General features: G+C 60.7%; 54 protein-coding genes (2 of these 54 only partly in view). 20 read left to right on the top strand and 34 right to left on the bottom strand.

Annotation, left to right across the window (positions count from 1 at the left end; all coding sequences use genetic code 11):
• The 3 genes in view from K0P33_RS14455 to K0P33_RS14445 are tightly spaced (at most 15 nt apart) and all read left to right on the top strand, a layout consistent with a single transcriptional unit that may run on beyond the window.
• Positions 1-980, top strand: the 3' portion of a protein-coding gene (locus K0P33_RS14455) for an NAD(P)/FAD-dependent oxidoreductase (RefSeq protein ID WP_094951962.1). The gene continues 556 nt to the left of window position 1, outside the view; the window shows 980 of its 1,536 coding nt (coding positions 557-1,536); its start codon lies beyond the left edge, outside the window; its stop codon occupies positions 978-980.
• A complete protein-coding gene (locus tag K0P33_RS14450) occupies positions 977-1,867 on the top strand; it encodes an SDR family NAD(P)-dependent oxidoreductase (protein WP_242155848.1) in 891 nt (296 codons plus the stop codon). The genes K0P33_RS14455 and K0P33_RS14450 overlap by 4 nt, the downstream gene beginning before the upstream one ends.
• Before the next feature lie 15 nt (positions 1,868-1,882).
• Entirely contained in the window at positions 1,883-2,731 is an 849-nt protein-coding gene (locus K0P33_RS14445; RefSeq protein ID WP_094951964.1) for a metal-dependent hydrolase, read from the top strand.
• Here the strand turns inward: K0P33_RS14445 and K0P33_RS14440 are convergent.
• Complete coding sequence (locus K0P33_RS14440; RefSeq protein WP_242155847.1) at positions 2,728-4,800, bottom strand: EAL domain-containing protein; 2,073 nt, start codon at positions 4,798-4,800, stop codon at positions 2,728-2,730. The genes K0P33_RS14445 and K0P33_RS14440 overlap by 4 nt on opposite strands.
• A gap of 285 nt (positions 4,801-5,085) precedes the next feature.
• Here K0P33_RS14440 and K0P33_RS14435 point away from each other — a divergent pair, with 285 nt between their 5' ends.
• Complete coding sequence (locus K0P33_RS14435) at positions 5,086-6,384, top strand: serine hydrolase (RefSeq protein WP_242156047.1); 1,299 nt, start codon at positions 5,086-5,088, stop codon at positions 6,382-6,384.
• Between the two features lie 37 nt (positions 6,385-6,421).
• Positions 6,422-6,751, top strand: a complete 330-nt coding sequence (locus K0P33_RS14430; protein ID WP_242155846.1) for a DUF6388 family protein — start codon at positions 6,422-6,424, stop codon at positions 6,749-6,751.
• A gap of 8 nt (positions 6,752-6,759) precedes the next feature.
• Here K0P33_RS14430 and K0P33_RS14425 read toward each other — a convergent pair whose 3' ends face one another.
• From K0P33_RS14425 to tssA, 16 genes are all read right to left on the bottom strand, one after another.
• Entirely contained in the window at positions 6,760-7,602 is an 843-nt protein-coding gene (locus K0P33_RS14425) for a serine/threonine-protein kinase (RefSeq protein ID WP_094951968.1), read from the bottom strand.
• On the bottom strand, positions 7,599-8,309 hold the full coding sequence (locus K0P33_RS14420) for a PP2C family serine/threonine-protein phosphatase (RefSeq protein ID WP_094951969.1): 711 nt from the start codon (positions 8,307-8,309) through the stop codon (positions 7,599-7,601). Before K0P33_RS14420 ends, K0P33_RS14425 begins: the two co-directional genes overlap by 4 nt.
• Complete coding sequence (gene tssM / locus K0P33_RS14415) at positions 8,309-11,668, bottom strand: type VI secretion system membrane subunit TssM (RefSeq protein WP_242155845.1); 3,360 nt, start codon at positions 11,666-11,668, stop codon at positions 8,309-8,311. Before tssM ends, K0P33_RS14420 begins: the two co-directional genes overlap by 1 nt.
• Positions 11,669-11,684: 16 nt before the next feature.
• The gene (gene icmH, locus K0P33_RS14410) at positions 11,685-12,542 is read right to left on the bottom strand and encodes a type IVB secretion system protein IcmH/DotU (RefSeq protein ID WP_094951971.1); all 858 of its coding nucleotides are present in this window, start codon (positions 12,540-12,542) and stop codon (positions 11,685-11,687) included.
• Between the two features lie 5 nt (positions 12,543-12,547).
• On the bottom strand, positions 12,548-13,876 hold the full coding sequence (gene tssK, locus K0P33_RS14405) for a type VI secretion system baseplate subunit TssK (RefSeq protein ID WP_242155844.1): 1,329 nt from the start codon (positions 13,874-13,876) through the stop codon (positions 12,548-12,550).
• Position 13,877: 1 nt separating this feature from the next.
• Entirely contained in the window at positions 13,878-14,363 is a 486-nt protein-coding gene (tssJ, locus tag K0P33_RS14400; RefSeq protein WP_094951973.1) for a type VI secretion system lipoprotein TssJ, read from the bottom strand.
• A gap of 5 nt (positions 14,364-14,368) precedes the next feature.
• On the bottom strand, positions 14,369-15,559 hold the full coding sequence (gene tagH / locus K0P33_RS14395) for a type VI secretion system-associated FHA domain protein TagH (protein WP_242155843.1): 1,191 nt from the start codon (positions 15,557-15,559) through the stop codon (positions 14,369-14,371).
• A 15-nt stretch (positions 15,560-15,574) separates the two neighbouring features.
• On the bottom strand, positions 15,575-15,706 hold the full coding sequence (locus K0P33_RS14390; protein WP_094951975.1) for a type VI secretion protein: 132 nt from the start codon (positions 15,704-15,706) through the stop codon (positions 15,575-15,577).
• Between the two features lie 83 nt (positions 15,707-15,789).
• The gene (locus tag K0P33_RS14385) at positions 15,790-17,322 is read right to left on the bottom strand and encodes a sigma 54-interacting transcriptional regulator (RefSeq protein ID WP_242156046.1); all 1,533 of its coding nucleotides are present in this window, start codon (positions 17,320-17,322) and stop codon (positions 15,790-15,792) included.
• Positions 17,322-19,745, bottom strand: a complete 2,424-nt coding sequence (locus K0P33_RS14380) for an AAA family ATPase (protein WP_242156045.1) — start codon at positions 19,743-19,745, stop codon at positions 17,322-17,324. Before K0P33_RS14380 ends, K0P33_RS14385 begins: the two co-directional genes overlap by 1 nt.
• A gap of 12 nt (positions 19,746-19,757) precedes the next feature.
• A complete protein-coding gene (gene tssG / locus K0P33_RS14375; RefSeq protein WP_094951978.1) occupies positions 19,758-20,765 on the bottom strand; it encodes a type VI secretion system baseplate subunit TssG in 1,008 nt (335 codons plus the stop codon).
• Entirely contained in the window at positions 20,729-22,516 is a 1,788-nt protein-coding gene (gene tssF / locus K0P33_RS14370) for a type VI secretion system baseplate subunit TssF (protein WP_242156044.1), read from the bottom strand. The genes tssG and tssF overlap by 37 nt, the downstream gene beginning before the upstream one ends.
• Positions 22,506-22,925, bottom strand: coding sequence for a type VI secretion system baseplate subunit TssE (tssE, locus tag K0P33_RS14365; protein WP_242155840.1), 420 nt, complete (start codon positions 22,923-22,925; stop codon positions 22,506-22,508). Before tssE ends, tssF begins: the two co-directional genes overlap by 11 nt.
• Positions 22,922-24,397, bottom strand: a complete 1,476-nt coding sequence (gene tssC, locus K0P33_RS14360; RefSeq protein ID WP_094951984.1) for a type VI secretion system contractile sheath large subunit — start codon at positions 24,395-24,397, stop codon at positions 22,922-22,924. The genes tssE and tssC overlap by 4 nt, the downstream gene beginning before the upstream one ends.
• 18 nt (positions 24,398-24,415) lie before the next feature.
• On the bottom strand, positions 24,416-24,925 hold the full coding sequence (gene tssB, locus K0P33_RS14355) for a type VI secretion system contractile sheath small subunit (RefSeq protein WP_094951981.1): 510 nt from the start codon (positions 24,923-24,925) through the stop codon (positions 24,416-24,418).
• Between the two features lie 32 nt (positions 24,926-24,957).
• The gene (gene tssA, locus K0P33_RS14350) at positions 24,958-26,511 is read right to left on the bottom strand and encodes a type VI secretion system protein TssA (RefSeq protein ID WP_242155838.1); all 1,554 of its coding nucleotides are present in this window, start codon (positions 26,509-26,511) and stop codon (positions 24,958-24,960) included.
• A gap of 475 nt (positions 26,512-26,986) precedes the next feature.
• Between tssA and K0P33_RS14345 the strand changes: the two genes are divergently transcribed.
• A complete protein-coding gene (locus K0P33_RS14345) occupies positions 26,987-27,502 on the top strand; it encodes an Hcp family type VI secretion system effector (RefSeq protein WP_094953272.1) in 516 nt (171 codons plus the stop codon).
• Between the two features lie 53 nt (positions 27,503-27,555).
• Here the strand turns inward: K0P33_RS14345 and K0P33_RS14340 are convergent, their stop codons facing one another.
• Positions 27,556-28,377 carry an aldo/keto reductase gene (locus K0P33_RS14340; protein WP_242155836.1) on the bottom strand — a complete coding sequence of 274 codons (822 nt, stop codon included), beginning with the start codon at positions 28,375-28,377 and terminating at the stop codon, positions 27,556-27,558.
• 94 nt (positions 28,378-28,471) lie between these two features.
• On the opposite strand from K0P33_RS14340, the gene K0P33_RS14335 reads away from it, so the two are divergent.
• Complete coding sequence (locus K0P33_RS14335) at positions 28,472-28,966, top strand: DUF1543 domain-containing protein (protein WP_094953276.1); 495 nt, start codon at positions 28,472-28,474, stop codon at positions 28,964-28,966.
• Between the two features lie 4 nt (positions 28,967-28,970).
• Here K0P33_RS14335 and K0P33_RS14330 read toward each other — a convergent pair whose 3' ends face one another.
• A complete protein-coding gene (locus tag K0P33_RS14330) occupies positions 28,971-29,516 on the bottom strand; it encodes a GNAT family N-acetyltransferase (RefSeq protein ID WP_242155834.1) in 546 nt (181 codons plus the stop codon).
• A 159-nt stretch (positions 29,517-29,675) separates the two neighbouring features.
• Positions 29,676-30,872, bottom strand: coding sequence for a YgcG family protein (locus tag K0P33_RS14325; protein ID WP_242155832.1), 1,197 nt, complete (start codon positions 30,870-30,872; stop codon positions 29,676-29,678).
• A gap of 130 nt (positions 30,873-31,002) precedes the next feature.
• Between K0P33_RS14325 and K0P33_RS14320 the strand changes: the two genes are divergently transcribed.
• Positions 31,003-31,818: an alpha/beta hydrolase gene (locus K0P33_RS14320; RefSeq protein WP_176463003.1), complete on the top strand. Its 816-nt coding sequence runs from the start codon at positions 31,003-31,005 to the stop codon at positions 31,816-31,818.
• On the top strand, positions 31,808-32,941 hold the full coding sequence (locus K0P33_RS14315) for a PAS domain-containing sensor histidine kinase (protein ID WP_242155829.1): 1,134 nt from the start codon (positions 31,808-31,810) through the stop codon (positions 32,939-32,941). Before K0P33_RS14320 ends, K0P33_RS14315 begins: the two co-directional genes overlap by 11 nt.
• Here K0P33_RS14315 and dapF read toward each other — a convergent pair.
• On the bottom strand, positions 32,938-33,741 hold the full coding sequence (gene dapF, locus K0P33_RS14310) for a diaminopimelate epimerase (protein WP_242155828.1): 804 nt from the start codon (positions 33,739-33,741) through the stop codon (positions 32,938-32,940). The two genes, K0P33_RS14315 and dapF, sit on opposite strands and share 4 nt — an antisense overlap.
• Before the next feature lie 108 nt (positions 33,742-33,849).
• Here dapF and K0P33_RS14305 point away from each other — a divergent pair, with 108 nt between their 5' ends.
• Both K0P33_RS14305 and K0P33_RS14300 read left to right on the top strand, forming a co-directional pair.
• Positions 33,850-34,899 (top strand): alginate lyase family protein, encoded by a 1,050-nt coding sequence (locus tag K0P33_RS14305; RefSeq protein WP_242155826.1) that lies wholly within the window; start codon positions 33,850-33,852, stop codon positions 34,897-34,899.
• Positions 34,900-34,941: 42 nt separating this feature from the next.
• On the top strand, positions 34,942-35,436 hold the full coding sequence (locus K0P33_RS14300) for an AAA family ATPase (RefSeq protein ID WP_242155824.1): 495 nt from the start codon (positions 34,942-34,944) through the stop codon (positions 35,434-35,436).
• A gap of 57 nt (positions 35,437-35,493) precedes the next feature.
• On the opposite strand, the gene K0P33_RS14295 is transcribed toward K0P33_RS14300, so the two are convergent.
• Positions 35,494-37,095: a L,D-transpeptidase family protein gene (locus K0P33_RS14295; protein WP_242155822.1), complete on the bottom strand. Its 1,602-nt coding sequence runs from the start codon at positions 37,093-37,095 to the stop codon at positions 35,494-35,496.
• A gap of 39 nt (positions 37,096-37,134) precedes the next feature.
• On the opposite strand from K0P33_RS14295, the gene K0P33_RS14290 reads away from it, so the two are divergent.
• Positions 37,135-37,848, top strand: a complete 714-nt coding sequence (locus tag K0P33_RS14290; RefSeq protein WP_094953290.1) for a murein L,D-transpeptidase catalytic domain family protein — start codon at positions 37,135-37,137, stop codon at positions 37,846-37,848.
• A gap of 30 nt (positions 37,849-37,878) precedes the next feature.
• Positions 37,879-38,625, top strand: a complete 747-nt coding sequence (locus K0P33_RS14285; protein WP_242155820.1) for a creatininase family protein — start codon at positions 37,879-37,881, stop codon at positions 38,623-38,625.
• Positions 38,626-38,771: 146 nt separating this feature from the next.
• Here the strand turns inward: K0P33_RS14285 and K0P33_RS14280 are convergent, their stop codons facing one another.
• Both K0P33_RS14280 and K0P33_RS14275 read right to left on the bottom strand, forming a co-directional pair.
• Complete coding sequence (locus K0P33_RS14280) at positions 38,772-39,113, bottom strand: hypothetical protein (RefSeq protein WP_242155817.1); 342 nt, start codon at positions 39,111-39,113, stop codon at positions 38,772-38,774.
• Positions 39,114-39,158: 45 nt separating this feature from the next.
• The gene (locus K0P33_RS14275; RefSeq protein WP_094953296.1) at positions 39,159-39,803 is read right to left on the bottom strand and encodes an ATPase; all 645 of its coding nucleotides are present in this window, start codon (positions 39,801-39,803) and stop codon (positions 39,159-39,161) included.
• Between the two features lie 145 nt (positions 39,804-39,948).
• Between K0P33_RS14275 and K0P33_RS14270 the strand changes: the two genes are divergently transcribed.
• Positions 39,949-40,194, top strand: a complete 246-nt coding sequence (locus K0P33_RS14270) for a hypothetical protein (RefSeq protein WP_094953298.1) — start codon at positions 39,949-39,951, stop codon at positions 40,192-40,194.
• A gap of 3 nt (positions 40,195-40,197) precedes the next feature.
• Here K0P33_RS14270 and yfcF read toward each other — a convergent pair whose 3' ends face one another.
• Complete coding sequence (gene yfcF, locus K0P33_RS14265; RefSeq protein ID WP_242155815.1) at positions 40,198-40,830, bottom strand: glutathione transferase; 633 nt, start codon at positions 40,828-40,830, stop codon at positions 40,198-40,200.
• A gap of 174 nt (positions 40,831-41,004) precedes the next feature.
• On the opposite strand from yfcF, the gene K0P33_RS14260 reads away from it, so the two are divergent.
• A complete protein-coding gene (locus K0P33_RS14260; protein ID WP_094953302.1) occupies positions 41,005-42,438 on the top strand; it encodes a hypothetical protein in 1,434 nt (477 codons plus the stop codon).
• On the opposite strand, the gene K0P33_RS14255 is transcribed toward K0P33_RS14260, so the two are convergent.
• The 4 genes from K0P33_RS14255 to K0P33_RS14240 form a co-directional block, all read right to left on the bottom strand.
• On the bottom strand, positions 42,435-42,986 hold the full coding sequence (locus K0P33_RS14255) for a DUF924 family protein (RefSeq protein WP_094953304.1): 552 nt from the start codon (positions 42,984-42,986) through the stop codon (positions 42,435-42,437). The genes K0P33_RS14260 and K0P33_RS14255 overlap by 4 nt on opposite strands.
• Before the next feature lie 881 nt (positions 42,987-43,867).
• Positions 43,868-46,156 carry a 5-methyltetrahydropteroyltriglutamate--homocysteine S-methyltransferase gene (gene metE / locus K0P33_RS14250; protein WP_242155813.1) on the bottom strand — a complete coding sequence of 763 codons (2,289 nt, stop codon included), beginning with the start codon at positions 46,154-46,156 and terminating at the stop codon, positions 43,868-43,870.
• A gap of 97 nt (positions 46,157-46,253) precedes the next feature.
• Entirely contained in the window at positions 46,254-46,859 is a 606-nt protein-coding gene (locus K0P33_RS14245; protein ID WP_242155811.1) for a LysE family transporter, read from the bottom strand.
• Positions 46,860-46,932: 73 nt separating this feature from the next.
• Complete coding sequence (locus K0P33_RS14240; protein WP_094952710.1) at positions 46,933-47,808, bottom strand: LysR substrate-binding domain-containing protein; 876 nt, start codon at positions 47,806-47,808, stop codon at positions 46,933-46,935.
• Between the two features lie 116 nt (positions 47,809-47,924).
• Between K0P33_RS14240 and K0P33_RS14235 the strand changes: the two genes are divergently transcribed.
• The 5 genes from K0P33_RS14235 to K0P33_RS14215 all read left to right on the top strand — a co-directional run bounded on the left by K0P33_RS14235 (position 47,925) and on the right by K0P33_RS14215 (position 51,737).
• Positions 47,925-49,214, top strand: a complete 1,290-nt coding sequence (locus K0P33_RS14235) for an FAD-dependent oxidoreductase (protein ID WP_242155809.1) — start codon at positions 47,925-47,927, stop codon at positions 49,212-49,214.
• A gap of 19 nt (positions 49,215-49,233) precedes the next feature.
• Positions 49,234-50,322: a polyamine ABC transporter substrate-binding protein gene (locus K0P33_RS14230; RefSeq protein WP_242155807.1), complete on the top strand. Its 1,089-nt coding sequence runs from the start codon at positions 49,234-49,236 to the stop codon at positions 50,320-50,322.
• A 102-nt stretch (positions 50,323-50,424) separates the two neighbouring features.
• Positions 50,425-50,811 carry a GFA family protein gene (locus K0P33_RS14225; RefSeq protein WP_094952707.1) on the top strand — a complete coding sequence of 129 codons (387 nt, stop codon included), beginning with the start codon at positions 50,425-50,427 and terminating at the stop codon, positions 50,809-50,811.
• Positions 50,808-51,275 carry a GNAT family N-acetyltransferase gene (locus tag K0P33_RS14220; protein ID WP_242155805.1) on the top strand — a complete coding sequence of 156 codons (468 nt, stop codon included), beginning with the start codon at positions 50,808-50,810 and terminating at the stop codon, positions 51,273-51,275. Before K0P33_RS14225 ends, K0P33_RS14220 begins: the two co-directional genes overlap by 4 nt.
• Positions 51,276-51,320: 45 nt before the next feature.
• Positions 51,321-51,737, top strand: a complete 417-nt coding sequence (locus tag K0P33_RS14215; protein WP_242155803.1) for a hypothetical protein — start codon at positions 51,321-51,323, stop codon at positions 51,735-51,737.
• Positions 51,738-51,781: 44 nt separating this feature from the next.
• On the opposite strand, the gene K0P33_RS14210 is transcribed toward K0P33_RS14215, so the two are convergent.
• From K0P33_RS14210 to K0P33_RS14190, 5 genes are all read right to left on the bottom strand, one after another.
• Complete coding sequence (locus K0P33_RS14210; RefSeq protein ID WP_242155801.1) at positions 51,782-53,101, bottom strand: OprD family porin; 1,320 nt, start codon at positions 53,099-53,101, stop codon at positions 51,782-51,784.
• A 137-nt stretch (positions 53,102-53,238) separates the two neighbouring features.
• Positions 53,239-54,072: a phosphodiesterase gene (locus K0P33_RS14205; protein ID WP_242155799.1), complete on the bottom strand. Its 834-nt coding sequence runs from the start codon at positions 54,070-54,072 to the stop codon at positions 53,239-53,241.
• A 9-nt stretch (positions 54,073-54,081) separates the two neighbouring features.
• Positions 54,082-55,113: an ABC transporter ATP-binding protein gene (locus K0P33_RS14200; RefSeq protein ID WP_094952702.1), complete on the bottom strand. Its 1,032-nt coding sequence runs from the start codon at positions 55,111-55,113 to the stop codon at positions 54,082-54,084.
• Positions 55,110-55,904 carry an ABC transporter permease subunit gene (locus K0P33_RS14195; protein WP_094952701.1) on the bottom strand — a complete coding sequence of 265 codons (795 nt, stop codon included), beginning with the start codon at positions 55,902-55,904 and terminating at the stop codon, positions 55,110-55,112. The genes K0P33_RS14200 and K0P33_RS14195 overlap by 4 nt, the downstream gene beginning before the upstream one ends.
• On the bottom strand, positions 55,901-56,666 hold the 3' portion of the coding sequence (locus K0P33_RS14190) for an ABC transporter permease (RefSeq protein WP_242155797.1). 53 nt of this gene lie beyond the right edge of the window; the window shows 766 of its 819 coding nt (coding positions 54-819); the start codon falls outside the window, past its right edge — the gene reads right to left on this strand; its stop codon occupies positions 55,901-55,903. The genes K0P33_RS14195 and K0P33_RS14190 overlap by 4 nt, the downstream gene beginning before the upstream one ends.

Below are 56,666 nucleotides of genomic sequence, written 5' to 3'. Positions count from 1 at the left end.
TCCAGTTCGTACCGCAGATCGCGCCGCAGGTGGCGCACCTGGACCTGTTCCAGCGCACGCCGCCGTGGATCATGCCCAAGCCCGACCGCAAGATTTCGCGCCTTGAGCGCTGGGCCTTCAAGCACCTGCCCTTCACCCAGCGCCTGGTGCGCGGGGCGTTTTATTGGGCGCTGGAAGGCCGCGTGGTCGGCTTTGCCCTGCACCCACGGCTGATGAAGATGGTGCAGAAAATCGCCCTGCGGCACCTGCGCAAACAAGTGGCGCGCCCTTCCCTGCGTAAAACCCTGACGCCGGACTACACCATCGGCTGTAAGCGCGTGCTGATCTCCAATGACTATTACCCGGCGTTGTCACGCAGCAATGTCGAGGTGGTGACCGACAAGGTGCTGCGCATCGAAGCTGACGGTGTGATCACCGCCGACGGCATCAAGCACCCGGCCGACTGCCTGATTTTCGGCACCGGGTTCCAGGCCACCGACCCGCTGCCCCGCGATTGCATCATCGGCCGCGACGGCATCGACCTGATGGATGCCTGGCGCGATGGCGCCCACGCCTACAAAGGCACCACGGTGCCGGGCTATCCGAACCTGTTCCTGATTGTCGGGCCGAACACCGGCCTTGGGCATAACTCGATGATTCTGATGATCGAAGCCCAAGTCACCTACATCCTCGATGCCATTGAGCACATGCAGCGCCAACGCATCGCCACCGTGGACGTCAAACCCGCCGTGGAGCTGGCCTACAACCAGCAGTTGCAAGCCAAGCTCAAGCGCACCATCTGGAGCACCGGCGGTTGCCAGAGCTGGTACCTCGACCCGCGCACCGGCAAAAACACCACCCTGTGGCCCGGCTCGACCTGGCGCTTCAAGCAGGTCACGCGGCACTTCGCCCTCAAGGACTACCTCGCCCACCCACTGCCTGCGCCGACACCTCGCGCGGTTCCGGCGCCCCACTCCACCGCAGAAGGCAGCCTGTCATGAAGTCATTCAACGGCCGCGTAGCGGCCATCACCGGCGCGGCGTCCGGCATGGGTCGCGCACTGGCACTGGCGCTCGCCCGCGAAGGTTGCCACCTGGCCCTGGCGGACAAGAACAGCCAAGGGCTGGAACAGACCTTGGCGCTGATCAAGACCTCGACGCTGGCGCCGGTAACGATCACCACCCAGGTGCTGGATGTGTCCGACCGCCAGGCCATGCAGGATTGGGCGGCACGCTGCGTGGCGGATCACGGCCAGGTCAACCTGATCTTCAACAACGCCGGCGTGGCGCTGTCGAGCACCGTCGAAGGCGTGGACTATGCCGACCTCGAGTGGATCGTCGGCATCAATTTCTGGGGCGTGGTGCATGGCACCAAGGCGTTCTTGCCGCACCTCAAAGCCAGCGGCGACGGCCATGTGATCAACACCTCCAGCGTGTTCGGCCTGTTCGCCCAGCCTGGCATGAGCGGCTACAACGCGACCAAATTTGCGGTGCGCGGCTTTACCGAATCCCTGCGCCAGGAACTCGACCTGCAACGCTGCGGGGTGTCCGCCACCTGCGTGCACCCCGGCGGTATTCGCACCGATATCTGCCGCAGCAGCCGTATCGACGCGAACATGACCGGCTTTCTGATCCACAGCGAGCAACAGGCCCGCGCCGACTTCGAAAAGCTCTTCATCACCGACGCCGACCGCGCCGCCAAGGTCATCCTGCAAGGCGTGCGCAACAACAAACGCCGCGTGCTGATCGGCCGCGATGCGTATTTTCTCGACCTGCTCGCCCGCTGCCTGCCCGCCGCTTATCAAGCCCTGGTGGTGTTCGCCAGCAAGCGCATGGCGCCCAAACAGCGCACGCCGGTGTTTGAAACCAACGACGAACCTCGTCTCTAAACAGGAGCACGTACGATGCTACCCATCCGTCGCGATATCCGTTTTGCCTTGCCTGCCGAGCGCATCAAGGACTGGCATGAACAAGGCCCGTTCATCACGCACTTCTTCAACGCGTTGTCGCTGCTGTTTCCCCAGGGCGAGCTGTTTTTCATGGACAGCGTGCGCCACTACCGCGATCGCATCGACGACCCTGAGCTTAAAAAAGAGATCCAGGGGTTTATCGGCCAGGAAGCCATGCACAGCCGCGAACACGTGGCCTACAACGATCATTTGCAAGCCGCGGGCCTGCCGGCGCACACCCTGGACCGACGCCTGAAATTCATCCTCGACCTGCAGAAAAAACACCTGCCGCCCTCGTTCAACCTGGCGGTCACCATCGCGCTTGAGCACTACACGGCGATGCTCGCGGAAATCCTGCTGAGTGACCCTTCGCGTTTTGGCCAATCACTCAAAGGCTACCAGCAGATGTGGCACTGGCACGCCCTGGAAGAAACCGAACACAAAGCCGTGGCGTTTGACGTGTGGAACACGGTGATCAAGCCGGGGCCTGGGCGCTACCTGTTGCGCACCGGCACCATGCTCGTCACCAGCGTATTCTTCTGGCTGGTGGTACTGGATTTCCACCTGCGCCTGCTGATTGCCGACCGCAAGGCTGGCGGGCACGTGAAGGGCTTCTGGCGCATGCTCAAGTTTCTGTACGGCCCCAAGGGCGTGTTCCCGCGCATGCTGCGGCCGTGGCTGCACTACTTCAAACCGGGCTTTCACCCCTGGGACCACGACAACCGCGCGCGCTTGGCGGGGATCGATCGGTTAGTCGAAGAGATCGAACAGACCCAGCGCGAATACGCGGCGCAGCCGGGTTAAACCTGAGCAGCCGCGCGTTCGCGCACAAAGCGCTGCAACTGATCGCCGGGCAGTGCCTTGCTGAAAAACCAGCCCTGAATGAACAGCTCAGTGCCGGTATTCAAAAACGCCAACTGCTCGGCGGTCTCTACGCCTTCGACCACCACGCCCAGGTTCAGCGCCTCGCAGAAACGCAGCATGCCGGTCAGCACCTGGGCGCCCTTAGGGTCGCGCTGGGCCACCACGAAGCTGCGGTCGATCTTGATGAAATCCACCGGAAACTGGTGCAGATAACTCAAGGCGGAAAACCCGGTGCCGAAGTCGTCGATATACACCTTGGCGCCAATGGCCTGGAGTTTCTGGATGGTCTGGCGCGTGGCCTGGACATCGCCGACCAGCGCGTCTTCGGTGATTTCCACCGACACCTGGCCATGGGCCTGGGCGAGGATCTCCACCAGGCGATCCGCGTAGGCAGCGTCCGTCAGCGTGGCGCTGGAAACATTGATGGTCATCGGCAAAGCAAAGCCCCCCTTGCGCCACTTTTGGTACTGGCGCACCGCCTGGGACGCCACCCACACATCCACGTCCGGCATCAACCGCGCCTGGGCCAACCACTGCAGGAACTCCCAAGGTGAATGCACCGTGCCCTGGCTGTCCCGCGCGCGCATCAGGGCCTCGCACCCCGTGCACAGGCCGGTGCGGGTAGAGATTTGCGGTTGAAATTCGAGGTAGAACTCGTAGTCGCTGATCTGCTGGATGCGGCTCAGCGCCACGGCCTGTTGGGCCAGGATCTTGTGCGACGCCAACACCGCGTCCAGCGCCAACAGGCGGCCTTTCTCTTCGAGGCCACGGAAGGTCATGTCCAGCGATTTAAGGTAAACCGTGCCGCCCTCGCTGGACTGGCGGTGAATCGCGCGTACGTACGGCGCGTACACCAGCGTGCCGAGGCCCAATAGCGCGACTTGCAGCACCACTGCCGCCACATCGCCATGGGTGCTGAGGTAGGCATTGAGCAGCACCGGCGCGGTAAACGGCACACTGGCCACCGCCGGTGAGACCCAGCCCAGTTGCACCACCGCCAACGCCACCATGGTGTTAAGCGCCGGCACCAGCAAAAACGGGATGAACAGACGCGGGTTAAGGATGATCGGCAACCCAAACAACAGCACTTCGCTGACGTTGAACAACGACAGCGGCAGACTGGCCATCGCCAGCAAACGCATGGACTGGCTTTTAGAGCACAGCAGGATCGCCACCAGCAGGCACAACGCCCCGCCGGAGCCACCGATAAACGCGAAACTGCCCAGCAAGCCACTGTTGAGCAGGTACTTGATCGGTTCACCGGCCGCCAAGGCCGCACCGTTAAGCACCACCGCCTGGTCGAGTACATCGAACAACGGCTGCATGGCGTACACACCGTGAATGCCGAAAAACCACAGCAGCGAATTCATCAAGGTCACAAACAAGCCGCTGCCATACGGCGTTTGCAAGGCGTCGAGCACCTGCGGGCCTTGCAGTTGCGCCACATAAGGGATTTGCAGCAGCAACGACAGAATGACCACCAGCAACAAGGCGGTGATGGCGCCGGGCACCACCATATTGATGGTGCCGCGCAGGTTGTGGCCGACCAGGTCCTCGTTGACCAGACGCGTCCACCGAAACCGATGCAGCCAGGCAATCGCCGGCACATTGAGCAGCGGCGAGGCGATGGCGATAAACAATACAAAGGTGGCCGAAGCGCGCGGGTAATCACGCAACACAAACGTGGCGACCACCACATGGGCCAGGCACAAAAACGCGACGGGCAATTGGGGCAGGCGGTGCTGGATCGCCAACATATAACCAATCGAGGCAGCGACCAGCAGCGGGATCACTGAGCTGATTTGGTTGTGCAGCCCAGACAGAAAGGCCACCACCTGCGGATCGACCCCCAGCACCCTGGCGCATTCGGAAAGGATCAGGAACCCGGCCGACACCAGCAGGCACGGCAAAATCCACAACAAGCCTTCACGGATGGCACGCAACGATTCGGTGCTGGCCAAGGCAGCCAGACGTTGCGTGAGGAAAAGTTTGAACAGCGTTTGCGCCATGCTCCGTCCCTCTGTTCCTCTGCCCATCGCTCTGTGCCTCTGCGCCCATGGTAGGCAAGCCCGAAAACCCTGGTTAACGCTACACGCCCTGATAGCCTGCGCGAAAGGTTTTTACCGGCTCGTCAGTAATTATTTAGAATTGATTTTGCCCGTTGATGCTTGTCGGTTACCGAGTGTTAGCCCATCCTTTGCCGCGTGACTCTCGAACGGACCCGAGCTCAGGCCTTGCTCCGTGTGCATTCTGCGACACCAAGGAGCTTGGCGATGCGCCCCATCCTGCCCCTCATGAGCTGCGCGCTGCTGGTTTTTTCGAGCTGCGCCGTCAACGCCGGCGTTGAGCAATTTCCCGACGCCCAAGCCAGTGACCCCGCCCGCCTCAAGTGGATGGTCGGCGCCCCGCCGCCGCCGGACAAAACCCTGCGTTTTGAAGATGGCAGCTACTTTCGTTTCCCGGCCTTGCGCTGGAGTGTGGCGAACTTCCGTCAGCTGATGCCGACCGTCAATGTGTCGCGGGGGCTCGGTGCTGCATCGGCGCTGCCGCAGCGTATTGACCCGCGCATCGAAGCGCTGCCCATAGTGCCCATCGGCGCCGACCAACCGCTGACCTGGCGCCAGACGCTGGAGGCCACCTACACCGACGGTATCGTGGTGTTGCACCGAGGGGCCGTGGTGTATGAGCGCTACTTCGGGGTACTCAAGGAAGACGGGCAACATGCGGCCATGTCCGTGACCAAATCAGTAGTCGGCACACTGGGCGCGATGCTGGTGGCCGACGGCACCCTCGATGCGGGTAAAAAGATCGCCGACTATGTGCCCGAACTGGCCCAGTCCGCATTCGGCAGCGCCACGCTGCGGCGGGTATTGGACATGACCACCGGCCTTGACTACAGCGAAGACTACGCCGACCCCAACGCCGGGATCTGGGCGTACCTCCAAGCCGGTAATCCGCTGCCCAAGCCCAAGGACTACATGGGGCCGCGCAACTACTTCGAGTTCCTGCAAACCGTCAAGCCACGCGGCGAACATGGTCATGCGTTCAGCTACAAAACCGTGACCACCGACGTGCTCGGCTGGGTGATCGCCCGCGCTACCGGGCGCAATGTTGCACAGTTGCTCAGTGAACGCATCTGGAGCCGGCTGGGCAGTGAGCAGGACGCGTATTTCAGCGTCGACTCCATCGGCACACCCTTCGCCGGTGGCGGCTTGAACGCAGGCCTGCGGGACATGGCGCGCTTCGCTGAAATGTTGCGCAATAACGGCCGCGTCAACGGCGAGCAAATCGTCCCCGACAGCGTGGTGAAAGACATTCGCCAAGGCGGCGACAAGCACGCGTTTGCCCAGGCCGGTTACAGCCAATTGAAAGGTTGGAGCTATCGCAACATGTGGTGGGTAACCCACAACCCGGATGGCGCGTTCATGGCCCGTGGCGTGCATGGCCAAAGTGTTTACATCGACCCGGCGGCCGAAATGGTGATTGTGCGCTTCGCCTCCCACCCGGTTGCGGCCAATGCCGCGAATGACGGGGTGACGTTGCCGGCGTATGAGGCAATCGCGCGCTACTTGATTGCAAACCCAGGGGCATGACCCCATTGAGTCAATTCACTTAAACGGGAGCAAGCCCTTGTCAGAACCCGGTGATAATCACCAACGTGCCCTGGATCGGTTCTTAAGCGAACATCCGGATGTGGCCACGCAGCTCGATACCCTCAACCCCTTGGCCGCGCAGGCCAAGGGTGAAACCCAGGCGCAGTATCGTGCCGAACGCCTGCACGAAGCCTTCGAGGCCGAGGCTGAGCACCAGGGCCTGTTTGCCTGGGAGCTGACCCTCAAGTTGACGGCCGAGACCCCCGAAGCCTTCGAGGCCCAACGCCTGGAAGTGCACAAGGAAGTTGCGCAGATGGCGGGGTTGAGCTGGGCTGAATACTGTCAACTGCATGGCTTGGCTGGGTGAGTTATTGCCTACAAGTACCAGGGACGTCGTGTGTACCCCATCACCTCGCGCAATTGAGCAACGGTGATGGTTCGGCGTTCGGGGTCAACTGCCAAGGCGGTGCGTAACGCAGGCCAGCAATGCCTGGGTAGGTGCCGAGGCCGCGTGAGTCGTTGCGTAAGCTGACGCTCGCCAAGGCGTTTCCCGTTGGCCAGTTCGTACACGATGCACGCCACGCCATAGAGGTCGGCGGCCGCGGTCAATTCATCGCCGGCGAGTAATTCCGGCGCTGCGTAAGCGCGTGTCCAGGCAGTGAAACGGTTGCGACTCAAGCTCGGCAAACCTGCCGCCACCTGTGCTTGGGCATGCCCCAAACCAAAATCGAACAAGCGCACACCCTCTTCGCTCACCATGACGTTGGCGGGCTTGATATCGCCATGCAGTACATTTTGCTGATGGGTGTAAACCAGCGCATCGAGCAACTGTAGCGCCATCGGTTGTAATTGCGGCCAGGTCAAGCCGCTGGGCCACTGCGGCAACAGTCGATCCAGGGTGACGCCGTGCATCAACTCCATGGTGAAAAAAGCGCACCGGCCAGGGGTGTCCACCTCGAACGAAAACACCCTTACCACGCCTTCATGGCGCAGGCTGCGGGTCATGGCGAACTCGCTGTACAGCAGCACATGCGCATCCGGGCATTCGGAAAACGTTTCGCCCAGCAGCTTGAGTGCCACGCTTGCGCTGGGCTCGCCAAATTGCTCGTGCAACAGATCTCGGGCGCGATACACCACACCCATTCCGCCCCGGCCCAACTCGCGTTCAAGGTGATAGCGCCCAGCGAGCAAACGGGGTGGGGCCGATACCTCACTCATGGCTGCACAACCACTGCGGTCAAATCGTCACGCGCCGGTGTAAGCAACACCGCCGTAAATAATTGGTCCACCATTTGTTGCGGCGTCCCCGCGCTTAACGCCCGACCCAACTCCCCATGGCTGAGTGCCTGATACAGGCCATCGCTGCACAAAAGAAACACATCCCCTGGCTGGGTGCCGAGCTCCAGCACTTCAAGCTGCAACGACGCACAGGCCCCGATAGCACGGGTCAACGCTCGCGCATCAGGGTGTGCCTGGGCTTGGTCCACACTCATTTGACGCTCAGTCATGAGGCGCTGAAGCAGCGAGTGGTCCCTCGACAACTGGTAGAGGCGCTGCCCGCGCCACAGGTAGCAACGACTGTCGCCTGCCCACACACACGCCGCACGCCCCTCCTCAAGCAGCAACGCCACAACGGTGCTGCCCATAGTTGCAGCGGAACGGGTGCCGACACTCTCCAACCGCTGGTTCACAGCTTGCAGCCGTTGCCGAGCCGCGTTGACACGTTGGTCGAGGGAACCCTGGGCTTTCAACGCGGCAAGACTGCTGATCACCCACTGACTGGCCACATCGCCGTCCCGGTGCCCACCCATGCCGTCCGCCACCGCCCAGCAGCCCTGCTGCGGGCAGTCGAGGAAGGCATCTTCGTTACGCGACCTGGTCTTGCCCCGCTGCGTACGCCCGGCACTGTGAACCTGCATGGGCATCACAGTTGCTCCGGCAGGCGAAAGGTGCGCCACGCCTCCATGTCAAACGGGCTGGGAGTACGTGGGCTCGTGAGCAGGTAATTGGCGCGCAAACCGGCAAGGTCCGCCTTGTAGAGCTGCGCATTTCGCCCGCTCGCAGGCTCTTTCTGCAACAAGTCGAAAAACCTGAAGAGCGACCAGGCCCCGGTATTTTTCTCGATGCCCAATGGCCGTTGCTCGGTCCCTCTTTCCACAACCAGGCTGGTACGGCCATTGTCTGCATCCGTGGGCCAATCAAACGCCATAGGCACGATCGGGCCATGCCGATACTCCAGCTGCCTCTCGCCAAAGCGCAGGGTCGCGCGGCTGACCGATTGATCCAGGCTGTAGGGCGCCAAGGTGAACCGAACCGACAACCCACTGTGCTCCTCGTTGAAAAACGCGCGGCGGATAACCTCGGCTTTCGTCAATTGGTCCAGCAACGAACGCGATATTGGCAAGCTAATGCCATCCAGGCCACGCAGCCGGTACCGGTTGCCGTCGGCGCTGATGAAAGGCCGCAGATAGCCGTCATAAAAACCCGCCATCACCCCATTGGGCTTGAAGAATTCCTGGAAATCGTTGACAGCCACCTCACTGGCGGCGTGGGCACTGAAGGGATAACGCTCGCGAATCGCCTTGGCGTAGAGGCCGTGCACCTCGTTTTGATAGCGCTGGTTGATGTGCACATAGGCGCCTTCCAACAGGTGGCGCCAACTGTCGTCAGCCATCCCCTCAAACCAACCGGCGAGTGGCAGCGGTAGACGTGCAGCAGCGTCACGCAGGTCGCCCAAGGCATCCTGTTGCCCCTCCATACGCCGCTTTACCCGTTTGAACGCGGCCTGCTCAGGTGAACTCTCGCGGTTCAGCGCCGCCAGTTGCAGGTGCAATTCGTCGAGCAAACGCAGCGCCCGGGTCAACTCGACACCCGGGTTCTGCTGCTCATCGAGCAACTGGTGCAACGGCTCAAAACGCCGTTGCAACGCACGTCGGGCAGAGTCAGGCACGGCCGCCACCCACCCATCGGCTACCGCCGCCTGGGCGAGCACGCCTGATTCGCTCGCCTTCGCGGCCGCCTTGCCCAAAAGCTCTGGGGCGGGCAGTAGGCGCGTATTTTCACGCAGTAGCAGCAAAAGCTGCATCAATGGCGACTGTGCCGATGTGAGGCTCGCCAGTTGTTCGGCATCTTGCTTGAGGCTGTCAGTCGGTTGCAGCCTGACTCGCCCGAGGGCGCTGCTCCAGGCATCGGCATACTCACTGAAATAGCGCTGCTGGAGCTCAATCATCAGCCGACGCAAATCCATGACACTCAGGTCAGTGCCCTCGCCCAACACCCAGTTATCCTGCGCGATGGCATTCACCAGCCTGGGGCCTTGTGCCTCGAAGTACTGCACGTAACGCTTTGTATAAAAGCCCGGAATCGGTGGATCAACAGCGGTGAATACCTTGCCCTCGGCAAGACGCAGGGGTTCCAGGTTGCGCGACTGCTCGCGCAGCACGCGGTAAACCACATCCGCCAATGACTCACCGCGCAGTTTTTCACGCGCTGTCGCCACCAGCGTTTCATCAAGCGGCGTTGCAAACGGCTGTTCAAGCAGCCGTGCCAAGTGTTGATTCAAGCGTGTTTGCGTCGACGTATCACCCTCATAACGCGCCGACCAGTGATCTGCCATTCGCTGCGCCAGCCACTCGGTGTCGCGGCGCTCACGCAGGTTGAGCATCAGGTAGGCACGTAGGCTTTCCAGCAGCCGTTCACGATCACCCAGGTTTGCACGCACTTGCTCCTCGAGCTGTGCCGTTATCTGAGCCAGTAACGGCTGTAGCAGCGCCCGCTCATAAGCGCGGGCCAGCAATGGCCGGCTGGCCTCACCTTGATACAGGCCGGCGCGCTCGGTAAACGGGACATCGTTGACCGGTGGAAACACCTGCGTCGCGGCCAAGCGAGCATCCAACAGTGCCAGGGTCTGGTCGGCATCCAACGAGGCGAGCGACGGGTGTTCAGCGAATGCCTCCAGCTGTGCCAAGCGCTGTTGGTTGACTGAATAACTGTGGGTCCACAACCATCCGGCCCCACCGATCACACAGGCCATGGCTAAGGCCTGCAACCCTTGGCGCCAACGAATGCGCCGCTGCTCCTGGGTCTGCAAGCCGGCAAGGTCGGCTTCGGCAAAGATCACACGACTGAACAAGCCTTGGATAAAGTGGCTGCGCCTGTCGCCGGCACAGGTCAGATAGAACCCGCGCAAACCATTGATACGCTGGTAACGATGCGCGGAAAAAGCCGATTCGACGAACTGGCACAAACGCTCGCCAAGCTGAGCGGCGTGCTGGGGAAAATCCAGCATACGCCCACGGCGCTCGACGCTGCGTTCCTGATGCAATCGCATCACCAGCTCAGCATTCACACCTTGCAGCAGTGTCTCGAAGGACTGGCGCACTTGTGTGATCTCAATGCCCACCGTCCCAGTGTCGAAGAACTGACCGAGCACGCTTTCGGCATCCTCTCCCGGGGACGCATCAAAGAACTCGGCGAACCCTGAGACCCGGTCAGCCTGAGTCAACACCAGATAGATCGGTACATCCACATGCAATGTCTGCTGGACTTCCTGCAAGCGGGAATGCACATCCCGGGCATGCAGGTCCAGATCGTGTTCATTGCGGCTCAACAGCGTGTCCACCGATACCGTCACCACCACACCGTTGAGTGGGCGTGCCCGACGGCGTGACCTGAGCAGGCTCAACAACACCGACCAACCTGCGGCATCCACCGCATTGTCGGGTTGCGTCAGGTAGCGCCCCGGGGTATCGATGAGTACACCTTCGTCAGCGAAATACCACTGGCAATGAGCAGTGCCGTGCGTCGGCATCGCCTCACCTTGAGCCAGCGGCGACTGCAAGCCGGCTGCCGCCAATAGATGCGTCTTGCCGCTGCCCTGTTCGCCGATCAACAAATACCAGGGCAAGTCATTGCGCCAACGCTCGTTGCGCCCTGCGTAACGACGCGTGGTTTTCAGCCTTTGGACTGCCTCCTTGAAACGACCGCGTACGTGTTTCTGCTCGTCTTCCACCCAGCCCACTGGCTGATGGTGAACGTGGCTGTCAGGGCTCTTGAGCCCTGCCGCACGGTGTCCACCTGCGACGACCATCGCCAGCCCCCACAGCAGAAACAGCACACTGATGGTGACCAGCCGATCAGCCGGGTCTTGCCAGAACCGGTAATCATCCACTGCCAACAGCGGCCCCAAAAACCACACCAACACTGCACAGGCGAGCACCAGTAACAGGCTCCAGACCCAAATCCTGCACAGCACGGTGCCCGCGCCCTTGAAGAATGCGTTCATTCATTGCTCCCAGCGTTTACAAGGGCGTCTGAGTCAGTGTCGACGCCGAAGGTTGAAAGAGTTGCAGCGCGTTCGTAGCCTGTTGGCTCAACGTCCAGGCAAACCCTGCATACATCGCCAGCACACAGGCCAAGGTGAGAACCGCGACCCAGGTGGCAGAAATGACGCGCAGTCGCGTACGTCGCGTTTGCCTGGCTGCGGGCGCCACGCGTTGCGAGGGCGGCTCACCCCGCACCTGCCGTATCTGCCGATACAAGGCGTCGCGTACGCTTTCAAGTTGCGACGCGCCTCGTTCCATGATGCGGTACTTGCCTTCAAAGCCGATGGACAGGCACAGGTACATCAGCTCCAGCATCGCCAAGTGCTTGACCGGGTCGCGTGACAGTCGCTCCAATAGCTGGAAGACCTTCTCCCCGCCGAAGGTTTCGTTGTGAAAACGACTCAACAGGCTCATCCTCGACCAGTCGCTACGAGTGCCCCACGCGGTGGTCACCACGGCTTCATCCACCACGCTGCATAACACGTAGCGTGCCGAGATAACCTGGCTGTTCTCGACACCGCACTGCAATGCGCGGGTTTCAAATTGCGTGACCGCCGATGACAGGCGGTCGTTGATCGCGCCCAGCCCTTCGCGACCGGTGCAGCCCTTGAGCTGAACCACCTGCGACAGTAACGCCGAGGCCGCCGCTACGAGGGGGTTGAGACCGATCTTGAAGCTGCGCGTATCCTGTACGCGGGCGGCATAGATCATCCGGTCTTCCAACTGCTCAAAGCGCGGCGGCGTAGGGAAGTCCGTTACCGGCCCCTGGCTCGGGCCACGGCCCTCATGGTCGAGCAATACGGTTTTTTCATCCTGCGGATATTCACTGTCCATAGCATTCAGTTCCTGATGGCCCAGAAGTTGAGTTCAAGCGCTGAAAATTCACCGCCCACATGGAAGGCGAAACCACCCGACTGCTCCAACTGAGTGATATCGCGGGCACTCAGGTCGAGCATGAAATAGGTTTTGGCGGCATGGAACGGAATCTGTCGCGGCGCCACCGGTAGCGGTTTGACCTTGATACCCGTCAGGTGCAGGTTGACCAGCTCGCGTATGCGTTCCACCGGCCCAACCTTCAAATGCGCCGGCAAGCGATGGCGCAACGCCTCCGAATCACACTGTGCAGTGGCCGCAAGAATGAAGGTTGCGCTGCCCAGTAGCTTCAGATCGCTCACCGGGCATACCAACACCCCGTATTGGCGCTGCTGCAGGCTCAACTCGATGGCGTGTTGCTCCAGCACCATCGACAGCACGTCACGCACGCCCACCATCAGCGCACGAAAACTTTCAGCCTGGTCGCCATGCCGGTAACGCACCTCCAGGTGCGCTCGCTTGCTGTCGCTGGCGAACGTGGAGAGCTCACCAAACATTGCCAGCAGCGCTCGGAACAACGCTTCCGGGCGGACCTGGGCCTGGCTCAGGTAGTGACGTAGTTCCAGCTCAGTACGGTTGATCAACTGCAACATCAGGAAGTCTGCGACTTCCGAGCCTGCGGCCGTCCCCTCACCGCGAATACGCGCCGCGATGGCATCTCCACGGTTGGCAAGCAGGCTGATCACCTCCTTGAGGCATGACGACACATAGCCATTACCCTGAAGAAAAATGAACGTTGGCGTGAAGTCCGCGTCAAGGCTCACGCCGCCTTCATCGGTGGCCCCCACGACTTGCGCAACCTTGAGTTTGACCAAGCCCTGGTCAGCGGGCGGGTCGCCCAATACAAGACGCAGGTCAGGACGCGCGCAACTGATGCGGCAACGGGTATCGACACCCGCATTTGAATCACCCACCTCGATATCACAGGCCAGGTAGCGTGCCAGGACATCGATCTGCTGCTGCCCGCGAACCTCGACCTGATTACCGGTGGCCAACGGCAACGCCAAGTAAATCGCTTGCTTGCCTGAATTCGCTGGCACTTGCAGAACCAAGGGTTCCATTGCCCCGCTCAGCTCGAACAGGCTGCCGTCCGGCAAAACGCCAGAGGCCTGGTTGACCACCACCTTGCCAAAATTGAGGTACTGCAAGTCAACCTCAAGCGTAAGGAAGCCCCAGGCGTCACTGGCGAGCAAACGGGTTTGATTGAGCTGTTGCTGGTAATAACGGTCGTTGTGCTGCAGATGCTGAGGCCTTAACAACATGCCTTCCTGCCAAACAACTTTATGAACGTGCATATCACTCTGCCTCGCTGTCTGGCGTGGGGGACGCGAGGCGAATGCCGGTCTGGTCCAGCACGAGGTCGGCCAGGGTCAACTGCTGGGGCGTCACAGGTAAAACCCAACGCCATTGAACATGGGGCAAATCTCGATAAGCCGCCAGCACGCCTACAAAGCGCGTTTGAGGTTCGAGCCTGAGCTTGAGCGCCAGGCGTTCACCCGGGCGCAGCTCAAGTTCCTCGCTGCCCAGCCAGTCCCTGGGCAGTGCTTGTTCAGCATTGCTGTACAGGCTGAAGAAGTCGGCATTCTCAAAGGCCACGGGATGGCGCAACTCAAGCAGGTGTACCACCACCGGCGAAGGTCGACCGTGCAGGTCGGGGTTGACGTGATCACCGGCGGTCAGCGCCACGTCCAATTTGGTTAACGTAGAGAACGGCGATACTGCGCTGCAGCCGGCCAACAGGCCGAGCAGGAGCAGCATTGACGCAAGGGTCACTCGATACATAACTCTCATCCTGGATAATCGACGTGCAGCGTTGAAATCAAGCGAACCTGCTCTTCGTAGGCTTTGGCGAAGTCGCCGCCTGACAAGTCATCGTTGAAAGGCTCATCCTCGATCAAGCGCTGGTAGTGACGCTGATACGCTCGCCAGTGCCCACCGTCGGTGGAAAACCGCGGCCGCTTAGCCTGGTAGTCGAAGCACATCAGCAAATGCCCCGGCGCAAAGGCGCTACGTGTGTTGCGCAGCGCACTGCGACAGGCGGCCATCAATGCAACCTGATGGGCCTGCAAATCCCGGTAAACATGGGTAATGGCCTGTTCGGCAGGCAAATAATCGGATTCCCCCGGCCCTAGCAGCGCCGCCAATGCAGCAGGGGTGTCGACGTGCGCCTTCAAGGGGTTGCGGTGCTTGTGCTGGGCGTCGACAAGCGGCACGCCTAGCTCACGCTTAAGCTCTTCACAGGTATGCAGACTTTGTTGCAACCCCTCGACGCCCATGCGAAGCAGGCGCGCCACCTTGATCGCCAAGGCTTCTCGGGCGTCGCCGTCCAGCGTGTCCAGGCGCATGCCCAGGGCTGCCGCGAACTGTTCCCAAAAGGCCTCATTGGCAGGCATCGACGGCGTGACGCAAGGCATCGAAGATGTTTGCACAACGGGTTCGGCCCGTCGGGCTATCGTCAGGTGGTCTCTGCTGGCCGCGTTGTGCTCCGGCCACGTTCCAGGCACGTCAATACCCTCCTCCAATGCCGCCAACTCCGGCGAGCGAGTCTGGCGCTGATGCTCCAAATCGAGCGATTGAATGGGGTCCAACGCCAGGAATGCGTCATCGGGGATCGTTGCACACGTGACATCGTAGGGCTCATCACGAGACGGCGCGTGCGTGATCAAACGCGCACGTATCGCAAACGGTCCCAGCTCAAATACCTCGCCATCACCGATCAATCGCGCCTGCCCTTTGCGCAGACGCTCGGCACTGCCTGCCACACCGATGCCGTTAGTGCTGATGTCGGTCAAAAAGTACCGACCTTCGCGGTAAGCGACCAACCCATGGTGGCTGGAAAGCAGGCGATTGGCATCCGCAATCACCCAGTCACAACCCGCCCCGCGGCCAATCACGCCACCGCCCTCGTCGAACATTTTGCGCGCCGATGCTGCAGGGTTAACGCCCTCGGCATCACAGACCTCGAATATGAGTTGCATGTCTGGCTCCCCTATTTACTGGCCACGGGTGACCATCTTCGGCTCACCCAGCGGACGGTAGTCGGCATCATCAAAAACATAGTTGGCGCTACAACCACTCAGCAAACACAACACAAGCACAACGGCTCGCCACGGACGATCAGTCATCAGGTTTCTCCCACAGAGATAAGGTCGTCGGGCCAGATTTGACGCAGGCGACGGTCATGCATAGCGATACTCAAGTGCACCCTTCAGCACTCCTCCTTGGCATCACCAAAAGGAATGTTCAAGCGGGCCAGACGGTAGAGCAGCGTGCGACGAGCCACCCCCAACTCACGTGCAGTGCGGGTCCGATTGCCACGGTTCTTGTGCAAGCAATCAATCAGAAACACCCGCTCCACCCGTTCCATACGTTGGCGCAGGGTCACATCGACTGCCGCAGGCACAGCCGGGGCCAGTGGTAGCGATAGGTGCACGGGCAGAATCATATCGTCGTCACACAGCAGGACTGCTCGCTCCACCAGGCACTTGAGTTCGCGCACATTGCCGGGAAAGTCGTGGCTCGAGAGTTGATCAAGTGCAATATTGGACCAGTCAACAGGCGCCCTCCCGAGGGACACGCAAGCCTTGTCGGCGAAGTGCCGCGCCAGTTGCAGCACATCGCCGTCCCGCTCACGTAAAGCGGGCAATGGGATCGGGAACTGTGCGAGCCGGTAATAGAGGTCTTCACGAAAACTACCCGCTGCCACCATCGCAGCCAGGTCGCGGTGGGTCGCAGCGATGATGCGCACGTCAACCTTGTGGGCGGTACTGGCGCCCAGCGGGCGCACCTCGCCTTCCTGCAATACCCGCAGTAACTTGGCTTGCAGTGAAAGGGGCATATCGCCAATTTCATCCAGCAGCAACGTACCGCCATCGGCGGCATCGAATAGCCCCGTATAGTTGCGCTCGGCGCCGGTGAATGCACCTTTGCGGTAGCCAAACAGCTCGCTCTCCAGCAAGCCTTCCGGGAACGCGGCGCAATTTTGCACCACAAACGCCTTGGCACTGCGCGGGCCGGCGGCGTGAATGGCGCGTGCCACGACTTCCTTGCCGGTGCCGGTCTCGCCTCGCAACAGCACGGTGTACGGGGTATGCAGCACCTTGCCGATCAAGTGGCAGGTCTTCTCAATCGCCGCGCTGTTACCGATCAAGCCATACGCCCCCGTTATCGGCGCACCGCGCTCTGACCGTGCGGCGCCCGGCACAGGTTGCACGCGCCGCAACAGGCGTAACTGGTTTAAGGCAAAGCTGCCCAGTTGACCCAACGAGACTGCGTAGCCTTGCAACGGCACCGAGTGCCAACTGGCACACAGCAATACGCCGGTGATCTGCTTGCTGTGGTTAAACAGTGGCACCGCCAGCACCGAACGCCAAGGCGCCTGCGCCACCGGCAGAAAACCGCTGTCAAAGGGGCTGCTCTCCAGGTCATCAAGGCTGAGCGTGCAGCGCTTATTGAGAACGTAGTGCATCAGTTGTTGTTTTTGCCATTCGCGGGTTGCAGTCAGGTCGGTGCAGGGTATCGGGCCCGGTAACTGCTCGGCGATCAGATCAAGTCGCCCCGTTACCTCATCATGCAGGTACAACTGGCTGAGTTCACACCCGCTCAGTTGCGCGGCGCCCGCGACACAGCGTCTAGGTAAGGCTGTTTCATCTGTGCCTTGGCCCAAGCCCATGAAGCAGCTCAGCAAGGTGTCGGCATAGGCCAGAGGATCGGGCAGATCGGTAAACAGGCGGTCGGTCATCATCTGAACTCGCAAGTCGGTTGGCCGTTGCCATCCAGTCGCGCATGGACCAAGGACAATGACTCGCCCATGCTCGTGGCGCAGAGAAGACGATCCACCATCGGTGGCAACAAATACCGCTCGATCCATTGATCGATGTAGCGCGCGCCGCTGTCACCGTGCTCACACCGCTCGGTCATATGCGCAATCAGCTCGGGCGAGTAAGTGAAGGCGAGCTTGCGTCGCTGCAGCCGCTCACCGAGGCTTGCAAGCTTGAGCCTTGCAACGTCGTGCAGCACTTGCCCTGCAATCGGGTAGTACGGCACGACCCGCATCCGGGCCAACAGTGCGGGCTTGAAGTGCGCGCGCAGTACGGGGTGAATCGCATCCTGCAGCGCCTGGGCATCCGGTTGCCGGCCGCCGGCACACAGCGCGCTGATGCAATCGCTGCCCAGGTTGGAAGTCATCAGCAGCAACGTGTTGCGAAAATCAATTTCGCGCCCCTCGCCATCATTGGCGCGGCCCTTGTCAAAGACCTGGTAAAACAGATTCAACACTTCCGGATCAGCTTTTTCGACTTCGTCGAGCAGCACTACCGAATAGGGCCGCTGGCGCACGGCTTCGGTCAGCACGCCGCCCTCGCCGTAACCGATGTAGCCCGGCGGCGCACCGATCAATCGGGACACGGCATGCTTTTCCTGGTATTCCGACATGTTGATGGTGGTGATAAACCGCTCACCACCGTACAAAAGGTCTGCCAGCGCCAGCGCGGTTTGCGTCTTGCCTACACCACTTGGGCCCACCAGTAGAAAAACCCCCACCGGCGCGTCCGGCTTGTTGAGGCCTGCCGCAACAGCGCGCAGCCCGCGGTCAAGGGCCTGCACCGCGTGCTCTTGCCCAAGGATGCGTGCGCGCAGGGCATCGGCGAAGCCCAAGACTTTTTCGTTGGGTTCAAGCGTCAGTTGTTCGAGCGGTATGCCGGTCCAGGTGCTGATGACCTGAGCCACCACGCGCGGGCACACCTCAAGGGTGCGCGGTGCTTGCCCGCTCTGTTGTTCCAGCGCCTGGCGCTCGTGCTCGATGGTTTCCAAACGCAGGCCCAGCGCCTGCAAAGCCTGCGCATCAACCGCTATGCCCATGCTGGCATCTCGACTTAATGCCTGCTGGTGCCGGCCGCCTTCTGCCTGTTGCGCGCAGATGTTCTGCAACGCCTCAGGTGGCATGGCCTGGCGTGTACGCACCCAGGCGCAAGCAGTGTCCAGCACATCCACGGCCTTATCGGGCAACTGGCGCCCCGCGAGGTAGCGAGCGCTCATATGCGCCGCCGCAACGACCGCATCGTCGCGTACGTAGACCCCATGGCTCGCCTCATACACCGGGACCAGACCGCGCAGAATCGACGCCGCTTGCTCAACACTCGGTTCGCCGACCAGTACCGGCTGGAAACGCCGCGCCAATGCCGGGTCTTTTTCGATGTATTGCTTGTACTCCGACCACGTAGTGGCCGCGATGGTGCGCAGCCCTCCCCGTGCCAACGCCGGCTTAAGCAAGTTAGCCGCGTCGGAACCGCCCGCCTGACCTCCCGCGCCGACCAAGGTATGGGCTTCGTCGATAAACAGGATGACCGGCTGCGGCGCGGCATTGACCTCATCGATCACGCCTTTGAGGCGCCGTTCAAACTCACCCTTGAGGCTGGCACCCGCTTGCAGCAGCCCCATATCCAGAGTCAGCACGCGAACATGCCTGAGCGCTTCGGGTACCTGCGAAGCGACGATTTTCAGGGCAAGGCCTTCGACAATCGCGGTTTTCCCCACCCCCGCCTCGCCGACCAGAATCGGGTTGTTCTTGCGGCGCCGCATAAGGATGTCAATCAGCTGACGGATTTCACTGTCTCGACACAGCACCGGATCAATCAACCCTTCGCGGGCTTGGTTAGTGAGGTCGTGAGTAAAGCGCTGCAGCAACGATTCGGGTGCTATTGGCTGGGTCTCAAGTGCTTGGCTCGCGAGGAAATCACGCACACGCCCGGCATCCAGACGGCTCAACACACCGTGATAACCCCTGCCGGAATCATTGAGCGAATGCCGCAACAGCGCCAGCAACAGTGCAGCGTGATCGACAAAGGGTTGCTCCAGTTCACGCTGGGCGACCCTCCGCGCTTGCTGCAACCAGTGAACCAGCGCCTGGGCGAAGACTGGACTGGCGCAGGCACTCTGCTCACTTCTGGGCTGCAATGTGGCTTGCAACTCGCTCATCTGCACACCGGCGTCTGCCAGCGCCTTGGCCAACAGCCCGTCGGGATGTTCAAGCAACGCCAGAAGCAAATCTTCCACCAGTACTTCACGGCCACCGCGCGTCACACAACGCTCAGAAGCGCGCTCCAGGTCTTGCCGTGCCTGGGCCGTCAATGTGCGTATAAGGTGTTGCAGGTCCACATTCATCATGCTCATCAGCCCTTAATCAAAGTTGCCTGCGAGCGTGACCACACCATCGGCTCGCTCATGCGCCAACCAACTGGTCCACCCCAGTCGACAGACATTGCGCTCGCCAATGTGCAGCGCCCTGACTTCACCCTCAGCCAACACCAGACGCAGGTCGTACTCCAATGGATCGCGTGAGGTTAATCGCACCAGTGAACACAGCGGCTGATACCCGCTGCCGGTGGGCAGAAACTCGTGAAGACGCTGCCAACTCAGTGCGATCACATGCACCCTGAACTTTCCGCTGCGGTCGGCCACTCGCTGCCCCAGCACCAGGTTTTGACCGAGCTCGCTGTTGGCGACGCCCACGTTATTGCGTTGCAAAGGGGCAACCTCCACCGTGCGTTCAACCCATTGCTCGATGAACAACGGGGTGTGCTTGAAGTAGTAGCGCAGGACGGTCTCGATTAACGCGGCCGAATGCGCGCGCAAACTCAGCAGCCCCAGGTAAGGCAGCAGGCGCTTGCAATCCAGTTGCGACGCGCCCCGAATCGCGGTGCCACCCAAGCCGATCAGTGCAAACATCTGCTCGGAAAACACATCACTGGCTCCCGTTTTAAAACACGCCCGATAACGGTATTTACGCCAGATTGGCAACATCAACCGGTGCAGGCGTTGGTGAAAAATGTCGAGGAAGTCACGCGTAGGATTACCGCCCGGCCGCTCCGCAAATGCCTGCTCACCGTAAAACGCCGGCAGCGGCGAACCGGCGCCGAACAACCCCAAGATGTTCAGCCGCAGGCGAGCGCGCAATTGCCCGTGTTCCATAAAAAACTCCACCCGATCTATGTCGTGCCCCGCGAAGCCCAGACCAGGGTTGGCCTGAAACTCCAGTTGCTGGTAAAGCGCGTCCTCATCCAACAGCGGGTGGGCCTCGCGCAATCGCTCGATCACCTGCAGAACCGCTTGGAATAGCGTGTACTCGCGGATGACACGACAAAGCTGAGTCAAAGCAGGGGTTGTTGCCCCATCCGGGATGGCCATAGATACACGTCTCCTTGTGTGCTGGTGACTCGCAACTCGTGGTACGAATTAAGGCTGGCGTAGAGCGCAAAGAACTCATTGAGGACAGACGCGAACACGAACAGGTCGCCCATGCCGAGAAACCCTTGCGGATCGACTGCAAGGTCCACGCGCAACCCACGAATGGGTAGGCCGCAATGCAACCGATCAACTGCCTCGTGGCGGATGGACCGCAACGCGCCGAGCCGGGTCTGGCTGACCTTTTGCGCCTGCCGATCGTGATAGCGCGGTAAATCGTAGGTTTCGAGGATCACTTTCAAGGCGTTGATATCGGTCAACGACAGATAGTTGAGCGACATGTTGCTGATCAGCTTCCACAGAAAATCCTGATCCAGCGGCGGTGCAAAGCTCGCGGTTGGCGCAGTAATATTGCGAAAAGTGAGTGACTCCGGGGCCTGCTCGCTGGGCTGGTTTATGTCGCCGGCCCGCAACTGGCGTGGCAGGTTGCAATTGGTACAGGTCAGTTCGATCGAGAGCGTTTCCTGATCTTGTGGGGAGCGAGCGCCAAACCCCATCCAGGTATCCAGGCCACCATGCTGCTGCGACGCGCGTTGGCGAATGCTGTAGCTGGAAGGCGCCGTGGGCAGTCCGTCGTCGCAGTCATGCTCAAAGGACTCGAACGGCACGTAGGCTTGATGTCCCAACCCACCGGGGCGCCATCCGGTGACGTTGTCCACGGAAAACACACCCGCGTGGCCTGGTGCGTACTCCCCCGGCACCAGCAGGTACTCGTCCTGTTTTCCGTCCAGGCGAATGGGTACCGCATCATGTTTGAACAAGTTGACGATAGGCGTGCAATACAACTTCACGTTGTCCAGCGTAGGGCATTGGGGTTGATGCCCATGGACGCTAAGCTCGAAGCGCAACACCAAGCCATGCACCTGTTTAAGCAAATGATCGGGAAGCGCGTGCAGCGCACATAACCCCTCAACATCGACAAACAGGTACTTGTCAGGAAAGGCGAAGTACTCCTGCAGGTGCCGGTAACCACGGAACGTATTCTGCGGGTAAGGTATCAACGCCTGTTCCTCTGAAAACCCCACCGGCTGAACCTGACTGGCGCGCAGACGCATCATCACGGGTTGCCCATCGATGCCGTTGACCGCTGAACCTGACTCGTCCAATAACAACACGTGGATGCCCTCAAGGTGGCGCAGCAGGCTGAGGTACAGCCCCTGGCTGATATAGCGGTCCCCGGCCAGATGCAGTCGCAAGGAGTCAAACGTCAACTCGCTGAAGTTGCCCTCGGCAGTCATGTTCAAGCGCAGCTCCAACCGTGCACTTTCACCCTGGGTGCTGTACTCCAGGCCACTGAGTTGCAGGGGCATGACGTCAGTGGCGTAGCAGGTCCGAAAGCGACAACGCTCCCCTTGTATCGCGATGCTTTCTACGGCGGTATCGCGCGCCACTCGCACAGCGGGACCGGTGCGTTTCAATGGGTCGAATTGCAGGATGCTGAAGGCGGGCATTGGCCGCATGTAGTTGGGCCAAAGCAAATGCATCAAGGAATGCGTCAGTTCCGGCAACTCGTCGTCCAGCTTCTGGCGCAGGCGGCCTGTCAGGAACGCAAAGCCCTCCAGCAATCGCTCCACATCCGGATCCTGGCCGGTTTGCGCCAGAAACGGGGCCAGTGCGGGGTTGCGCTCGGAAAACCGTCGACCCAGCTGCCGCAAGGCACTGAGCTCACTTTGGAAATGGCGGTTAAAGCCCATCGGCGCAAACCTCAACCCGCCCGGCATCAACCAGACGCGCATGAAACACCACGGGCTGCATCACACCGTCAATCATCAGCGCAGCATCGATTGCGAATGCCAAGGCCAAAGGGTCGCTCCCACGGGGCAACACCCTGACACGCACATTCACCAACCGCGGCTCATAGGCCCGGATGAAACGCTCGATCAGAACCCGCGACTGACTCATGGACTCATGCAGGCTGAGCCGCATGTCATTGAGGTCAGGCAAACCGTAATCAGGCAACGTCTGGACACTGCCTGCGCGGGTGCTGAGCATTTTCCCCAAATGAGCCGCGACAGATGCCACGCCACACGTCCGGGTTGGCGCGTCACATTCGAGGCGCTCGAAAAGGCTATTGGTGTGGGACTTGCCCTGGCCTTTACTCATTCTTTATCGAGCTTGCCAACCAGAGACAACGTGAAGTCTGCCCCCATGTACTTGAAGTGCGGGCGCACGCTCAAGTTAACCCGATACCAGCCTGGCTCTCCGTCGACATCGCTGACGACGATGCGTGCTGCACGCAATGGGCGCCGCCCACGCACTTCGGCACTGGGGTTCTCCTGATCGGCCACGTATTGGCGAATCCACTTGTTGAGCTCCAACTCCAGGTCCGTGCGCTCTTTCCAGGAACCCAATTGTTCGCGCTGCAGCACCTTGAGATAATGGGCCAGACGATTGACCACCATCATGTAAGGCAACTGGGTGCCGAGTCGGTAATTCAATTCGGCGGCCTTGCCCTCTTCACTGATGCCAAAGGTCTTGGGTTTTTGCACGGAACTGGCGGAAAAAAACGCTGCGTTGTCACTGCCCTTACGCATGGTCAGAGCAATAAACCCCTCTTGCGCCAGCTCGTATTCGCGCCGGTCTGAAACCAGCACTTCGGTAGGGATCTTGGTTTCGATCTCTCCCATGCTCTGGAAGTGATGCAGTGGCAGATCCTCCACTGCCCCGCCACTTTGCGGGCCGATGATATTCGGGCACCAGCGAAAGCGAGCGAAGCTATCAGTCAGGCGAGTAGCAAAAGCGTAAGCGGTATTGCCCCATAGATAGTGCTCGTGGCTGTTGACCACATTCTCTTGATAGGCAAAGGTTTTCACCGGACATTCAAGCGGGTCGTATGGCGTTCGCAGCAGGAAGCGCGGCACGGTAAGACCGATATAGCGGGCGTCTTCGCTTTGGCGAAAGCTTTGCCATTTGGCGAACTGCGGGCCTTCGAAATGGTCCCTGAGGTCCTTGAGGTCAGGTAGCCCCGTGAAGCTTTCCAGCCCAAAAAAGCCCGGCCCGGCAGCGGCGATAAAGGGTGCATGTGCCATACAGGCTACGCTGGACGCGTATTGCATCAGCTTCACGTCGGGCGCACTGGGTGAAAGGAAGTAGTTGGCAATGATCGCGCCTACCGGCTGGCCACCAAACTGACCGTATTCGGCGCTGTAAATATGCTTGTAGAGGCCGGACTGAGTAATCTCCGGTGAGTCCTCAAAGTCATCCAGCAGGTCCTGCCGCGAGACATTCAGCAGCTCGATCTTGATGTTCTCGCGAAAATTGGTACGGTCGACCAGCAACTGCAGGCCTTTCCACGCCGACTCCAGTGCCTGGAAATCCGGGTGATGAAGAATCTCGTCCATTTGCTGGCTGAGTTTTGTATCGATCTCGGCGATCATCCGATCGACCAGGCGTTTCTTCACCGGCTCTGCGCTGTTGTGCGGCTTGAGCAGCTCCTCGATAAACGCCGATACGCCGCGTTTGGCAATGCCGTACGCCTCGTCGTCGGCACTCAGTAACGTCTGGGCAACGATGTTGTCGAGGATGCTGTATTCGTCAGCCGCACTTGCGGGCTGCGGGTTGTGCTGGGTCGTCATCATGGTGTCAGTGTCCTTTTACTGAAGTTTTCCGGCGCCAGGGCTGCTCAGCCCCAGTTCCGCGAGTACCCGCGCACGCGAAGTGTCATCGGCCAGTGCCTGCTCAATGGCTTTGCGAAAGCTGGGTGTGTTGCCCAGCGGCCCCTTGAGCGCCATCAATGCCTCACGCAACGCCATCAGTTTTTGCAATTCAGGTATTTGCTCAACCAGGCTTGCGGGATTGAAGTCTTTCATCGAGTTGATCCGAACCTGGAGGGCCAACTCTTCAACGTCAGTGTTCTCCTGCAAGCGATTGGGTACGCTCAACGTCAAGCTCAAGGCTTGTTTGGCCAGCACTTCATCAAGGGTGTTCTTGTCGATACCAATAGGCTTGCGATCTTCGAGCTTGCGCGGGTCTTCACGCTGGCTGAAGTCACCCAGCACCAGTAATTTCAAGGGCAACTCAACTTCCTCTTGCGCACCGCCGCTGGCGGGTTTGAAGGTGATGTTGATACGTTCCTTGGGGGCTACCGAACCGTCTTTGGCCATGGTTTTTCTCCTTTTTCAGTGGGCGCGAAGGCCTATTCAAGTACCGCTTCCAGATCGAAGCGGCACAACCTGCGGTGGGTGACTTCCTTGCGCTCGCGCACGGCATGGTCTTGTGGCAAAAGGTCATAACAACGGTGCAGGAGCTGGGCGACTTGAAAAGCCAGCTCGGGTTCCCAACGCTCCAAGTCGGCTCGCTGTAATTCAAAGTCCAGTTGCTCGAGCTGGATCTTGCCCAACTCATGCTTGCCTGCCCGAATGCACAACCTGGCCAGTGCCAATCGCCAATGAAAGCGGGCTCGATCACTGCACGCGGCCTGCAGACCTTGCTTGAGTTCGCCGACCGCGGCCTTGAGTCCGTCCTTGCGCAGCCTGGACATCACAGCCTGCAAAGCGGCCTCCCAAGGCTCACCTGCGACATCGGCCACGGCGCTTAGGGGCTCAGCCTTACGCAGATGCCGAAGAACATGCAGCGCGATCCAGTCACACGTCGCGGGGTCGGCAAACGCAGTGCCGTCGTCAAACCTGAACTCAGGCAGGCTCGGCAGGCGTTGCAACAACACGGCAAAATTCATTTCCAGCTCGGTCATGGCCAAGTCCGCCTGCAAGGCTTCGAGGCATTCCCAGGCCATACGCAGGCCGTCAAACCAAAACAACGCACTGGCCAGGCTGATCTCAAGTTCAAGCAAAAGCTCGGCGTAATGCCCTTGTTTAAAGCGATCCTGGAAGCGCTTGAGTTTGTCCGGCGACGGTGCACGCAAAGCCGTTACTCGCTCCCCATTGGCGTCCGGGTAGTGGATGAGCGTCAGCCATGCCAGGGTTCGGCTCAAGCGCAAGGCACGCAGGTCAGTTGCACTCTGGCGTAGCCACCAGGCGCACAAGGGGCGTGCCTGCTCCTGCAATGCGCGCAGCAGTTTGTGAGCCTCTTTTTCGTTATTGACCGGCTGCTCGGGCTTGCGCAACTGGGTTGCGGCCTGCTTGACCTGAGCAATGACGCTGGCAAGCCCTCCAGGCTCTGTGCAGCTTTGCGTGGCGAGCGTCAGGCGCTCCGACAATTGCCTGCGAATGGGCAACAACAAAGGTGCATCGTCACCCAGATGCTCTGCCCATAACTCGTCCAGGCTTGCGAGGTGTTCCAGAAGCGCCTGGAACAATGGCAGCTGGTCAGCCAGGGCGAAGTTTTGCGCAAACAGCGGTTCAAGCCGCAACACCAACCAACCAAACGCAGCACTACGGGTACGTAACTTGGCGGGGTACACAATCGTCCAGTGATGCTCACACAGGTAACGCACCAGCCCGAGCCCAGCCAGGAGCCCTGGAAATGAATCACGTTGATGCAAAGCCCACGTCAACCAGACAGCAACCCGAAGGTCCTTGGAATGCTCACGCAACAGGCGCTCACTGAGCTCGCTGACCTTCTGCCAATCCGGCAAGCTTGCACCATGAATCGATTGCGCCTTGGCAAGCTCAGACTCCAAGACTTCAAACTCGCTCGAAAAACGAATATCACTGCCGGCAAAGTCCCTTGGCAAGCAAGGATGCCGTGCAAGCTCGAGGTAATAAGCGTAAAGCGTGTCTGAATAAACCATTTTAGGCCGCGCGCAACTATTCAATGCAAAACCAGCAAACTAATTCCAATGTAAAAGCATCAGAATTCCATTTAATTTCTTTCATTGTTCCGAGAAGCAGTTGAACCTTAGCCATAGAAAAAACAACCAGCAAGCTACGCACCAACACTTAAGAAAGTTCCTACACCCCCGAAAAATAAGGACCTGCGCAGAAGCTTGCGCAGTCACACTCATGCAAACAGCCCCTTTCGCTCGCAGAGCCGCCCAGAATCACGACAAATAGCGTGAGCAACTAACTGCACACCTGCGCGCAAACAACCAGACTAAATAACCACTTAAATCTCGACCAACTTATTAATATCTAGCGCCACAACTACCGGACACCCTTATTTCATTAGCCCTTGCCATTTCAGGCACGCTTCTTGTTATAGAGACTTGCCTGAACAGCACCCTCGCCGTTCAGGACTACCTACTCAATCAGACAAGGAAACCAGTCATGCCAACACCCGCGTACCTCTCTGTTACCGGTGTAAAGCAAGGTCTAATCACGGCAGGCACATTTACCCAAGACTCGGTCGGCAACATTTATCAGGAGGGTCATGAGGATCAGATTCTCGTGCAGGCGTTTGCCCATCAGGTGATCATTCCCCGCGATCCGCAATCAGGTCAGCCAACCGGCCAGCGGGTGCATAAACCGCTGATGATCAGCAAAGTCTTCGACAAATCGTCGCCGCTGCTCTTCAGCGCGCTCACCACAGGTGAAGAAGTGTCGTGCCGACTGGAGTGGTTCCGTACCTCCTCGGCCGGCACCCAGGAGCACTACTTCACCACTGAACTGGAAGGCGCGACCATCGTCGACATTCAATCGCGCATGCCCAATTGCCAGGACCCTGACAACGCGCACTTCACCCATTTGGAGGATGTGTATTTCACCTATCGCAAGATCGTGTGGACCCACGAAGTCGCCGGTACTTCCGGCTCGGACGACTGGCGTAGCCCGGTAGCTGGCTAACCTCGGCTGATGCAGGAGCGCAGGCCATGGACGGCGGCGCTCCTGCTGTTGGGCTACACCATCGCCAACGGGTGCTTACGCTTGGGTGCGCCAAACACACGGTCGATGGCGTCCAGGTCGTGCTCGTCCAACACCAGCTGCGCGGCGCCGGCATTGAGCCGCACATGTTCGGGTGTCACGGCCTTGGGGATGGCAATCACGCCGTCCTGCCGCAAGACCCAGGCGAGTGAAACCTGGGCGGGTGTCACCTCATGGCGGCGAGCGATTTGCTTGAGCGTGGGGCTGGACAGCAGCTCGCCGCCCTGGGCAATTGGGCAGTAGGCCATCAATGGCAAATGGTGCTGTTGCCACCACGGCAGCAGGTCGAATTCGATACCGCGCTCTTCAATGTTGTAGAGCACCTGGTTGGTGGCACAGGCCGGGGACGCAAGTTCCTGAAGGTCGGCCACGTCAAAATTGGAAACGCCCCAGCGGCCGATCTTGCCGGCCTCACGCAGACGCTCAAAGGCTTCGACGGTTTCTTCAAGCGGGTACTGGCCACGCCAGTGCAACAGGTACAGATCAATATAGTCAGTGCCCAGGCGCTGGAGACTCGCTTCACAGGCACGGGGGACGCCCTTGTGGCTGGCATTGTGAGGGTAGATTTTACTGACCAGGAACACTTGGTCGCGTTTGCCGCGAATGGCCTCACCGACCACTTCCTCGGCACCGCCTTCGCCATACATTTCGGCGGTATCGATCAGGGTCATGCCCTCGTCGATGCCCAATTGCAACGCGGCGACTTCGGCCCTGCGCTGGTCGGGGTTTTCGCCCATGTTCGCGGTTCCCTGACCGATGACAGGGACGGGAACACCGGCTAAATCGACGGTACGCATGACAACCTCCTGATTAACTAGCGGATTAGTAGTGTGGAACTGGCCGAACAAGAAGTATGGTTACTCTCTGCTAAATCGCCAGGAAGGACCTGCAATGCTGTTTGTCGTCATGCTCGGGGGCAAGCACCCACGGGCCAGAATTGAAGTTCACGATGTGGTGTTCGCGGTGGCGGATACGCTGGAATCCACCTACCCGCAATTGCGCGACGGCTGGTTCGGCAGCCCCAAGGGTGTGCATATCGACTCATGGATGGCCGTCGACGGCGTCGACGGCTGGAAAGTCCAGATCAGCCAGATGGCACCCCAGGCGGATGCGCATCACCTGTACTTCATCAACCTGGGCGGCTATGAAGCCAACGCGTTTGGCGAGGCCCATCATTATTTGCTGGTGGTCGCGCGCAATAAAAAGGAAGCGATGAGCAAAGGCAAACAGCAGATGCTGCGCCACTGGTCCCAGGCCCACACCGACGGCGTGATGGACATCGACGACTGCCTGCCCATCGACTTGGTGGACGGCCGCTATGTTCATCTGGTGCAAGGCCCGCACCGGCCGATCATCCAGCAGAATGACTACATCGTCCTGGCGTAAGCTCTCAGGTGCTGAGCACCAAGGGTTTACCAAACAGACGATTGCCATGGGTTTCTCCCTGGAAGGTATAGGTCGGTGAACCCAGCACCTCATACCCGCGCCGAGGGTAGAAACCCAGCGCCCGCTCATTGCCCACCCACACGGTGGCCCACAATAACCCGGCGCCGCCCCGCGCCGCGTGTTGCTCCGCCGCTTGCAGCAGCTGACAACCAAGCCCCAAGCCGGTGAATCGCTCCTGAATATAGAGACGCTGGAGTTCGGCAGCGTCAGCGGCGTCGATCATCGAATGGCTGGCGTTGAGCTTGATCTGGGCGAAGCCAACAAGATGGCCGTTTACTTGCGCGACCAGCAGCGAGACACCCGGCTGCGTGATCAGTTGACTAATGGTCTGCGGCGCGAAGGCGTGCAGTGCCTCATTGGCGATTGAGCTGCGAATGCCTTCGGTGGCATAGGTATCAAGGAAGACCTGCATGCCCAGCACGCCAATGCACACGGCGTCCTCAGCAATGGCGTCACGAATAATCACGCGTGGGGTGTTGGCGGCAGGCATCGAGCCTCCGTACTCTGAGTTGAAAGGCTCAATGTTTTATCACGAATGCACGTGACCGTATTTACCACTGCCGATTGCCCGCAGTAGGGTTTAGCCCTCGCCAAATCCGCAGGAGCCCTATGCCGGAGGCTGGGTTGGCGATAAGCCGCGCTAGCGGGGTTACCAACTGCCCGACGCCCCGCCGCCGCCACTGGAACCACCGCCGCCGGACGAACTGCTGCTGGAGCTGCTGGAACTCGAGCCGGATGAGCCACCGCTCGAACTTGAGCCCGACCCGCCGGCGGTCTTGCCAAAGATGAACAACGCCACAAACGAGGTAATCGGAACCGCCAGCAACCAACCGTCACGGCCCGCGTCGGCAACCAGACCTGCCACCACGTACATCGCCACCGCCGCAAACAGCCGCACGGCAAACCCTACCCGGCTGGTTTTCCAGGCGTTTCGCATGACCACCCACAGCACCAGGTACGCCCCCAGCACAGCCAGTGCTCCCAGCGGCATTGCCAACCAATGGATGAAGTTGACGTCGACGTATCGACCCACCACCAGCAGCCCGCCGATGTAGAGCAGCAAGCCGATCACGCAGTAAAACACGGTACGCGCCAGCCATAGCGCACCAAACGTCGCGCCGCCGATCAGCAGGGTCAGCGGCAACAGCAGCAGGTACATCGGCCATTCGCGGCCGCCACCATAAAGCGCCAACAGCAGCGTGGCCACCACGGCGGCAATTAATGCCCGGCGCCAAGGCAACTTGCCGGCGGCTATCAGTACGCCGCCAATACCGCCCAGGATAAACGCCAGCAACACGGCTATCGCCTGGGGGTTACTGCCAGGCCCGGTCACCCTGGGCAGATCGCCGCCGTCCACCAGCACGGTCAAGTCATTGACCGCCTGTTGAACACCGCCCGCATAGTCACCCTGGCGAAACGCCGGCGTGATGTGTTCTTCGATAATGCGATGGGCCAACAGGTCAGTAACGGTGCCCTCCAAGCCGTAGCCCACCTCGATACGCACTTTGCGGTCGTCCTTGGCCACCAGCAGCAGGATGCCGTCGTTAACGTCCTTGCGCCCCAGTTTCCAGGCGCGGAACAGTTGGTTGGCGTAGTCCTCGATACTCGCGCCGCCGGTGGTGGGCACCAGCAGTACCGCGACTTGCGCACCTTTGCGCTGTTCAAGGGCGGCGAGTTGGTCGTTGAGGCGCGTGGTGAAGCCAGTGTCGAGGGTGTTGGTGAGGTCGATCACCCGCTGATCCAGGGAGACGCCAATGGGCGACGTCTGCGCATGGACGGTGCAGAACAGCCCGATGAATACCAGCGCCAGCAGACTCAACACGGATTGCCGCACAAACAGCATCATGCTTTGTTACCTGAGGTTTCTACCTGAAGGCGACGACTTTACCTTATCGACGTATAACGCGTGACCCCACGCCTGCGACTATCTAAACTGCTCGCAGCCCGCATAGCAAAAAGCCATACACGAGAATTGCATGAACCTAAAGCACCGCAACAACGTCAGTGTGATGGGCAACGGGATGGCGACCCTGGTGTTCTCCCATGGGTTCGGCTGCAACCAGGCGATGTGGAATTACCTGGCCCCGGCCTTTGTCGACCGCTTCCGCGTGGTGATGTACGACTTGGTCGGGGCCGGCCTGTCGGACCTCAGTGCATTCGACAAAGCCAAGTACGGCACGCTGGATGGCTATGCCCAGGACCTGAACGAGATTATCGAAGCCTTTGCCGTAGGCCCGGTGATCCTAGTCGGCCACTCGGTCAGCGCGATGATCGGCACCCTCGCCGACCGCCAGGCCCCCGGGCGCATCGCCGCCCATGTGATGATCGGCCCGTCGCCGCGCTACATTGATGACGTCGATTACACGGGCGGTTTCAAGCGCAGCGACATCGACGACCTGCTCGACACCCTCGACAGCAACTACCTCGGCTGGTCCAGCGCCATGGCCCCGGTGATCATGGGTGCGCCTGGGCAACCGGCCTTGAGCGACGAACTGCGCGAGAGTTTCTGCCGCACCGAACCCGACATCGCCAAGCAGTTTGCGCGCGTGACCTTTTTGTCGGACAACCGCCAGGACGTGATCGGCCTGACCGCCCCGGTGTTGATCCTGCAATCGAGCGACGACCTGATCGCGCCCCTGGCCGTGGGTGAATACCTGCACCGCGTACTGCCCAACAGCACGTATTGCCTGGTGGACAATGTGGGTCATTGCCCGCACATGAGCGCGCCGCAAGCCTGCGCAGCCGCGATGCAAAGCTTCCTGGCGCCGTGGGCGATTACTGATGTCGGTTGACCTGTTCGACAACGCCGCCTGTGCCCTGGCCGTCACCGCAGAAGACGGCACGATCCTGCAAGCCAACGCGCGGTTCAGCGAATGGCTGGGCTTGAGCAGCGCCGAGCTGTGCGGGCGGCGCTTTCAGGATTTGCTGACCATGGGCGGGCGGATTTTCCACCAGACCCACCTGGCGCCGATGTTGCGCCTGCGCGGCAGTGTCACCGAAGTGAAGCTCGACATGCTGCACCACGACGGGCACAAAGTGACCGTGCTGCTCAATGGCAACAAGCGCGAACAGGCCGACGCCGTGGTCTACGACCTCGCGCTGTTCGGCACCACCGACCGCGACAAGTACGAACGCGAGCTGCTCAACGCGCGCAATCTGGCCGAGGCGCTGTTGCAGGAAAAAACCGCCACGGAAATCGCGCTGCAGCAGGCCCAGGCGGAATTGAGCGAGGCCTATGCCATTGCCCAGCGTCGTGCGTTGTTTGCTGAGCAGATGGTGGCGATCGTCAGTCACGATTTGAAGAACCCCCTGACGGCCATCCGTATGGCGTCCGATTTTCTCAATCGTGGCGAGCGTACAACCAAGGAGCGCCAGTTGTTGGGCCATATCGCCCAGTCATCCGAGCGCGCCCACCGGATGATCGCCGACTTGCTCGACTTCACCCAAGCCCGGGTCGGCCACGGCATCACCATCAAGGCCGCGCCGCTGGAGTTGCACGCGGTGATTGCGCACGCGGTGGATGAACTGCGCGTGGCCTTCCCCAAGGCCACGTTGGAACATCAAGCCCAAGGCCATGGCGATGCCTGCCTGGATGCCGACCGCGTGCAGCAGATCATCGGTAACCTGGTGGCCAACAGCGTGGCGTATGGCGACCCGCTCCAGCCGATCACCATCACCTCACGGCTAGGCGATACCGGCTGCGAAGTGGCGGTGCACAACCACGGCGCGGTTATTCCAGAAACGCTGCTGGCCGGCCTGTTCGAGCCCATGACCCGTGGCACCGACCAAGGCAGCGGTGTGCGCAGCGTGGGCTTGGGCCTGTACATCGTGCACGAATTGGCCAAAGTGCATGGCGGCGACGTAACGGTAAGTTCCTGCGCCATTAACGGTACGACATTTACCGTAAAGTTTTAGAACAGATACGCCGTGCCTTGCATGATCGGCTCGACGCTGCCGGTCAATACCACACCGCCCTGCCCGTCCCACTGCACCGTGACCGTGCCGCCGTCGCACTGCACCTGCACCGTCTCATCCAGCAAGCCGCGCCGGATCCCATTGACCACTGCGCCGCAGCAACACGAACCGGAACCCTGCGGCACACCGCCGCCACGCTCCCAGATACGCAGGCGGATATGGCTGCGATCCAGCACCTGCACGAAATGCACATTGGTCTTGGCCGGGAACAACGGGTGGGTTTCCAGCGCCGGGCCCACGGCGGCCACGTCGACGGCAGCAACGTCATCGACAAAAAAGGTGCAGTGCGGGTTGCCCATACCGCACGCCGCCGGGTCGCCTTCAATGGGTAAGGTGCGGGTATCCATCGCCGTGGCCAGCGGCACGGCCGACCACGCCAGCGACGGCTCGCCCATGTCGACCGAAACCCGCTGCCCCGCAACGCGTGCGCACGTCAGCAAGCCTCGATCGGTGCGCAACACAATCGAATCGCTGCCGGCTTCGTGCATTAAGCGGTCGGCGACACCGCGCGTGGCACTGCCGCAGGTTTGCAAAGGTGTGCCGTTGGGGTTCCAGAACTTGATGCGCGCGGCGGCGTCATCGCAGTCGAGGACCACCGCCAACTGATTGAAACCGATACCGGTGTGGCGGTCGCCCAGGCGACGGGCGAGCTGCGCGGTGACCGGGTCGCTGTGGCCACGGCGGTCGATGATGATGAAATCGTCGCCAAGGGCATGCATCTTCACAAAGGGCAAGGTCATGGGCTGTCCGGTGGGCGAGCTGAGTAGAGGGTCAGCATACGGGAGTTTCATCCAAGCCGATTCGGGCGCATGTTAGCGTGTGTGCGTGCTGATCCGGCAGAGCCCGCCATGAAAAAAACCTTCTTCGCTTTAACCGCGCTGCTGCTCGCGTTTTCCCACGCGGCCATGGCGGCCGCGCAAAATCCCAGCCTGTGCCAGCCGGCCACGTCGAACCCGATGTCGAAGGCGCTGCTGGCCGCCGCCCAACGGCACCTGGCCGACCCGCCCAACCCGCGGCCCCATCTGCACACTGAAGGCACCCTGCCCCACCACGGCATCCGTGAGCAAAGTATTGCCGCCGAAAAAGACTGGCCAGTGATGCGCCAAGCGGCGCTGGCGTGGCGGTTGAGCGGTGACCCACGTTACCTCAAGCAAGTCGACGACTACCTGGCCGCGTGGGCCGACGTGTACCAGCCGGACTTCAACCCGATTGATGAAACCAACCTCGACATGCTGATCACTGCCTATGCACTGACCGCCGACCACTTGCGCCTGGAAACCCGCGCCGCCAGCCGCCGCTTGATCAGCAACCTGGGCAACGGTTACATCGTGCGTATCGAGCAATTCCATGGGCAGAAAAAAGGCACCCAGACCAATAACTGGCAGAGCCATCGCGTCAAACTGGTCAGCGTGGCCGCCGCCGCACTGGGCGACCGCGCGATGCTTGAACACGCGCACCAGCTGTTCAAGCAGCAGATCGCCGACAACGTGCTGCCGGATGGCTCGGTGACCGACTTCCAGGACCGAGATGCCTTGCATTACGTGGTCTATGACCTTGAGCCCCTGGTACAGGCCGCGCTGGCGGCCAAGCCCTACGACGGCGGCGGCGGCGACTGGCTGAGCATCAGCGTGAAGGGCGCGTCCCTGGCTGGCGCGCTCGATTGGCTGGTGCCGTATGCCACTGGGCAACGCAGCCACGAGGAGTTTGTGCACACCCACGTGCAATTCGACAAAGACCGCGCCGGGGTAGGCGAAGCCGGGTACAGCGGCACCTGGCAACCCAACAGCAGCGCGACGCTCTTCTGGCTGGCGGCGCAGTTGGACAAGCGTTACCTGCCTGTGGCGACGCAACTGGCAGCACACCCGGCAGACTGGATCAGTGCCTGCTATTTGAAGTAAGCGCGGCTAGACTGGCCGGGTTCCCCTTGCAAAGGATTGATGATGCTTATTGTGTTCAGTGGCCTTCCCGGCAGCGGCAAAACCACGATTGCCAACGAACTGGCGCTCCAGATCGGTGCGGTGTACCTGCGTATCGATGTGATTGAGCAGGCGCTGCGGGATGCGAGCGTGTTGGCCGGTGATGTGGGTGCCAGTGGTTATGGCGTGGCGAATGCGCTGGCGTTGAGTAATGTGCGCTTGGGGCACAGGGTCATTGCCGATTGTGTGAACCCGGTCAGGGAAAGCCGAGCGGCGTGGAAGGCCGTGGCGACGGCGGCAGGCGTTGAGTTGTTGAATATTCAGGTGGTCTGTTCGGATCGGCAGGAACACCAGCGCCGCGTTGAAAGCCGTTCAGGTGATATTGCCGGCTTGGTACCGCCTACTTGGCAGTCGGTATCGGCGCATGAGTATGAGCCTTGGGATGAACTGCCGCTGACGGTCGATACGGCGCTTGTGACAGCGGATCAGGCTGTGGCGCTTGTCCTGAAGCACATCTGACAGTTGGCGGGCGGGCTTGTGGTGGCAAGCCCGCCCGCCACAGGTAAGGTGCCGACCTTAAAGCACAGCCCCCATCGCCTTCATCAACACCAGGTCGCGCCCATAGATGTCCGGCGCGTACACCAGGCCACCCTGGCGATCGACTTCCACCGTCCAGTACCCCAACAGCACCGGCACCGGCGTGGCCAGCCGGAATTCGTGGGTCACGCCGGTGGCGAGCAGTTCGTCGGTGCGCGTGCGTTCGGCCGGGCTCACCAGCAGGTCGCGCAGCAGCAGTGGTTGCTCAACCCTCACACAACCCGAGCTGAAGGCGCGCGGCCCTTTGGTAAACAGCGGTTGGCTTGGCGTGTCATGCAAGTACACCGAGTAGGGGTTGGGAAAGCGCATCACGATCTTGCCCAGCGGGTTGCGCGGGCCAGCGTCCTGGCGCAGGAGGATGTTGCCCGGGCGCGCCCAGTCGATCTGTTCAGGCGCCAACGGGCGGCCTTCGGCGTCGAGCACTTGGAGGTTTTGCTGGCGCAGGTATTCGGGGTTGAGGCGGATGGCCGGGAGTTTGTCCTCGCGCATGATGGTCGGCGGGATGGTCCAGGTGGGGTTCAGGGTCAGTCGGGTGATACGCGACTTGAGCAGCGGCGTCTGGCGTTCGGCGCGCCCGACTTGCAGACGGGTTTGCCACACGGGGATGCCACTCTGGTAGACGCTCAGCTGCGCGGCGGCGACGTTGACCAGCACACCTTCGGGCTCCAGGTCCTGGGCCAGCCAGCGGAAACGCTCAAGGTTGATGCGCAGTTGGTCGCGGCGCATCGCCGGGCTGATGTTGAGTTCGGCCACGGTGCCCGCGCCAATCACGCCATCGGCCTGCAACGAGTGGCTGAGCTGGAAGGCCTTCACCGCCTTGACCAGTTCATCACCGTATTGTTTGCCATTGCCCGTGGGCGCCTTGGCCAGGTAGCCGCCGCTGTACAAGCGCCGCGCCAGCTCCGGCACGCGCGGGTCTTCCACGCCGGGGCGCAGCAATGGGCCGCTGCCGACCGGGTCCCAGTGCGGCAACGGTTGCAGGCGCACGGTGGCATAGGCATTGCGTAAGCTGCGGTAAAGGTCGGCGCTGGGGCGTGCCTGGTCGAAGGCTTGGGCCATGTCTTGCAGCCCGGTGGCGGCGAAGGCCAGCACCTCGGTATTCGGGTCGCGGGTGGGCGGCTGGGAATGCCACAGCGGCTCAAAGCGTGATTGCTGCAAGCGCCCGAAGTGCAAATCCTGCAGGGCTTGCAGGTACTGGCGGCTGACGTCGATATCGCTGCACAGCACGTTGGCCGTGGCGTCCGCCGCAGGCAGGCTATAGTGGGTAGGGTCCAGGCCGTCGTCCGCCAGCATCAGCAATTGAGTGTGCAAGGCTTGGCGGCGGTCATCGGCAGACCACAGCGGCACATCACCCTGCTGCTGATAGAACGCTTGCAAACGCGATTGCGCCGCGGCGTCGATGTGCGGGGCGAGTTTGGGGCAAACGCTGGGGAGCTGCGCGAGGGCCTGTTGCACCGGGGCCATTTGCACAGGGCTTAGGGAAATAACCGGCACGGCGCCCACTGACAGTTCGTCAGCTGTCGCGACCAATGGTGCAACGAGCAGGCAAATGCTCAAGTAACATGCGTGTTTTTTGAACAATTGACTGGGCTCCAATCCACAGCGGGGGACGCTTTGTAGATGCTGACTTTTATGTGCCGCTTCGGTTTGATCACCATCACCCTGGCTACGTTGAGCAATTTAGCGCTCGCCGCCAATGGGAATCCTCCTAACTTGTATAGCAGCCTGGCGCGCTCGGCTCCAGAACTCAATCCCACTGTACTGAAAAGCGCCCTGAGCGCCGTGCAGTGCGCGGTCAATAACGGCGAGGAACGCTCAGAGCGCCTAGCGGTTATTGACTACTCCCAGCCCTCGACCGCTCGTCGGCTGTGGATCTTCGACTTGCGCAAAAAGACCCTGGTGCTGCGTGATCTGGTGGCCCACGGCGCAAAATCCGGGGAAAACTTCGCCACGCAATTTTCCAATCTCGAAGGCAGCCACCAGTCCAGCCTGGGCTTGTTCCGCACCCAGGAAAGTTACCTCGGCGCCCACGGCTATTCGTTACGCATGGACGGCCTGGAGCCCGGTTTCAACGACCAGGCCCGCGACCGCGCGCTGGTGATCCACGCTGCCGACTACGTCAACTCCGCGTGGAGCAAGCGCGAAGGCCGTATCGGCCGCAGCCAGGGTTGCCCGGCCGTACGCCCGCAGGTGGCGCGCCAAGTGGTGGATAAGCTCAAGGACGGGCAGTTCATGTTTTCCTGGTACCCGGACCAGCGTTGGTTGAAGTCGTCAACGTATCTGAACTGCAAGCCCCAACAAGTGGCAAGTAGTCGTACAATCCGTGGTGGTTAGCCTGTCCCCACAGATAAAAGAGAGCGTCGCATGCTTCTACACCACTCCACCTGGATCGAGATCGGGCAGTTTCTGGAACGCAGCCGCACGGTGGTGATCCCCATCGGTTCCAACGAACAACACGGCCCCACCGGCCTGCTGGGCACTGACTGGATGTGCCCGCAGATCATCGCCCATGAGGCGCAGAAGAACGCCGACATCCTGATCGGCCCGACTTTCAGCATCGGCATGGCCCAGCACCACTTGGGCTTTCCCGGCACTATTTCCCTGCGCCCTTCCACCTTTATTGCCGCGATTGGCGACTGGGTGCGCTCGTTGACCGGGCATGGTTTCGAGAAGATCCTGTTTCTGAACGGCCACGGCGGCAATATCGCTACCATTGAAGCGGCGTTTTCCGAGCTGTACGCCGAGGCGAGCTTCGCCCGCCGACCGGCCGGGTTCGCGCTGAAGCTGGTGAACTGGTGGGACCTGGAAGGCGTCACTGACCTGGCGCAGCGCCAATTCCCAGTCGGCCATGGCAGCCATGCCACGCCGTCGGAGATTGCGGTGACGCAATGGGCGTACGCTGATTCGATCAAGTCAGCCGACTATTCCCCACAAATCGCCAACACCGGGCCGATCCGCGAAGCGCTGGACTTCCGCGCACGCTTCCCCGACGGGCGCATGGGTTCGGACCCGGCCCTGGCGACGGTGGAAAAAGGCGGTGAGTTGGTGGCGTTGGCGGCTAAAGGGCTGGTCAAGACCGTGAACAGCTTCAGTAGCGAAGCAAAACCCTAAGCACGACACAAAGCAAAATGTGGGAGCGGTGGTGCGACGATTCGACTTGCTCGCGAAAGCGGTGGGTCAGTCAGTAAATGCATCGACTGATACTCCGCATTCGCGAGCAAGCCCGCTCCCGCATTGGACCTGTGTATTGCCTTTAGCTACTTGCAGTCCTGAGCCGCCAACTCAAGCCGCGACGGCTTGATCGCCGACGCCAGTGGCTTACGCTCGTACAGGAACACTTTGGTGCCGTCCTGGGACTTGTAGGCCTCCAGCACGTCATCGGCGGCAATCTTGCTGGTCAACACCACCTTGGCGTGGCGCGAGTTCTGCGTCACGGTCGAGGTGATGCCGTACTTTTCAAGCTTGGGCAATACACATTGCACATAGCTTTCGGGAGTCTTGCTGGTTTGCAGGGTTAAGCTCGGCGCATTGGGCGCAGTGATACAACCGGTCAGCAACAACGAAGCAAAAGCCAGGGCCGGGACGAAAAAAGAGCGCATAAACATTCCTGAAAATAACCAATAGGGTTCACATCGATCCGCGCGTCATCCGGCGCGGACCAGGGCCTTGAGCGATGCATCAAACTGCTTCAAGGCATTGAGCTGTACATCACGCTGCTGTTCAATCTGCGCGGCAATTTCCGGGGCCGCCTTGTCATGCACCCAAACCGATGGCACTTGTTTGTGTACCGAGCCTTCGGCCTTGGCGATATATTGCAGGTCTGCATCATAGAACCGTGCAACAAAACGCGCCTCGACCTGGTCGTTACGCTGGGTCAGCAGCTGGTTATGGGTGTCGAGCATCACCACCACATCAGGGTGCGCCTGCACCAGTTCATCCAGGCTGCTATAGACCGTCACGCTGCGAAAAGTGCCCTGCAATGAATTCATCAGCCAATCAATCGCCAGTTCCGGGTCTGAACTGTTGACGAACGCCTCGCGGATGCGCCCGTCAAGGGCATCCTTGGCGCCGTTCATGGCCATGGCGTGGTAGCGTTCAAGGTAACTGAGGTTGTCGCGGGTGTTTTCGCTGTACAACACCCCCACCGACTGCGCGTGCTGCAGGGAGTCTACGCTACCGGCGAGTGCCAGCAAATGGCCGGTACGCAGATCATCGGCAATTGCCGGATTGGCCAACACCGTCGTGCCAAGCATCAGCATGATTAAACCCAACTGGATCATCGTCCTCATCGCGCATTTCCTTGAACAGCGTCTCGATGGGGTGATTCTGCGCTTTTGGTACAAAAACAGAACTTGCGATCCTTGATGGTGACTATCATTTGAACCGATAGTGTCGAGTATCTCGCGACCTCTATAAAACTATAAGGACCCTGCCATGAAGCCCCACCAGAAAACCTTCGACCGCATCCGCGAAGCCGTATTGCCGGAGTTTCGCGAGCGGGTCGCCGATTACCTGGTCGATTATGAAAACGTGCTGCAGGATCAAACCGCCGATGCCGACCAGCGCTACGCCAGCGCCCAGCAACTGCGCGGTTACCTGCGCGGTTTGAACACCACACGGGTGCTGGGCATGGCGGACTGGGAAGATTTGGACCGACGCGTAGCCCACGAATGGCTGTAAACCCTAAAGCGCCGGGCGCTGCAGGTTGACCCATGCCTGCACCGACGGCCGCTGCCATTGGCGCTGTGCGTAATCCACCAACTCGGCTGGCACACTGTCACTGTTGAGGATCAGACGGTTGAGCATCACCGCCAGGTCCACATCGGCAATCGACCATTGGCCGAACAGGTAGTGGGGATTGCCCGCCAGCAGCGCCTGCGCCGCGCTGATCAGCTTGCGCGCGGCCGCCTCTGCAACGGGCGACAACGGCGGCATCTTCTGCCCGTAAAACACCACCAACGTCGAACGTTCCTGACGGATCGGCAGTAAGTCGCTACGCAGCCACGCCTGCACCTGCCGCGCCCTCGCCCGCTGTTTTGGATCAGCAGGGTACACCGGCGTTTCGGGGTAGACCTGCTCCAGGTATTCAGTGATCGCGGAAGATTCCGACAGCGCAAAGTCGCCCTCAACCAACGTAGGCACGCGCTGCGTCACCGAGAGCTGGGCGAAGTCCGCCGCCTGGTTTTGCCCGGCGTCCAAATCCAGGGTGAGCAGGTCGAACGCCAGGCCTTTTTCGCGCAGTGTGACAAACACCGACATCGCATAGGGGCTGGTAAACATCGAATCTACATAGAGGCGCAGCGGGCTCGGGTGCATGGGCGATCTCCTTGAATGGAACCCCACGCTACGAGATCTGCGGCGATAAAGACAATGCAGGGTTTTTATGGGGCCATTCCTGGCGGGAATAGGCCCAATAGTGGCAATATCATAGCGACTCGCTAGTCTGCGAGAACGCTCCGCCATTCAAAAGTGCTCAAGGAAGAACATCTTATGAAACAAGCAGTTGTCGTCATTCACGGCATCGGTGAACAACGCCCAATGGATACGTTGCGTGGTTTTGTCGAAGCGATGATCCCCGCCGACACCCCCGACGGCACCCCGTTGTACTGGAGCAAACCGGACCGGCTGTCGCGCAACTTCGACCTGCGCGTGCTGAAGTCCTCGGGCCGCACAAGCACGGATTTTTACGAGTACTACTGGGCCCACAAGATGCAGGGCACCAAGCTCGGCCATCTGCTGGGCTGGCTGTGGGACATCTTTAAGCGCCCGCGCCGTGATATCCCCGACGCCATCGTGCCGATTTGGCGCACCACGCGCTGGACGGTGATCCTGCTGTTGCTGCTGATCGCCAGCGGCAGCCTCGCCACCGCCTGGGGAAAATTCGAGCACCACGACAACCCTTACGCCCTGGTGCCGCTGCTGCTCGGCGCCATCGGCCTGGGGCTGCGCTATTCCGCGCTGTCCTACCTGGGCGATGCGGCGCGTTACCTCAGCCCCAACCCGCAAAATGTCGTGGTGCGCGAACAGATCCGTGCCGACGGCGTGGCGCTGCTGCGCGCGTTGCACAACAAGGGCGAGTACGACCGCATCATCGTCGTCGGCCACAGTTTGGGCAGCATGATTGCCTACGATATCGTCGGCTACCTGTGGCACGAACATCACGATCAACTCACCAAAGTCATCCCCAGTAACCGCGAGCTGGCCAACCGGTATGCCCACCACGAACCGCTGCAACCGGTGGTCAAGGATGCGCTGCCAAACGCCGGTGCCGCACTCGACGGCAGCCTGGGCAGCCTCTTGAGGTTTCGCGAACAGCAGACCCAAGCGTTTATCGAGCAACGTGGCCTGGGCAACCCGTGGCGCATCACCGACCTGGTCACCGTCGGCAGCCCGATGGCCCACGCCAGCTTGTTGCTGGGCCGCAGCGTCAGTGACTTCAAACAACGCATGGCACGTCGCGAAGCCCCGGCCTGCCCGCCCACCCAGGACGAAAAGGGCTACGGCTACAACGCCCGCCAGCCAGTGATGCTCGGCGAAAAACCCTTCACCCCACAGTATTTGCACCACGCGGCGGCCTTTGCCGTGACGCGCTGGACCAACCTCTACTTCCCGGCGCCCTACGGCCTGTTTGGCGATATCGTCGCGGGCCCGGTCAAGCCGGTGATGGGCGCCGGCGTGCTGGATTTGCCGGTCACTGTAGGCAAGTGGAAGGGCTGGCTGGCACGGTCGTGGTTCAGTCACACCCACTACTGGAGCGAACGCGGCGGCGCCCAAGGCTACCTCGGTGCACTCGGCAACGATGAACAGGCGATCACCCATGGCCCACGCCCTTCGGCGACCGAAGCGTTGCGCTGGGCGGTCGACCTCAAGGGCTTGCGGCGTTATCGCGCGGCAGGCGCCAAGGAAGCCCTGGCACCGGCTTAGCCTGCGAAGCCGCCTTTAACCAGAAACTCACGTTCTTGCGCGGTGGTGGCCCTGGCCAACACCGCGTTGCGATGGGGAAAACGCCCGAACCGTTCGATGATGTTTGCGTGCTCCTTGGCCCAATGGTAGGTGCTGGCATCCAGGCGCTGGTTCAACACCAGCGAGCGCTGCTGATCGGCCGGGTCTTCGGAATGCTCAAACGGCAGATAACAGAACGCCCGTAGTTCGGGCTCGATCAGTTGATCCAGCCCGGCATCGAGCATGCGCTGCGCATACAGCCGTGCCAGCGGGTCGGTGGCAAACATGTGCGCCGTACCGCGAAAGGCATTGCGCGGGAACTGATCCAGCAGGATCAACAACGCCAGCGCGCCGTGCGCTGAATCCAGCCAACCTTCCAGCTCGCGCCGAGCGGCTTGCATATGGGTGGCGTAGAAGGTGTCGCGAAACGCTGCGTCGAACGCCGCGTCCTTGGCAAACCAGCGCTTGGGCCCCGCCTGCTTCCAAAATTGAATCACCGCCTCGGCCGGCTGGCCGTTCATGCTTGTCATCATTGCCTCCTATGAGCCTGCAGATTTCATCATTGACGCCGCCAGAGGCGATTAAGTTTCGCCTCCGGCGCCGGGGCTGCACCTAGGGTTAGCCTTTTGGTGTGGGAGCGGGCTTGCCCTGATGCCGGTCGGTTAAGCGGACGCAAAAGCTCAAAGCAGCGAAGATCAAATGTGGGAGCTGGCTTGCCTGCGATGGCATCGACTGTGTGTCACTGACAGACCGATGCGCCCGCATCGCAGCATAGGTATCTACACATCTTTTTATGGGTTGAGTTCTTTGGTTGTCGCGGGGGGCGCTGGGTACATATCCGTTATTTGGGTAACGGCTGCTATGGGTTCCGCCCTTACGGCGGGTCACTTTTGGAAAAGAGCCCGGAATGCCGGCCCAGCCAAAAGTAACCAAAAGGGCTCTTGCCCCACCACTCGGCACCTCGCCTAGGCTCGGTGTGCCCTCACGCAGGCTTTGGACCGTGGGCCGCCGCCATGGGCCATCCTTGGCCCATCGCGGCTAAACCGGCGTCCTGCCGGTTTACCCACGCTCCAAAGCCTGCGTTCGGCCAGCGTGGTTTAACGGGGCGCCTCAGATCAAGATCAAGATCAAAAGCAAGAGCACGGCGGCCTAGTAGCCGACCTGAGTGGTTGAAGCAAATCAAAAGCAAAACCGAGGCGGCCTGACAGCCGACCTGATCTCTGAAACTGAACTCAATCTAATGTGGGAGCTGGCTTGCCTGCGATGGCATCAACTCGGTGTACCTGATACACCGACGTGTCTGCATCGCAGCGGTGCGGCGATCCGACAAGCCAGCTCCCACATTTGGATCTCAATACATCAGGCAGATGGGTGTGCTGCTCAGGCTGTACTCCCACATGCCTACCCTGTGTTAGGCCAGTTCAGCCCGCAGTTGCCGCGCAGCAGTGACCATATGAATCAACGCCGCTTCCGTCTCCGGCCAGCCGCGGGTTTTTAGGCCGCAGTCCGGGTTGACCCATAGGCGCTGCGCAGGAATGCGCTTGGCCGCCTTGCGCAGCAAATTGGCCATTTCCGACGCATCCGGCACGCGTGGCGAGTGGATGTCATAGACGCCCGGGCCAATGTCGTTCGGGTAAGCAAAGGCTTCGAACGCCTCCAGCAGTTCCATATCGGAGCGCGAGGTTTCGATGGTGATCACGTCAGCATCCATCGCCGCAATGGACTCGATCACATCGTTGAACTCGCTGTAGCACATGTGCGTGTGAATCTGGGTTTCGTCGCGCACGCCACAGGCGCACAGGCGGAACACTTCGGTGGCCCAGTCCAGATAGTGCTGCCACTGCGCCCGGCGCAACGGCAGGCCTTCGCGGAACGCGGCTTCGTCGATCTGCACGATCTTGATACCAGCAGCTTCCAGGTCCACCACTTCGTCGCGAATCGCCAGCGCCAGTTGCCGCGCCTGCACTTCGCGGCTCACGTCTTCACGCGGGAACGACCACATCAGCATGGTCACCGGGCCGGTCAGCATGCCCTTCATCACCTTGTTGGTCAGGCCTTGGGCGTAGCGGATCCACTCCACGGTCATGGCTTTCGCACGGCTGAGGTCGCCGAAGATCACCGCCGGTTTCACGCAGCGCGAACCGTAGCTCTGCACCCAGCCGAAACGGGTGAACACGTAGCCGTCGAGCTGCTCGGCGAAGTACTCGACCATGTCGTTACGCTCAGCTTCGCCATGTACCAGCACGTCCAGGCCGAGGTGTTCCTGCACTTCAACGGCATGCTTGATCTCGCTGTGCATGGCTTCGACGTATTCGGCTTCGCTCAACTTGCCGGCTTTATACGACTGGCGCGCCAGGCGAATCGAGGCGGTCTGCGGGAACGAACCGATAGTCGTGGTCGGAAACAGCGGCAGGTTCAGGCCGGCACGTTGCTTCTCGATACGCTGGGCAAACAGCGACTGACGCTGGCTGTCCTTGGCGGTGATCGCCGCCACACGGGCTTGCACGGCAGGCTTGTGAATCCGTGGCGAGGCCGCACGGGCAGCTTGCACAGCACGGCTTTCCGCCAGGGCGGCGAGCACGTTAGGGGCTTGCGGTGCGTTGACGGCCTGGGCCAGCACCGCAACTTCCGCGCACTTCTGCACGGCGAAGGCCAACCAGCTTTTCAGCTCGGCATCCAGCGTGTCTTCGCGGCCCAAATCAACCGGGCTGTGCAGCAGCGAGCAAGACGGCGCGACCCACAAGCGATCGCCCAATTTCTCATGCGCGTGCTGCAAGGTCGCCAGGGCTTTTTCCAGGTCGCAGCGCCAGACGTTACGGCCATTGACCACGCCCAGGGACAACACCTTATACGCCGGCAAGCGGTCGAGAATGGTCGGGTACTGGTCCGGTGCACGCACCAAGTCGATGTGCAAACCATCAACCGGCAGGTTGGCGGCTAGGCCGAGGTTCTCTTCCAAACCGCCAAAGTAGGTGGCCACGAGTTTTTTCAGCGGGTCGCGCTGGATCTGGTTGTAGGCGCGCTCAAAGGCGTTTTTCCAGTCTTGTGGCAGGTCGAGCACCAGGATCGGCTCATCGATTTGCACCCACTCAACGCCCAAATCTGCCAGGCGCTGGAAGATCTGGCCATACAACGGCAGCAGGCGGTCAAGCAGGTCTAGCTTGTCGAAGTCGCCGCCCTTGGCCTTGCCCAGCCACAGGTAAGTCAGCGGGCCGATGACCACGGGCTTGACGTTGTGGCCCAGGTTACGGGCTTCTTTAACCTCTTCGAACAACTGCTCCCAACCCAGTTGGAATTGCTGGTCGGCGCTGAACTCAGGCACCAGGTAGTGATAGTTGGTATCAAACCACTTGGTCATTTCCTGGGCGTGGGCACCGCCGCAGCAGCTGTCGCTGACACCACGGGCCATGCCGAACAGGGTCTGCAGCGTGGTGTTGCCATCGGCTGGGCGGAGGCGTTCAGGGATCACACCGAACATCAGCGAGTGAGTCAGGACTTGGTCGTACCAGGCGAAATCACCGGCCGGTAGCAGCTCGATACCGGCTTGTTTTTGCAGTTCCCAGTGCGCCTTGCGCAAGTCACGGCCCACGGCACGCAGGCCGGCCTCGTCGAGCTCGCCCTTCCAAAACGCTTCCTGCGCTTTTTTCAGTTCACGATCGCGTCCAATGCGCGGAAATCCAAGGGAATGAGCGACTGCCATGACTTACAACTCCAATGTCGATATTGATGGCAGCCATTGTCGACACACACTCATAGTGAGACAAACTCATTTTACTCTAGACGATCACGAGAATCACTCATGTTGCCATCACGTGTAGATAGAACGCGTGAAACATGAAATACGCACACGCTGCCAGCGCCAAGCCCATGCAACGATTGAATACGGTAAACGCCGACGCCCCGTTAATCCGCCGCCCCAGCACCGCGCCCAGCAAGGCGTAGACCCACGGCGCACCGACTGCGCCCAGCCCCAGCAAGGCCGAAACCCCGGCGATGGACGCCCCGGTAACATGCGCCGCCGGCAACATCACGCTGGTAATCGGCAACACCGCCACGACGCCTTTGGGGTTGAGCAACTGAATCACCAGGCCATTCCAGAACGTGAGGGCCTTGGTCGGCGTGCTTGAAGACGCTTCAACCACCGTGTGGGCGGTGAACACTTGATAGGCGAGGTACAGCGTGTACACACCGCCGACCAGTGAGATATACGGCAGCGCCGCCTGGGAAACGATCGCCTCGCCGGTGTAGCCGAACAGCACGAACATCAGCAGCATCGCGCAGCCCACGCCAATGTAGAACCCACTGCAGCGGCGCAATTTACCGGTGAGCCCGGCGTTCAGGCCCATCAAGTTCACAGGGCCCGGGCTGTACATGACACTGAAGGCGTAGAGGAAAATGTCCATGAAAAAACCTGCCGTAGAAGAAGTCCGGCGAGTCTACTGAGGCGGTTTACGCTGAATCTTGTACGTTTGTAGTTCAGCGTTGTACCTGTTGTGCGAACCACGCCATGACCACGGCACACCCTGCGTGGGACGCCGCCATCGGTTGCAAGCACAGCGCATACACCCCGCCCGTCTCCAACGGCTCACCCAACGGCACCACCAGCACGCCGCGCTCGATGGATTCAGCGGCCAGGCTCAAGTCGGTCATCGCCACACCCAGCCCGCGCGCGGCGGCGTCCAGCGCCAATTCATCGAGGTTGAAGGGAATGTGCCGGTAGTCCTCCAGTGCACCGGCGCCGTTGGCGGCAAGCCATACGCGCCAGTCTTGCTGGTCGACCGAGCGGTGCAGCAGCGCCACGGTGCGCAGGTCAGCTAGGGTTGCCAACGGCTTCAGGCTGGGCGCACACACCGGCACCAGTTTTTCCTGGAACAGCGTGAGGCACGTCGGATCAGTGGGCGGCGTGGGCAGGTACTGAATGTAGGCATCGCTGTCGCCGGCAGGCTCGACCACTTCCGTGGCGACGGTCTCGATGGCCAGGGAAATGTCCGGGTGCAACCGGTAGAAATCGCTCAACTTGGGCAGCAGCCAGCGCACGGCCAACGACACATGCAGGCGAATGCGGAACGGGCGTTTGTGCGGCGAGATGCGGTCCTCCAGCGCCTTGAGTTGCGCGAGGATACTGCGTGCGAAAATCAATACCTGCTCGCCTTCAGCCGTCAGCTGCAAACGGCGGCTGGTGCGCGTGAACAGCGCCACACCGAAGTGGCTTTCCAATTGCTGCACCTGGCGACTGACCGCGCTCTGGGTCAGGCACAACGTGTGCGCAGCCTGGGTGAAACTGCTGCTGTCGCTGACTGCCACCAACGCCTGCAGACCTTGCATCGACGGTACGTGACGAAGCTTATCCATGCGCTTTCCGAATAGCTGGATGATTTTATAGCGTTGGTTGTACCACCCAAGTCCCTATAAATTCCAGCCATCGACTTAAATCATCCATGCGATCAACGCATGCAGCCGAGGTAAACGTGGACAATATCTGTGGCTGGATCGCCCAAACCCAACCCCTGCCCGCCCGCAGCGCCTTGAAAGGTACACAGCAGGCCGACTGGCTGGTGATCGGCGCGGGTATCACCGGGCTCTGCGCGGCTCACAGCCTGGCCGAGTTGCACCCCGATGCACGTATCGTGATCGTCGACCGCCAGTGCGCGGCGCAAGGTGCCTCGGCGCGAAACTCCGGGTTTGTGGTGGCGCACGAACACCCGACCGAAAGCGAGTTGCTGGGCGATGTGGGCTTCGACGGTTTTGAGGTGGACACCGCGATCTCCCGCGCGGCGAGTGACGAGGTGCGCCAACGCATTGCTCGCCATGCCATCGACTGCGACTATCGCGACAACGGTTACTTCTTCGCCGTGCATGACGCCGATAAGCTCGATCACGTCGACAGCAAACTCGCCACCTTGCTCGCCCTCGGCGCTTCTGCACAATTTCTGCAAGGCGACGCGCTGCACCAGAAGCTCGGCACCGCGCATTACCAGGCCGGTATCTGGTGCGGCAATGGCAACGCCCTGCTGCAACCGGCCAAGTACGTGAAGGGTTTGCTGGCGGCGTTACCGGCCTCGGTCAGCCTGTTTGAACACACCGACATCAGCGGCCTTGAGCGCATGGGCAACGGCAGCATTCGCGCGACCAGCCCTGGCGGCAGTATTGAAGCGCGGCACGTGCTGGTGTGCCTGAACGCCTTTGTGCCGCGCGTAGGCCTGGACCACAGCGCCACGTTCCCCATGGAACTCAGCGCCAGCCTCACCCGCCCGCTGACGGACAAAGAATGCGCCGCCGAGCCCTGGGGCGTGCTGTCCACGCGACCACTCGGCGCCACGGTACGTCTGACGCCGGACCGGCGCGTGATGATTCGCAACACCGCCGAGTACCGCACCCGCGACTTGTCCAACACCGACTTGCTGCAACGCCGCCAGCACCATGTGCGGGGTTTGCAACGACGCTTCCCGTGGCTCACCGAACAGGACATCCACTACACCTGGACCGGCCACCTCAGCGCTTCGCGGTCGGGCCAACCGTACTTCGCCAAGGTCGAAAACAACCTGTACGCCATCGCCGGGTGCAACGGTTCCGGCGTGGCGCGCGGCACCTTGTGGGGCCGGCTGATGGCGCAGTGGGCCTGCGGGCACAGCTCGCCGTTACTGCAATCGGTCATCCAGCGTGCGCAACCGGGCTGGTTGCCGCCGCGCCCGCTGTTCGACCTTGGCGCCCTGCTGCGCATGCGCATCGAAGCGGTGCGCGCCCGTTCAGAAATCTAAAACAAAAAAGGTGAATGCAATGCACATCAAGCGATTGTCGGTGGCGATGATACTCGGCGCGTTGTCGGCGGCCAGCCATGCCGCTGAAGAAGTGAACATCTCCAACTGGAACGGCTATATCGCCGACGACACCCTCACCAATTTTACTCAGGCCACCGGCATCAAGGCCACCTACGACATTCATGACAGCAACGAAGTGCTTGAATCGAAGTTGATGACCGGCAACACCGGCTACGACGTGGTCAGCCCTTCCAACCACTTTTTGTCACGGCTGATCAAGGCCGGGGCAATCCAGAAGCTCGACCGCAGCCAGTTGCCGAACTGGAAAAACCTCGACCCACTGCTGATGAAAAAACTCGAAGTCAACGACCCGGGCAACCAGTACGGCTTCCCCTACATGTGGGGCACGGCGGGCATCGGCTACAACGTCGAGAAGATCAAGGCGATCTTCGGCAACACCGACGTCACCCGCTCGTGGAAGATGTTTTTTGACGAAGACACAATCAAAAAGCTCAGTACCTGCGGCGTGGCAATCATCGACAACCCCACGCAGATTCTGCCCATCACCCTCAACTACCTCGGCCTGCCTCACCACAGCCATGAACCCGCCGACTATAAACAGGCCGAGCAGGCACTGTTGAAGATCCGGCCCTACGTCCAATACTTCCACGCGTCCAAGTACATCAGCGACTTGGCCAACGGCAATATCTGCGCGGTGATCGGTTTCAACGGTGACGTAGTGCAAGCGGCTACGAGCGCAAAAGAAGCCAACAATGGCATTCAGATCGGCTACTCCATCCCCGAAGAAGGCTCGACGCTCTGGCTGGACATGGTGGTGATGCCCAAGGCCGCGCCCCATGAAAAGAACGCCTACGCCTACATGAACTACCTGCTCGAGCCCAAGGTGATCGCCAACATCAGCAACAGCATCCACTACGCCAACCCCAACAGCGCGGCGGATGAGTTCCTCACTCCTGCGGTTAAGCAGGACCTGGCGATCTACCCGCCGAAAAGCGTGATGGACACGTTGTTTATCGTCGAAGACCTGCCCCCGGCCATTGCACGGCTGGCTACCCGGCTGTGGACCAAGTTGAAGACCAACACCTAAGCGCACCTGCCACAGAAAACCTGCGAGCCACGACAACTCATTCACCACAGCCTCTGCGCGCTGAAATAAACTAGGGTGGTACTTCTTGGGAGACCCACCAACATGGATGCAGTGACTCAAGGCAGTTGCCTATGCGGTGCTATCAACTATCAGGTTTCGACTCGATTAAAAGCCGTCACCCACTGCCACTGCAAAAAGTGCCAGAAAGGCCACGGCGCGGCGTTCTCCACGTATGCCAGCGCACCCAAATCAGCGCTGAATGTCAACGCTTCGCCGGATACGCTTCGAAGCTATGAGTCTTCGCAGGGCGTTACTCGCCAATTCTGTTCACGGTGTGGATCATCGCTATTCTGGTCTGATGCCAATGGGCTTTACCGAGGATGGGTTTCCATCGCACTCGGCACGCTAGACACGCCTTTTGTTGCGCGCAATCAGGCGCACAGCTGCCTTGAATCCAAGGCTGCCTGGTTTTGCGAGGACTCTGTATGACACCGGCCAGCGAAGCCTTTTCGATACGCAAGCTCGAAGAGCTTCCCGAGCAGCTCCGTGAGCTGGAAGCGCAGGCCGTTGCCGAAGGGTTCAGGTTCCTGACGCGGCTTATCACCGAGTGGGAAAACTGCACAAATCGGTTTGACCAACCGGGAGAGTGCCTTGTAGGCGTCTTTCGTCACGGCCAATTGCTTGCAGTTGGCGGTCTTTCCCGCGACCCATACGCGGGTCCAGAAACCGGCCGACTAAGACGGATATACGTTGATCCAACGATGCGCAAGCGTCGTATTGGTGGGGCGTTAGTCAGCTATTTACTGGAATACGCCGCTAAACAGTTTCAAGCAGTGCGTCTTTCCACGGAGAGTCCAAGCGCCATGAAGTTTTATCTGCGCTGTGGTTTCCACCCCGTGGGCGACAACACCGCAACCCACGCAAAGTCGCTGATCCCCCTCAATCGGCAATGACTCGGAGACCGCATGCAGGTGATAAACAACAGCAGACCTGAGTACATGCCCAGGCTCGAACACCTTCTGTACGGCAATAACTACAGCGTCTCAATAGACCTGTATGGCCCACTGGATGCGAATCGACCGCTGATTGAGGTGCTCAAATCAGCGGTGAGTTCGTCATGTGAAGCCCCCCGCAGTGTACTCATCAGTGTTGATGAAGCGCGGGCGCACATTCTTGAGTCGTTGCTTTACCCTGGTGATCCGGCTGCAGGGCCTATCGACCTGCCCGCTAAACGCAGTGAAGTAACCGCACTGGTCGAGCAACTGTTGGAAGGTGCCCACGTCAATAAAGCCGATGCTATCTACACCTTCCACCTTGCAAAGGGCCACCCAGGCTACCCGGTGTGGTGGGAATTCGCGTTGGATATTCATGCGCAAGGGCGCCGTTGGATTCTGCTGGGTTGCAGCAGCGATTAAGCGTAAGCCCCAAGGGTGAATTGGGGCTCAAGCGACTTGACGACTTACATCAACGGAATCGAATAACTCACAAACACCCGATTCTGATCCTGGTCCCGCGCCACTTCACTGCGCGACACGCCGTTACGCCAGCCGAACCCGACGTTCTTGAACGTGCCGCTTTGCACCACGTAATCCAGGGAGATATCCCGTTCCCATTCGCTGGCCGTGTTGCCGGCGGTGGTGAGGATATGGTCGCCTTTCAAGTACATTACCGACGCCTTAAGGCCCGGCAGGCCCAGTGCGACGAAGTCGTAGGCGTATTGCGCGAAGACGGTGCGTTCGCCGGCCTGGATGAAGGTTTGCACGGTGCGGTCGGTGTAGAGGTACAGGCTGGAACCGCCCTCGCCTTTGTTGACCAGGCCGCCCTGGTTGAGTTGGGCGAAGTTGCTGTCGTCGGAGACTTGCTGGTAACCGGCAGTGATCGCGTGTGGGCCCAAGGAGTAGATAAACGCGGCACTCCAGGTGTTGTTGTCGATTTCACCACTGCCGTTCTTGGTGTGGCCGCTGAATTTATACCCTTCGGCACGCCCGGCGGCGTTGCTGTTTTTGCCGTCTGCGGTGGTCTTGAAGTAACGCAGGTCGGTTTTCAATGAGCCGTAGTCGCCAAGCGGCAATACATGGATCAAACCGGCAAAGTGCTGCTGGTAATAGTCTTCGAGGTTGGCGTAGTAGTACTGGACCAGCAGGTCCTTGTTCACTTGATAGTCGACACCTGCGTAGTTGAATTTGTTGCTCTCTTGGGTGCCGCCCGCCGCCGCCAGGCCACTGCGATCGCTGGAGCCACGGCCGGTGGTGTGCTGCAGCTGGCCGCCGATCAGGGTCAGGTTGTCGATGTCTTTACTGGTGACCTGCCCGCCCTCGAAGGATTGCGGCAACAGGCGGCCATCGTTGCTCACCAGGATCGGCAGGTTTGGGCGCAGGTAGCCGTAGCGCAGCTCGGTCTTGGCAACACGCGCCTTGGCCGTCGCGCCGCCACGCGCCCAGCTGTCGGCGGCCTTGCCGTCAGCGGTGGGGATCATCGAGCTGCCCACATGGCGGCCGGCGCCGCTGTCGAGGGTCACGCCGAGCATGCCGACGGTATCCAAACCAAAGCCGACAGTGCCATCGGTAAAACCCGACTGGTAGTTAAGGATAAACGCCTGGCCCCACTCTTGAGTCTTCGACGGTGCAGCGGCGCCGTCGCGGTTGTCGTTATTGAAGTAGAAGTTGCGCATGTTCAAGTTGGCTTTGCTGTCGCTCAAGAAATCAGCCGAGGCCAAGGGGCTCAGGGCAATACCCAGGCCGCCGGTCAATACGCTTAATACATTCAAAGTGGCTTTCATCAGGACGAACTCCGGCGCGGAATCCAAGTTCCGGGCGCTTAAAAAAGGCAGCAGGATGCACGCGGCCAACTTGGGCTGGCCGCCGCGTTAACGAACGTTTAAGTGCTTAGTTGAGTGAAGTGAACCTCCGTAAAACCTCAGTCAATCAATCCATGAGCGTCATAAAACGGATACGGCCCCGGGTAGTCCCCGAACACGCCGTTGTGGCTGATCACACCCTGCTGCTCATCCCAGCGGTGCAGCAGATAACCTGCCGGCTCCAAGTTGAAATGCGCGGGCGCGGCGTCTTGCAGGTCGAGCACGATCTGGTGCGAAGTGCCGGGGCACACGCAACTCAAGCTGCCGCCAAAGCGCCGTTGCATCGGCCGATGCAGATGCCCGCACAGCAGGCGTTCCACTTGCGGGTGACGGGCGATGACGCGCTCCAGGGCGGCGGCATTGATAAAGGGTTCGCGGTCCATATGGCCGATACCGCTGATAAACGGCGGGTGATGCAGGATCAGCAAGGTCGGCGCCTTAGGGCGCAACGCCAATTGGTCGTCAAGCCACTGCAACTGGCTGTCGAGCAGTTGGCCGCCGTGACCACCGGGAATGGTCGAATCGAGACCGATCAGGCGCAGCGGATGCTCCTCCACCACCCAATCCAAAGGGCCGTCTGGCGACGCTGGCAAATAACGGTGATCACCAAAAGCATCCAGTAACGGCCCACGCGTGTCGTGGTTGCCGGGCACCAGGTAGCAAGGCATGTGCAGGCGCGCCAATTCCGGATGCAGCACGGCGTATTCATCGGCGCGGCCGAAGTCCACCAGATCACCGCTGATCACCACAATATCGGGCCGTGGGTAGCTGGCGTTCAGGTAGTCGACGGCACGGCGCAGTGCGCCCAACGTATCCACCACGCCATAGGTCAGGCGGTTGCCGGCTTTAAGGTGCAGGTCGCTGATCTGAGCGACAAGAAACGGACGGTTCAAAATAGGCTCTCACGCATTCAGGGTGAACAACATGTGCGGCGCAATCGCCAGAGCAATCGGCGCGCCGACGCGGTGCAGTTGGTTGTCGCTGCTGTCCACCAGCAGCGGTTGCGGGCCGCCGACATCCACCAGCAAGCGGCTTTGTGCGCCCTGGAAGAATTGCGCCACCAGGTGGCCGTGCAGGTGCCCTTCGTCTTCCATCACACGCAGGTGTTCGGGACGGCAGTACACCGTGCTCGGCAAATCGAGCGCGTGCCACGGCAGCTCGCCGCCGCAGACTTTCAAGCCGTGGGCGGTGCGATCCAGCACGGTAAAAGCATTGAGGTTGCCGACGAAGCCTGCGACGAACGCGTTGGCCGGCTGCTGGTAAATCTCCCGTGGGCTGGCCAGTTGCGCGACGCGCCCCTGCTCCATCACCAGGATGCGGTCGCCCAGGGCCATAGCTTCGCCTTGATCATGGGTGACGAAGACCGAGGTGATGCCAAGCCCGCTCAGCAGTTGATCCAACTCACTGCGCAAGCGCTCGCGCAATTGCGCATCCAAGGCCGCCAGCGGCTCATCCAGCAACAGCACTTTGGGGCGCGGTGCGAGGGCGCGGGCCAGGGCCACACGCTGACGCTGGCCGCCCGAGAGTTCATGGATGCTGCGCCGGCCGTGGTGCTGCAAGCCCACCAGCTCCAACAGTTCTTCGCAGCGTTTGTTGCGCTCAGGCGCTGACACGCCGCGAATCTTCAAGCCATAGACGATATTGCCGGCGACATCCAGGTTGGGAAACAGCGCGTAGTTCTGGAACACCATGCCCACATCACGCCGCTCAATGGGCAGGCGCGTGACGTCTTGATCGCCGAAAAATACCTGGCCGACATCCGGGCGCTCCAACCCGGCAATCAGGCGCAAGGTGGTGGTTTTGCCACAGCCAGACGGCCCGAGAATCGCCAGGGTTTCGCCGCCTTCGACGGTCAGGTTCAAGTCATGCACGGCCACGGTGCCGTCGGCGAATGCCTTGCGACAGCTTTGCAGGCGGATAGTGATAGCGGTCATCGACGCTCTCCACGGGACAAACGAGCACTGATGGCCTGCAATGCAATCAGCAGCGGCACGATCATCAGCAAAAAGATAAGGGTGTAGGCACTGGCGATTTCCAGGCGCGCCGAGGCGTAGCTGTCGGCCAAACCCACCGGCAGCGTTTTCGTCATCGGCGTGTGCAGCATCCAGGTCAGGTTGAACTCACCCAAGCTCAGGGTGACCACCATCAGCACGCCCGCCAGAATCCCCGCCCGGCAGTTGGGCACCACCACGCTGAAAAAGCGCTTGATCGGCCCCGCGCCGAGGCTGGCTGCAGCCTCTTCCAACACCGGCAGTTGCTGGCGTTGCATCACCGCCATCACCGGGCGCACCAGGAACGGCAAGGTGAACAGCACATGGCCGACAAGGATGAACAACCAGCTGCTGCGGAACGTGCCGAACTGGCCGTAGGTCAGCAGCAACGCCAACGCACTGGCCAACCCCGGCATCGCCACCGGGAGCACCATCAACTCCTCGAAGGCGCGGCTGAAGCGGTTGTTCATGCGCACCAGGGCGTAGGCCGCCGGCACGCCGACCACGCAGACGCACACCGCGCAGGCCAGGGCCAATTGCAGCGACAGCCACACCGTCGGCGAGTAGGCCTGCCACACCTGCACCAGCCAGTCGAAGGTCAGGCCGCTGGAGAGGCCGACGAAGAAATTACGCGTCAACCCGGCCAGCAACGACATCAGCACCGGCACCAACATGAACGCGCACACCAGCAAGGTGAACAGCAGTTGAATCACGAACAGCGATGAGCGCTTCACAGGACCGTCCCCGCGTTTTTCACCAGGCGCCGCGTCAGCAGCAACACGGCCCAGGTCACTGCACCGAGCACCACCGACAGCGCGGCGGCGACGGCAAAGTTGGCGTAGTTGGTGAACACGTTGTAGATCGCCACCGGGGTGACGTTAAGCCGCGTGCCCAAGGTAAAAGCCGTACCGAAGGCGCCCATGGAGGTGGCGAAGCAGATTGCTCCGCAGGACGCCAGCGCGGGCGCCAGGCCAGGCACGATCACGTCGCACACCACGCGCCAATGCCCGGCCCCCAACGAATGCGCGGCTTCTTCCAGGCTGCGGTCGAGGCTTTCGCACGCGGCCATCACCGTGAGGATCACCCGCGGGATCGAGAAGTACAGGTAGCCGACAAACAGCCCCACCAGCGAGTACGCGAAGATCCAGCGCTCACCGGCCAGTTGCAGGCCCAGGGCGGCAAACAGGCCTTGGCGCCCGGCCAACAGAATCACCAGGAAGCCCACCACTACGCCAGGAAACGCCAGGGGAAAGGTGAGCAATGCCACCAACGCCGAACGCCCAAAGAACTGCTGACGCGCGAGAAACACGCCGCTGATGCCGCCGATCAGTAACGCTGTGAGCGTGACGAAAACGGCCAGCACACAGGTCTGCGCCAAGCTGCCCAAATACTGCGCGCTGCTCAGCACCTGCCAGTAACCGCTGCCCTGGCTGTCGCGGCTCTCGGCGCCGAGCACTACCAAGTGCGCCAGCGGCAGCAGCCAGAACGCGAACAGC

This window comes from Pseudomonas sp. ArH3a, assembly GCF_022648765.1.
GTDB lineage: Bacteria > Pseudomonadota > Gammaproteobacteria > Pseudomonadales > Pseudomonadaceae > Aquipseudomonas.
This window is presented reverse-complemented; position numbering and strand designations above follow the sequence as displayed.

What these genes read in the sequence shown, in the direction of transcription:
- tssK (WP_242155844.1), bottom strand. Translation starts at nt 13,876, where the DNA reads ATGCACGTTCATAAAGTTGTTTGGCAGGAAGGCATGTTGTTAAGGCCT.
- tssE (WP_242155840.1), bottom strand. Translation starts at nt 22,925, where the DNA reads ATGAGTAAAGGCCAGGGCAAGTCCCACACCAATAGCCTTTTCGAGCGC.
- K0P33_RS14450 (WP_242155848.1), top strand. Translation starts at nt 977, where the DNA reads ATGAAGTCATTCAACGGCCGCGTAGCGGCCATCACCGGCGCGGCGTCC.
- tssJ (WP_094951973.1), bottom strand. Translation starts at nt 14,363, where the DNA reads ATGTATCGAGTGACCCTTGCGTCAATGCTGCTCCTGCTCGGCCTGTTG.
- metE (WP_242155813.1), bottom strand. Translation starts at nt 46,156, where the DNA reads ATGGCAGTCGCTCATTCCCTTGGATTTCCGCGCATTGGACGCGATCGT.
- tssG (WP_094951978.1), bottom strand. Translation starts at nt 20,765, where the DNA reads ATGGCCATCCCGGATGGGGCAACAACCCCTGCTTTGACTCAGCTTTGT.
- icmH (WP_094951971.1), bottom strand. Translation starts at nt 12,542, where the DNA reads ATGGACAGTGAATATCCGCAGGATGAAAAAACCGTATTGCTCGACCAT.
- K0P33_RS14285 (WP_242155820.1), top strand. Translation starts at nt 37,879, where the DNA reads ATGCTTCTACACCACTCCACCTGGATCGAGATCGGGCAGTTTCTGGAA.
- K0P33_RS14245 (WP_242155811.1), bottom strand. Translation starts at nt 46,859, where the DNA reads ATGGACATTTTCCTCTACGCCTTCAGTGTCATGTACAGCCCGGGCCCT.
- K0P33_RS14420 (WP_094951969.1), bottom strand. Translation starts at nt 8,309, where the DNA reads ATGCCCATGCAGGTTCACAGTGCCGGGCGTACGCAGCGGGGCAAGACC.
- tssC (WP_094951984.1), bottom strand. Translation starts at nt 24,397, where the DNA reads ATGACGACCCAGCACAACCCGCAGCCCGCAAGTGCGGCTGACGAATAC.
- yfcF (WP_242155815.1), bottom strand. Translation starts at nt 40,830, where the DNA reads ATGCACCCGAGCCCGCTGCGCCTCTATGTAGATTCGATGTTTACCAGC.
- K0P33_RS14345 (WP_094953272.1), top strand. Translation starts at nt 26,987, where the DNA reads ATGCCAACACCCGCGTACCTCTCTGTTACCGGTGTAAAGCAAGGTCTA.
- tssM (WP_242155845.1), bottom strand. Translation starts at nt 11,668, where the DNA reads ATGAACGCATTCTTCAAGGGCGCGGGCACCGTGCTGTGCAGGATTTGG.
- tssB (WP_094951981.1), bottom strand. Translation starts at nt 24,925, where the DNA reads ATGGCCAAAGACGGTTCGGTAGCCCCCAAGGAACGTATCAACATCACC.
- K0P33_RS14300 (WP_242155824.1), top strand. Translation starts at nt 34,942, where the DNA reads ATGCTTATTGTGTTCAGTGGCCTTCCCGGCAGCGGCAAAACCACGATT.
- K0P33_RS14390 (WP_094951975.1), bottom strand. Translation starts at nt 15,706, where the DNA reads ATGACTGATCGTCCGTGGCGAGCCGTTGTGCTTGTGTTGTGTTTGCTG.
- K0P33_RS14315 (WP_242155829.1), top strand. Translation starts at nt 31,808, where the DNA reads ATGTCGGTTGACCTGTTCGACAACGCCGCCTGTGCCCTGGCCGTCACC.
- K0P33_RS14270 (WP_094953298.1), top strand. Translation starts at nt 39,949, where the DNA reads ATGAAGCCCCACCAGAAAACCTTCGACCGCATCCGCGAAGCCGTATTG.
- K0P33_RS14230 (WP_242155807.1), top strand. Translation starts at nt 49,234, where the DNA reads ATGCACATCAAGCGATTGTCGGTGGCGATGATACTCGGCGCGTTGTCG.
- K0P33_RS14445 (WP_094951964.1), top strand. Translation starts at nt 1,883, where the DNA reads ATGCTACCCATCCGTCGCGATATCCGTTTTGCCTTGCCTGCCGAGCGC.
- K0P33_RS14255 (WP_094953304.1), bottom strand. Translation starts at nt 42,986, where the DNA reads ATGACAAGCATGAACGGCCAGCCGGCCGAGGCGGTGATTCAATTTTGG.
- K0P33_RS14240 (WP_094952710.1), bottom strand. Translation starts at nt 47,808, where the DNA reads ATGGATAAGCTTCGTCACGTACCGTCGATGCAAGGTCTGCAGGCGTTG.
- K0P33_RS14200 (WP_094952702.1), bottom strand. Translation starts at nt 55,113, where the DNA reads ATGACCGCTATCACTATCCGCCTGCAAAGCTGTCGCAAGGCATTCGCC.
- K0P33_RS14425 (WP_094951968.1), bottom strand. Translation starts at nt 7,602, where the DNA reads ATGAGTGAGGTATCGGCCCCACCCCGTTTGCTCGCTGGGCGCTATCAC.
- K0P33_RS14260 (WP_094953302.1), top strand. Translation starts at nt 41,005, where the DNA reads ATGAAACAAGCAGTTGTCGTCATTCACGGCATCGGTGAACAACGCCCA.
- K0P33_RS14325 (WP_242155832.1), bottom strand. Translation starts at nt 30,872, where the DNA reads ATGATGCTGTTTGTGCGGCAATCCGTGTTGAGTCTGCTGGCGCTGGTA.
- K0P33_RS14290 (WP_094953290.1), top strand. Translation starts at nt 37,135, where the DNA reads ATGCTGACTTTTATGTGCCGCTTCGGTTTGATCACCATCACCCTGGCT.
- K0P33_RS14335 (WP_094953276.1), top strand. Translation starts at nt 28,472, where the DNA reads ATGCTGTTTGTCGTCATGCTCGGGGGCAAGCACCCACGGGCCAGAATT.
- tssA (WP_242155838.1), bottom strand. Translation starts at nt 26,511, where the DNA reads ATGGTTTATTCAGACACGCTTTACGCTTATTACCTCGAGCTTGCACGG.
- tssF (WP_242156044.1), bottom strand. Translation starts at nt 22,516, where the DNA reads ATGGGCTTTAACCGCCATTTCCAAAGTGAGCTCAGTGCCTTGCGGCAG.
- K0P33_RS14385 (WP_242156046.1), bottom strand. Translation starts at nt 17,322, where the DNA reads ATGACCGACCGCCTGTTTACCGATCTGCCCGATCCTCTGGCCTATGCC.
- K0P33_RS14340 (WP_242155836.1), bottom strand. Translation starts at nt 28,377, where the DNA reads ATGCGTACCGTCGATTTAGCCGGTGTTCCCGTCCCTGTCATCGGTCAG.
- K0P33_RS14215 (WP_242155803.1), top strand. Translation starts at nt 51,321, where the DNA reads ATGCCCAGGCTCGAACACCTTCTGTACGGCAATAACTACAGCGTCTCA.
- K0P33_RS14220 (WP_242155805.1), top strand. Translation starts at nt 50,808, where the DNA reads ATGACACCGGCCAGCGAAGCCTTTTCGATACGCAAGCTCGAAGAGCTT.
- K0P33_RS14435 (WP_242156047.1), top strand. Translation starts at nt 5,086, where the DNA reads ATGAGCTGCGCGCTGCTGGTTTTTTCGAGCTGCGCCGTCAACGCCGGC.
- K0P33_RS14275 (WP_094953296.1), bottom strand. Translation starts at nt 39,803, where the DNA reads ATGAGGACGATGATCCAGTTGGGTTTAATCATGCTGATGCTTGGCACG.
- K0P33_RS14305 (WP_242155826.1), top strand. Translation starts at nt 33,850, where the DNA reads ATGAAAAAAACCTTCTTCGCTTTAACCGCGCTGCTGCTCGCGTTTTCC.
- K0P33_RS14320 (WP_176463003.1), top strand. Translation starts at nt 31,003, where the DNA reads ATGAACCTAAAGCACCGCAACAACGTCAGTGTGATGGGCAACGGGATG.
- tagH (WP_242155843.1), bottom strand. Translation starts at nt 15,559, where the DNA reads ATGCAACTCATATTCGAGGTCTGTGATGCCGAGGGCGTTAACCCTGCA.
- K0P33_RS14440 (WP_242155847.1), bottom strand. Translation starts at nt 4,800, where the DNA reads ATGGCGCAAACGCTGTTCAAACTTTTCCTCACGCAACGTCTGGCTGCC.
- K0P33_RS14280 (WP_242155817.1), bottom strand. Translation starts at nt 39,113, where the DNA reads ATGCGCTCTTTTTTCGTCCCGGCCCTGGCTTTTGCTTCGTTGTTGCTG.
- K0P33_RS14225 (WP_094952707.1), top strand. Translation starts at nt 50,425, where the DNA reads ATGGATGCAGTGACTCAAGGCAGTTGCCTATGCGGTGCTATCAACTAT.
- K0P33_RS14210 (WP_242155801.1), bottom strand. Translation starts at nt 53,101, where the DNA reads ATGAAAGCCACTTTGAATGTATTAAGCGTATTGACCGGCGGCCTGGGT.
- K0P33_RS14330 (WP_242155834.1), bottom strand. Translation starts at nt 29,516, where the DNA reads ATGCCTGCCGCCAACACCCCACGCGTGATTATTCGTGACGCCATTGCT.
- K0P33_RS14380 (WP_242156045.1), bottom strand. Translation starts at nt 19,745, where the DNA reads ATGATGAATGTGGACCTGCAACACCTTATACGCACATTGACGGCCCAG.
- dapF (WP_242155828.1), bottom strand. Translation starts at nt 33,741, where the DNA reads ATGACCTTGCCCTTTGTGAAGATGCATGCCCTTGGCGACGATTTCATC.